We start from the raw sequence: 56,173 nt of genomic DNA, 5'->3' as shown, positions 1-56,173 counted from the left end.
TTCCAAATACATCTTCAAAACCAGCTACACCTCGCTGGCTTAGAGTTGAGAAGATTCCTCCCCCATCATTGTTGATGACAAAAATCTTGAGATTGATCTTCTCCTGGTGAATTAACCCAGTGAGATCATGAAGAAAACCAAGATCCCCCAGAACGGCAATAGTCGCTTCACGCTGTAAGGCGATACCGAGGGCGGTTGAGATATTGCCATCAATTCCGGCAAGGCCGCGATTAGCGAAGGTTTCAACGCCAGTTCGCACTACTGCAAATCCTTCAATGTCACGGATGGGGCGAGAGGAAGAAATAAAGAGCGAAGTTCCCTCAGGAATTGCGGAACCAATTTCGCGTGCAACAAGTTGCTCCGACCAGGTTGAAATATCAGCAACTAGCTTCATTGCACGAAGTGAGTACTTCTTCCACTTTTCGGCATATTCGGCATCCGGTGTTTGGACCTCAACAACCGGTAGCTGGATAAATTTCTGCGAGGCACTTCGATCAGAATCAACAGTAGCTAAACGCGGATCAATCACAATTACTTTTCTCGCACGCGCAATGAGAGCATTAATTGCACGGGAGAGAGTTGTGCGACCAATCACGACAACTGTGTCTGGCGCAAGATCTTCAGAGATCGTATTTGAGGTCAAGAAGACGCTGGCATGTGAAATAGCGCCTTCGAAAGTGAGTGGATCTTCGGAGATAACTGGCCAGCCAAGTTCTTTCGAAAACGCAATAACTGATTCAGCACTCAATCCACCGCGATCATGTCCGATTACTAATACACCTCGGGTGGACTTGGTATAAAAAGTGCCAGGAGACTTGCGGTCAAAGACGGTAGGGGGAGAAATCTTCAGCGCATCAAGCCATGAGTCATCACTGTCGCCTATAAGTGGCTCTTCAAATTGAATGTTGAGGTGCACTGGCCCGGAATGAAGTGAGTTAAATGGAAGTTCCATGGGATATGCCGAACCTGAAACATCAGCAAAGTAACGAACTGCCTTGCCAAAGATGCGGGCCTGCTCCGTTGTTTGATTGGCACCGGTTCTACGAAGTGCTGCTGGCCGATCAGCGGTGAGTACTAATAAAGGTGTATTTGTATGTGATGCTTCAAGAACTGCCGGGTGGTAATTAGCTACCGCTGTTCCACTGGTGCACAGGATGGGCACCGGTAGCCCTGATGCCTTTGCGATACCAAGTGCGAAGAAGGCGGCAGTGCGCTCATCGATGCGCACATGAAGATTGATTAACCCCTTCTTGCTCGCTTGATAAAAGGCTATCGAAAGCGGCGCATTACGCGAGCCCGGTGAAATGACAACATCTTTCACGCCTGCTTCAAGAATTTGGCGAACAATCACGCGAGCTAATTGAGTTGAAGCATTCATCACAAGAGCTCGGCCGTCTTCATGACCCGATTCTTCCACCATTCATATCGTTCTGGCGCCACTTCGTTACCGCCGAATTCTGGCTCAAATTCTCCAATCTGAATCTCACCATCAATGATTTGTAACTCAGCGATATTTGTAGCGAGCAATGAGCCAGTACCTAATCCACAGTCAAAGTTCACTTCTGGAAGTGATGCAGCCAGGATTAATCCGTAATTGATACCAACTGCGCTTTCTAGCGCGCTAGATACAACGATAGGCAGTTTGTGATGCGCTGCCAGTTTATGAGCTCGCTCGATGCCACCTAACGGTTGCACTTTGAGCATCAAGATATCAACCGCGCCCGTAAGGTCGAAGGCAAATGGATCGCGGGCTTTGCGTAGAACTTCATCACCGGCGAAAGGAATGTTGACGAGCAATTTTTCTTTCAGTTCGCGTAGCTCTTCGACCGTGGCACATGGTTGCTCTACATATTCAAGTGAGCCAATTTTTTCATAGATTGCACGAAGGTTGGTGATTGCTTCGCCTACCGACCAATTACCGTTGACATCGATACGTAGCTTTGCTTGGGGGCGTAGGGCTCTGACTTTGGTAAGGCGAGCGATATCTTCACTTAAGTTATCACCAACTTTTACCTTAAAGGTATTTACTCCAGGAAAAGAATTTACGATGCCTTCGATATCTTTAGGATTATTAAGCGCTGGCATAGTGCCATTTACTTTGATGGATTGGCGAAAGAGCTCTGGCCGGGGCTTGGTTGCCGCCTCTATTGCACACATCAACCATGGGGCTGATTCTTTGTAATCGTATTCAAGAAATGGTGAGAATTCCCCCCATCCGTATTCACCTTTAAATAGCGCAACTTCTCGAACCTTTATGCCACGAAAGTTTGTCTTCATAGGCAGCGCAACTACGCGCATGGTGTCGAGCAGGCTTTGATCCATATCGTTACGGACGCTTGGGGAACTTTCCGAAGTCAGGCTTGCGCTTCTCCTTATAGGCATCGCGGCCTTCTTGTCCCTCTTGTGATAAATAGAAGAGCAGCGTTGCATCTCCTGCAAGTTGTTGAACTCCGGCAAGTCCATCATCGGCAGCGTTCATCGATGCCTTAATTAGACGAAGTGCCATCGGTGAGTTCTGCAACATCTCGCGGCACCAGGAAACTGTCTCAGCTTCCAATTCTTTAAGTGGAACAACGGTGTTAACCAGCCCCATTGATAGCGCTTCTTGGGCATCGTATTGACGAGTAAGAAACCAAATTTCGCGCGCTTTCTTCTGGCCAACACTTGCAGCTAATAGTCCAGAACCATAACCGCCATCGAAGGAGCCAACCCGTGGTCCGGTCTGACCAAACTTTGCATTATCGGCTGCGATTGAGAGATCGCAGACAACATGGAGAACGTGACCGCCACCAATTGCCCAACCGGCAATCATGGCAACAACTGGTTTTGGGGTGCGACGAATCTGTACTTGCAAATCTAAAACATTGAGGCGACCCACTCCTTGCTTTGAAAGTGAATCATCCCCAAGATAACCATCATCGCCACGAACGTTGATATCCCCACCAGAACAGAAAGCTTCATCACCCTGACCGGTAAGAATGATGACTCCAACTTCAGAGTTATCACGTGCTAAATCAAAAGCTGACTTTAATTCAATAATTGTTTGTGGCCGAAATGCGTTTCGTACTTCTGGGCGGTTGATCGTGATTTTTGCAATGCCATCGGCAACCTGATATTTAATATCGGAAAATGCCTCGCCACCAGGGCCGGTAGCCCAGATAGGGATAGTCCGGTCACCAAAATCACGCTTAATAGGCTTGCTCACGATTCCTCCATCTGGTCTACGAGCGATAGCCTACGCGGGCAATGGAGCAGAACGCACAACGAGAACTTCTCGCAGCCAATCCCGAGTGGAGTGTGCGCGAATTAATGGCGCGCCTGGCAACAGCTCTGGCATCACAAGGCCCAGCGCTATCTCTTGGGCAGAGCGCTACCAGCCTTGTTAGCGGTGACATCAGCCTGGTAGTTGCTACGACCGGAAGTTCCGGGGTAGCAAAAGAGGTCGGGCTCTCGGCAGCAGCACTTGTTGCTTCTGCGCAAGGGTCCAATAAATATTTAGCTGCATCCCATGGTGATACCTGGTCGCTGCTATTGCCAGCAACTCATATTGCAGGCATTAATGTGCTGATCCGCTGCCTCGAACTCGGAACTGATCCTGTTGATCTCCGAAAGCAGCAAGGGCCATATCCAAAAGTTGATTTCACAGCAATTGTTCCCACACACTTATTTCGCGCACTCAAAGGTGATTCCAAACTTATGAAGCATCTTGTTGATGCAAAAGCTGTTCTCGTTGGTGGCGCCGCTTTATCTGATGAGCTTAGAAAAGAAGCTATTGCTGCTGGCATCAATATTGTTACTACCTACGGAATGACTGAAACTTCTGGTGGCTGCGTCTATAACGGTCAGGTGTTGGATGGAGTTGAAGTAAAGATTGTTGAGGAAAACCGAATTGCAATTAAAGGAACAGTGCTGGCTACTAGCTACATAAACGCTGAATCAACGTGGGCGAAAGAAATGCACAATGGGTGGTTCTTCACTTCTGATTTCGGAAAGATAGAAAATGGCAAACTAATTGTCGAAGGAAGAGTCGATGACGTTCTTATCTGCGGAGGAGTAAATATCTCCATCAGCGCCATTGAGCGCTTTCTACAGAACAGATATCCAGCACTTACCTTCGCCGCTTTTGGCGTGAAAAATCCGGAATGGGGCGATGCGCTACATCTTGCTATTGCCGGTGATGTGTCAGCCAACGAGAAGGAAATTACAGAATTTCTAGTTGAGGAATTTGGAGCTGTGGCAAAACCAAGAGGATTTTTAGCTCTGCCAGAGTTACCCCTGATTGGTATCGGTAAGGTTGATCGTAAGAAGTTAGCCGAGTTGGCGCTGGAGGAGAATTATTAATATTTGGATTCAAGGTGCCCGTCCGCGCACACTGCCGGCAGCAATTGCCCCTGTTCTCGTTGCCACTGTCTTAGCTGGTGAAGATATAAAGCCAGTGCAGGCACTTCTGGCACTGACTGTCAGCCTCTGTCTTCAAGTAGCAGTTAATTACTCAAATGATTACTCAGATGGCATTCGTGGAACAGATGACAATCGCATTGGCCCAGTTCGTCTAACTGCATCAGGTTTAGCACCAGCTGAATCCGTGAAGCGGGCAGCGATACTCTCATTTGCAGCAGCATCTATCGCCGGTATTGCTTTGGCAGTGCTGTCATCGTGGTGGGTCATTCTGCTGGGGGTCGCAGCAATTGCTGCTGCCTGGGGTTACACCGGTGGCAAGAATCCATATGGATATAAAGGACTGGGTGAGATGTCAGTCTTTATCTTCTTCGGAGTTGTTGCAACGATGGGAAGTTATTACGTTCAGACTCTAGAAATCAACTGGGTTTCATTTGCCGCCTCCGTTCCGATGGGATCGCTCTCATGTGCACTGCTTGCAATAAATAACATTCGCGACCGCGCACAAGATGAGCTAGTTGGAAAGCGCACGCTTGCAGTGCGCTTAGGCGATCGCGGTTCAAGAGTATTTTTTGTGCTCTTGCTGGCATCTGCCTACATCTTCGCCGCCCTGACTGGACATATCTGGGTTCTCTTAACTCTCATTACCGTTCCTGTGGCGTATTTCATATCTAAAAAGGTGCTGCAGGGAGCCACTGGAAGCCAGCTAATTCCGCTGCTGGGGAGCACAGGTAAGTTACAACTTCTCTTTGCGATAACCTTTGCTGGCTCGTTAGCACTCTAGATGATTACAATTGGAGCATGATTAAATTGACAGGTTTACTACTGATTTTATCGGTGGCACTGACTCTCTACACCTTTATTGATTGTGCTCGTCGGGATGAAACGCAAATTCAGAAGTTGCCTAAGTGGGGCTGGCTAATCATTATTCTCTTGACTGGAATTTTTGGTCCTATTGCATATTTGGTTATTGGTAGAAATCCATTGAAGAATCTGCCTAAGCGAAAGCCGCAGAAGAAAATCTTGCCTCCTGATGATGACCCAGATTTCTTGCGCAGAATATAGAGACTTCTACAGCCCAGAGTAGGTGTGCTTTCCGGTTCCCCACACATTTACATATACGTAATTAAATAAGAATGTAGATCCAGCAAAAATACAGAGCCATGCCGCTCGGCGTCCGCGCCAGCCAACAGTTACACGTGCATGTAGGTAAGCGGCATATGCAACCCAAGTAATAAAGGCCCAGGTCTCTTTTGGATCCCATCCCCAATAACGACCCCAAGCAGCTTCTGCCCAGATTGCTCCGGCGATCACTGAAAAAGTCCAGAGTGGAAATACAAATGCAACCAGGCGATAGGAAAGTTGATCCAGAACTTCAAGGCTCGGTACTCGTTGCAACCAAGCAGGACGCGCGCCTCTCTCTTCAACTCTTTCAAGATAGAGATAAGCACCCGCAACAACATTTGCAAGTAGGAAGACCCCACCAGAGATAATTGCGGTAACTACATGGATAACAAGCCATGGTGACTTCAACGCAGGAACAAGTGGTGAGCTATCGCGGTAGAGCAATGTGATTGCGGTACCAAGCGTCAGCAGCGCTGAAATTGATATGAAAAGCCCAAGCCAGCGAAGGTCATACTTTCGAAGCGCAGCCAAATAGGCACCAGTAAATGCGAGTGCTCCGGTGATTGAGAACTCATACATATTTCCCCAAGGAACATGCTCAGCCGAAATTCCACGTGCAACCACTCCTGCGAACAGGAGTAGGAATGCCAAAATCATTAGCGCGGTGGCAATGCGTGCTATTTTTTCAGTGCGCTTGTAATCCAAAGTCTTTACGAGCAGATTTCCCTGTGTTGAATCTGAGCTCTCCGGTGTGCGCACAGCAAAGGCAGTTTCAAAGGCGTGAGCAATAAATGAGAGGGCAAAGACAGCCATAGCTGAGTACACGCAGTAGTTAGAGATGTAGGCCCACGTAGTCTGCATTATTTCCCTTCCTTTACATATGAAACAAATTTATTTACTTCTACTTCCAAACCAGGCGCACTATTTTTTGCGAGTCCTGAAACTTCAACTCCACTTTCTGTCACGCGAATCCAGATCCTGCGACGACGACCGTAAAGTGAAGTAAGCAATCCTGCGATGGCAAGAATACCGCCGATGAGGGCATAACTCTTTCCAGGATCTTGCACTACCTGCAGATTGACCCATGGAATGACTGTTTCTAGTGTGATGGAGCCACTGGCATAGTTAAATGTGTCACCTGGCTTTACTGAGCCCAGTCCAATCTGGGTCAATTTTTCGGTATCAATCTTGTAGACCGATGTAGGTACGCCCGAGTCCAATCCAAGATCTCCCTGCCAGATAGAGAATAGAAGCTTGGGATCAAGCAATTCTGGATATATAGATATTGCGCCCTGCGAAGTTGTTCGAGCGTTGGTGGGAACAAAGGAAACTACAAAGCCAACAGCTGGATCGGCGTCCGGAACTTTGATGGCACCAATAGATCGCAGATTCCCATCTTGCGGAAGGAGCGGAACGGGGCCTTGGAGCACAACGTTCTTACTGTTATCACGCACCGTAACAACAGGGCTATATCCATTGGCTTGCAGGTAGACGCGTGTGCTGCCGAAGGTAAGTGGCTTATTAACTTTTACAACTTTCTTACTGGTCTTACCCTCATATACAACTGTCACCCACGCGGTGTAATCAAGCGGGGCGCTTGTCCTTGGATCATATTTGGCATCAAATTTATCAACATTAATTTGAAAAGGTTGCAAAGAATTGTCGCTTTTAAGTTTTCCAAATGAGAGAGAGTCATACGTTGTTGGAACATTGATAAATCGTTCTCCCACGTTCACAATGGCATAACCATTCATACCGAAGAGGGAGCCGAAGCTGACTCCTACTAGAACTAAGATCAGAGATAGATGAAAAAGAAGATTTCCAGTTTCTCGCAAATAACCTTTTTCAGCCGAGATCGAATTACCTTCAACTCGCACTCTAAATCGGTTTTTTCTAAACCAGATACCTGCTCGCTCAAGTGCTAGCGGCGGCGAATCAAATTCCTGATAATGCGAAAGTCGAGTTAAATTCTTAGGTGTGGCAGGTGGCTGAGCCAGCATCGCTTCGTAATGTTCAACGGTACGTGGAAGTACGCAACCAATTAGTGAGATAAAAAGAAGTATGTAAATTGCGCTAAACCATGGCGAGGCATAGACCTCAAAAAGTGATGCTCGGTCATACCAACGCGCGAGCTCGGGATTGCTACTAAAGAAATCACGGACAGCCATTGGGTTTATTGGTCTTTGTGGAATTAATGAGCCAGGTATTGCCGCTACTCCCATCAGCATGAGCAGAATTAGCGCGGTGCGCATGCTTGTCAGCTGTCGCCATGCGTATCTAGATAGAGCCACAAAGCCTAACTCTGGTAATTCTCGCTGTTCTGTCATTAGATCACCGGACTAAAATCTGCGATCAGTGAACGTAGTGAAATCATGAGATCTGACCAGAATCCCAGAAGTTGCAGAACGCCAATCACAATAAGAAGAGAGCCACCAAACTTTGTAATCAAGTCACCTCTTCTCATCAAGAACTTACGGAAAGATTCTGATTTATCTAGATAGAGGCCGGTGGCGATAAATGGAATTCCCAGACCAATGCAATATCCAAGGGAAAGAATTGCTCCACGCATCGCACTTGATTCTTGAAAAGCTAAGGTCTGCACTGTCGCTAAGGCTGGACCGATGCATGGCGTCCAACCAACACCGAAGAGGAATCCCAACAATGGTGCGCCAACAAGACCACCGGTAGTTGAAATCTTTGGCTTTACTGTTGGCATCATAGGAAACAAACCAAGAAAAATGAGCCCCATCAGAATGGTAAATATGCCAAGCACCTGGGTAATCAGCTCTTCATTAGTTGCAACGCGAGAACCAATTGCACCAAAGAGAAGACCGTATGAGATGAAGAGCGCGCTAAACCCAGCTACGAATAGGAGTGAGCCGAGAAATACTTTTCCACGAGATTTCGAGAAACCGGCAGCGAAGGCAAGGTAGCCAGGAACAAGCGGTAGAACGCACGGAGATAAGAATGAGACCACACCTGCCACTATTGCTAGTGGCAGGGCTGTCAGCAAAAAACCGCTCATAATCTGGTCAACAATGAAATCTGTCATTCTGCCAACACCTTCTCGATCAAATCCCGCAAGGATGAGACTGTGACAGCACCTGAGATGCGGGCAGCAACATTTCCCTGCTTATCAATGACAACTGTTGAGGGGATTGCATTAGCGGGTAGCGAATCCCGGAATCCAATGAGTACCGCATCATCAATCAAAGTTGGATATGGAACGTTGCGCTTTCGCACAAATGCTTCCGCATTTACTGGATTATCACGCGTTAAGATTCCAATGAATGCAATCTCTGGATACATCAACGCTAGCTCAGAGAGTGCTGGTTCTTCAGCTCTACATGGTGAGCACCAAGAGGCCCACACGTTAACAACGGCAACTTTGCCTACTGAGTATGTGTAGTTGGTTCCAAGTAAGGTCTTTCCGGAAATTGCAGGAGCAGGAATGCGATCACTGGAGTTGATAAATGTAACTGCCCCATCACCAGAGATGTAGCTCTCTTCTGCCTTCGATGCACCACCATTGCTGCATCCCACTAGCGCCAAGAGTGCAATAATTATCGGAATCAATTTTTTCATATTTTACTTCCGCGGCAACAGATGCTTTGCTGGTTCAGAGTAGGACGTTCCAGAGATCATTGCTTCGTCATCAAAGTGAATACTGGTAACCGAAGCCAATGTGCACTGGCGCTTGCGTGGATCGTGAATCAGTTTTCGACCTTCGATGGCGCTTCTTAGAATCCATATCGGTAGTTGATGTGAAACAACCATTGCATCTTTACCTTGCGCCGCATCTCGTGCTTGGAAAACAGCAGCTAGCATCCGTGAAATTTGCTCTTCATAAGGTTCACCCCATGATGGTTTCCAGGGATTAACCAGATGTTTCCATGATGATGGGTGTCTAAGAACCCCGCTACCAAGTTCAAACTTCTGACCTTCAAATATGTTGGCTGCCTCGATTAATTTTTCATCTGTGGTGATATCCAGTGAGTGTGCCCGAGCAATTGGAGCCGCAGTCTCTTGTGCACGTTGTAGCGGCGATGCATGTAGCGCACCGAGATCAATCGACTTCGACCAATCGGCAATAACCTGTGCCATCTCTTGTCCGCGTTGTGACAGTCTCCATCCAGGTTGGCGGCCGTAGAGAATTTTTTCAGGATTCTCGACTTCACCATGACGGATTACGTGAACAATCGAACTCATACCCCTAATCATAAAGCGTCTATTTCTACCGCGTATCGCTAGGGTAGTGACATGGCACTCATGGCAAATCGAGCGGCCTTTTTCGATGTAGATAACACCCTCGTGCGAGGGTCGACGCTCTACTTTCTCGGAAGAGGCATGTACCAGCGCGGCTTCTTCACAAAGGCCGATATCTCTCGATTCGTGGTCGCCAACCTACGTTTTCGCATGACGGGTACGGAAAAGAAGGAAGTAATTGAAAAGTTTCAAAATGCGGCAACTGATTTCATCGGTGGCCATAAAGTTGAGGAGATTAAAAAAGTCGGGGAAGAGATTTATGATGAATTCGTCTCACCAAAATTATGGCAAGGAACATTTGAGATTGCAAAATCTCATCTAGATCGCGGTGAAGAAGTTTGGTTGGTAACTGCGGCGCCTCAAGATATGGCCGACATCATTGCCCAACGTCTAGGATTAACGGGAGCTCTCGGTAGTAAGGCAAGCATTAAAAATGGTGTGTATACCGGTGAATTAGAAGGAAAACTTCTGCACGGAATAGAGAAAGCAAAAGCAATACAAAGACTTTCAGAGGAACATGGATTTATCCTGGAAGATTGTTACTCATATTCAGATAGCCACAACGACATTCCCTTGTTGCAAGCGGTGGGCCACCCATGTGCAATTAATCCTGATGCGATTCTTCGAATTCGCGCACTTGCTGAAGGATGGCCAATTCACGATTTTCGTAGAGCTCGATTTGTCAACCGTTTACTTGGGCCGGCGGTCAGTAGAATCGCTGCCCTGGCAACCCTGCTCTCTCCTCGCAAACGCTAACCCGATTGGCACATAAACCTCACTTACGGCTATCGTTGGCAGGTTATGGAAATTCGCTCTTATGCCGATTATCTGCGCGCACTCGATGATGCCGCGCTCATCTCCATATTTTCCTATCGCCCTGACTTAATCACTCCGGTTCCACCAGATATCGCAAGCCTGGCAGTGCGTGCTTCATCTGCGCCCAGCCTTGCTCGCGCAGTAGATGCCCTTAATAAATGGCAGCTGCAAGTACTTGAAGCGTGCGCAGTGATGAATGAACCTTTTACGGAAAAGGAGATAGCTTCCGTAACAGATAAATCTGCACTTTTTGTTCTGCCTGGGCTGATTGAACGGGCTCTGATCTATCAGGATAAAGATGGCCTTCGGGTGCCATCAACGCTGAGGGAAGTGCTCGGAAATGAAATTGCTGGCCTCGGCCCCGCATCCCTTGGTACTTTGAAGTTAAAGAAGTTAGAAGATGCACCTGCTGCGGCTAAAAAAGTTCTGGATGCCATGTTCTGGGGACCACCGCGCGGCGCTGTAACTGATGTCAAGAAGCCTGCTGCTGGAGTTCAGTGGTTACTAGATGAAAAACTCCTCATTGCATTTAATCAACAAACGGTTGTAATGCCGCGCGAAGTAGCAATGTATTTACGCGGAAATAAAGTTCATCGCCAACTTGAAAATACTCAGCCCTCAGTCACGGGCGCTGTGCGTGATACTCGTAATGTGCAACTAGCTGCGATCGCAAATATCGCTACCTTCCTTCGCTGGACTGAAGAGGTATTGAATTTTTGGGCGCAAGAGCCTGCCACAGCACTCCGTTCTGGTGGCTTAGGTGTGCGAGAACTTAAAGAGCTATCGGCTCATTTAGGTGTCGATGAAACGTGTGCCGCTTTTGTTGCAGAAGTTTCATATCTAGCAGGGCTGCTCACGATTGATCCGGATGACAAAATATTGCCTACTCACCAATTTGATATTTGGCTTACCCAGAGTGTTTCTGTGCGTTGGCAATCACTGACATCTGCTTGGTATATCTCATCGCGAATGTCAGGACTTGTTGGCAAAGAAGGACAGAAGAATGTTGCACCTTTGGGCCCAGAGCTAGATCGTTCAATGGCTGCGGCTACCAGACGATTAGTTCTGCAACTACTCAATGAAAATTCTGCCATTGCCCCGGATTTAGATTCGCTGCATCAATCTGCACAATGGCTTGCCCCAAGTAAACGTTCAGGTGGGCTACAACTCGATTATGTGACATGGACTCTGCGCGAGGCCGAATGGCTGGGAATAACGGGCCAAGGAGTGATCTGTGCATACGGCGCTGACTTCTTAGCCGGCGGCGACAATGAGTCAATCAATACCGACCTACCAAAACCTGTCGATCACATACTTATCCAAAGTGATAACACCGCCATCGCTCCGGGTCCGCTAGAACATGAAGTAGCGCAAGAGTTAGCGCTAATTGCAGATGTGGAATCAAGAGGAGGCGCCACCGTCTATCGATTCTCAGAGGGCTCGATTCGCAGAGGACTCGACCACGGACGCACTGGCGAAGAGATAACTAAATTTCTGACCAAAACTTCTAAGACTCCCATGCCGCAACCACTTGCGTACTTAATCGCCGATGTTGCCAAGAAACATGGAAAATTGCGTGTGGGAAATACCGCTTCCTTTATTCGTTGTGAAGATTCAGCTCTCATCACACAAATAATGGGAGATAAGCGACTTGAGATCTTGGGTCTGCGCAAGATTGCACCTGAAGTAATTATCTGTGGCCATGATGCCGCCGAGGCAATCAATGTGTTGCGAAGTTGCGGCTATCTGCCTGCCGCAGAAGATTCTCGAGGGTTACTGCTCAGCGGCCCGCGAATTCAACGAGCGCAAAGTAAGGCGCGGCCACCGAGGATTATCGGTGAAATTGATCGCCCCGATGAAATTCATATTGCGGGTGCGCTGCGAGCGCTTCGCGCTGGCGAGAAATCAAGTCGTAAGCAGAGCACCATGCGCAACATTGCAACTGAGGCGTTAGGTTCACTTCCTCGCACAACTGCAAATGAAACCCTCGAACTCTTAAGTGATTACTTGCAGAATCAACCTTCAACATCTCTCTCTATTGGCTATGCCGATAACAATGGGCTCGTTTCTCACCGCATTATTGACCCGCTCAAACTCAGCGCCGGCTCACTTGTCGCGCGAGATCACGCTACTGGTGAAGTGCAGACCTTTAGAATCGCTCGAATCACGGGGGTGGCTGCGCTATGACAAGCGAGAAGGTGGCCCAATACGGCAGACTTCTGCCTATGTTGGCCGCCCTAGAAGCGCTCGTTCGCTGTGAATCACCCAGCGATGATCTTGGCGCTTGCCGCTCGGTTGTCACACTTGCCAGTGATATTGCCACGCGCGTACTCGGTGTTCCGGCACAGATAAAAGAAATTGAAGGTCACCCTGTTTTTTGGTGGGGCGCTGAATCACCTGATGTAGTCATTCTTGCTCACCTCGACACCGTCTGGCCGATTGGTTCCTATCGACCTATCTGGGAAGTAAAGGGCGATGTACTACGCGGGCCTGGCACATTTGATATGAAGGCCGGATTTATTCAAGCACTCTATGCCCTTAAGGGAATTGAAGGATCTGTTGCGCTCATTGCAACTACCGATGAAGAAACCGGAAGCCATTGTTCTAAAGCTTTGATTAAAGAAGTCTCATCAAGAGCGAAAGCAGTTTTGGTCCTGGAAGCGTCATTGGACGGGAAAGTGAAGACAGGTCGGAAAGGTACTGCGATGTATCAGATTGCAGTTCATGGCCTGGCATCTCATGCTGGCCTCGAACCAGAAAAGGGAGTGAACTCAACTACTGAAATTGCCCACATTATTCTTAAGCTTTCCGCTCTGGAAAATACTGAACACGGAACCACAGTTGTGCCAACCCTGCTCAGCTCCGGAAATACTACAAATACCGTTCCTGATTTAGCAACACTTGATATTGATGCCCGCTCATTTTCACAATCAGAACTTGAAAGAGTTGATCGTAAGATTCGTGCTCTTGTTGCAGAGAATCCCAACGCTCGCATTGAAGTTACTGGTGGACTTAACCGCCCGCCGTTACAGCCCGCATCGACCAAAGCACTCTATGAGCGAGCCGAGAAAGTTGCGGCAGCAATTGGAATGCCTGCCTTAGGTTCTGCCGAAGTTGGTGGAGCTAGTGATGGAAACTTTGCAGCTGCTGCAGGTGCGCAGGTGCTAGATGGACTTGGCGCCGTGGGTGGCGGTGCCCATGCACCACATGAATGGGTCAGTATTTCTTCGATGCAACCTCGCAGCGATTTCCTACATGCTTTTATTAAGGATTTGCTCTCATGAGCGATGGCCCATTAATCGTTCAGAGCGATAAAACACTTCTTCTTGATGTTGACCACATACTCTCAACCGAATGCAGACGTGCGATTGCACCCTTTGCAGAGTTAGAGCGCTCCCCGGAACATATTCATACCTACCGGTTAACCAATCTTGGACTCTGGAATGCACGCGCAGCCGGACACGACGCAGAGTTGGTAATCGATACTCTGATTAAGTACTCGCGCTATGCGGTTCCGCATTCACTGCTTGTCGATGTTGCCGAAACGATGTCTCGCTATGGTCGGCTGCGATTAGAAGCTGATCCTGTGCATGGACTTATTCTTGCCACCACTGACGTTGGAGTGCTGGAAGAAGTAATTCGCGCCAAGAAGATTGCGCCACTACTTGGCATCAGAATTGATAATGAAACAATTGCAGTCCACCCCAGCCAACGTGGTCAGATTAAGCAATCACTTCTTCGTCTTGGCTGGCCAGCCGAAGATTTTGCCGGCTATGTCGATGGCCAAGCACATGAGATTGCACTAAAGCAAGATGGTTGGAAGATTCGCCAATACCAAGAGCATGCCGCCGAAGGATTCTGGCATGGTGGTTCCGGTGTTGTAGTACTTCCGTGCGGAGCTGGAAAGACAATTGTGGGCGCTGCCGCAATGGCCCATGCGAAGGCAACAACTCTCATTCTTGTCACCAACACAATTGCCGCCCGTCAGTGGCGTTCTGAATTACTCAAGCGCACAACACTTAATGACGATGAGATCGGCGAATACTCTGGGTCAAAGAAAGAGATTCGCCCGGTAACAATTGCCACATACCAAGTGATGACAAAGAAGAAAAATGGCGTCTATGCCCACCTTGATCTCTTTGATACCCACGACTGGGGACTAATCATCTATGACGAAGTACATCTACTCCCCGCGCCAATCTTTCGCTTTACTGCAGATATTCAATCTCGCCGCCGACTGGGATTAACTGCAACCCTTGTCCGCGAAGATGGCATGGAAGGTGAAGTCTTCTCGCTCATCGGTCCTAAGCGCTTTGATGTTCCTTGGAAAGAGATTGAGGCCCAGGGTTATATCGCGCCAGCTGAATGTATTGAGGTGCGAGTAAATCTCACCGAAGCCGAGCGGCTTGCTTATGCAACTGCTGAGCCAGAAGAACGTTACCGATATTGCGCAACTACTCGTACGAAGCGAAATGTTGTGGAAGAGATTGTGGCTCACCATGCCAACGAGCAGATTCTTGTTATCGGCCAATATCTTGATCAGCTCGATGATTTATCAGAAACTCTTGGCGTTCCGGTAATTAAAGGTGAGACGCCGCAAAAAGAGCGCGAACGCTTATTTGCAGCATTTCGTACTGGTGAAATTACATGTCTTGTTGTCTCAAAGGTTGCAAACTTCTCTGTTGATCTACCGGAGGCAACAATTGCTATTCAGGTTTCCGGAGCCTTTGGTTCTCGCCAAGAAGAAGCACAACGTTTAGGACGAATTCTGCGACCAAAGGCAGATGGTCGTGGCGCGATATTTTATTCAGTAGTTTCCCGAGACACTATTGATCAAGACTTTGCTCAAAACCGGCAACGCTTCTTAGCCGAGCAAGGTTACTCATATCGAATTATTGATGCTGACGATATTTTTCAAGGCAAGTTTTAAATCTCAACGGGTCAATTCTATAGAAATCATGGTGTTCGCCATTGATATGAATAACCGGAACTTCTGTTCCATATAACTTTTCCAGCTCGGTGTTACCATCTATAAATAGTATTTCCAAAGTAAAGGCTAACTCTTCGACCAACTCCTGAAGAGTTTTCTCCGCAATTTCACAGAGATGACAGCCTTGGCGTGAATAAACCGTGACTGTGACCATGACTGCATTCTCGCATCCTGATAGCGTTGGGCGCTATGAGAGGCATGAAACCAAGAGCTGGCAGCGCTCTCACAATCTTCACTCTTGCTCTCTCCCTTCTCACTCCAGTCCAGTCATATGCTCTTAATAATTTCAAGGTCGCACCAGCTACTACCTGGGGATATATCTATGCCGGACCATCCGTAGCAAAGACGCAAACCCGTGCGCCAAAGGTTGCTTATTTAGAACAGAAATCTAAGTTTGTTATTATCTATCAGAATTTTCCAGAATGGGCGAAGAAAGATTTCCAAGCAGCGGTAGATATATGGGGTGCTAATTTTAAATCGAGCGTTCCAATCACTATCGAGGCAACGTGGAGCCGGGTAGCTGCCTATAGCGTTCTGGGTAGCGCGCGACCAGGAAATTACTATTCCGGCTTTGATGGTGCACCTGACCCAAGTCTCTGGTACCCATCGGCTTTGGCAAACGCTCTGGCAGGTAAAGATTTAGATTCCAATAATCCAGAAATGGTTATCCAAGTGAATTCAACTGCGGGTTGGAATACTCGTAACGATGGCGCCCCGCGCGTAACTGAATACGATCTCCAATCTGTCTTCTTGCATGAAATGGGACATGGCCTAGGTTTTCTCTCAACCGATTCCTACGATGATCTCTTTGGTTACGGAACTATTGAGCAACCCACACCATACGATGCATATGCGCAATTACCAGATGGTCGAAGACTTGCCGACCTTCCTTCTCCATCACTTGAACTTGGCAAAGCTATGACATCAACTCTTGTGTGGTCTGGCGCCTTTGGAATAGCAGCCAACGGAGGTGTAAAGCCACTTCTATATACACCTGCGCGATATGAGGAGGGATCTTCAGTCAGTCATTTAGATGAAGCAACATATTCAAAATCTGAACTAAATCGCATCATGACACCTAATCTTGATGCCGGTGAAATCTTTCGCGAACCTGGCCCGCTACTACTTGCCATGATGGAAGATATGCGTCGTAAGCCTCCCGTGGGTGTGGCCGTTGGAATTCCACAGGTGGTGCGAAATGCTGCGGCGCTGATCTCCGATAGCTCTGTCATTGTTACCTTCGACCCACCAGCAAATGCTCGCTCTGCCCAAATAACAAGTTACTCGGTCCGAAATCTCAAGACAGATCAAGTGATAAGCGCAATGTCATCTCCCATAACCTTTACTGGCCTTAAGAATGGCACCAGTTATCCCTTCAGCATTGTGGCATCCAATTCCAACGGAACTTCTGATGCCGTGATTACCGCTCCAATTACCCCGACCGCAGCGTGGAAGCGATTTGTTATCGATAATGCATCAGATGCCAAGAATGTAACGAGCATTAACTTCAATAGAAAACCAACCCTGCTCTATACCGATTCCAATAATGGGCGTCTGAAGATTGCAACGTGGGAAGGTATGAGTTGGAAGAAGCTCACTGTTGATGGCACAGGTGGAAGCACCCCACGTACTAAGAGCCCCATTACCAGCCCAATATCAACATGTGTGAATGGGTCGGGAACAAGTCAAACTCTGCATATCTTCTACTCCGAAAAGGTAGATCGAGATCTGCACTACGCACGTTATGACGGTAAGACATTTACCTACGAAATCATCGATGGAAATGGCACTGCGGTAAATGATTACAAGGACCCTATCCGTGTGCGCACTGCAAGTGATGTCAGCGTTTCAAATGCTTGCGTAGCAACGACAGCTGGAATTCAAGTCTTCTATCGTGATGAGAGCCAAGGCATTCTCTTGGGCGCTGCCAAACCAAAAGGTGCAACTAAGTGGAGTTATGAGTTAGTCGATGGAGATCGTAAGACTGATGGCCGCAGTACAGGTGATGTGGCATTTCACCTCAAGGCTGTCTATGACGGCCGAAAGACCTTTGTTATTTATGACTCTGTTCTGACAATTAATCAGCGCAAAGAAGCAACATCGGGTGAAGTGCGGGTTGCATCACGCGACACACTTTCCACCTTGCCTTGGAGTTATTACAACCTCGATGCTTCCGGGTCCTTTACTCCGATGGCTGGTTACGATATCTCTATCGCAAAGACTCTTACTGGAATCAAGGCAAGTTGGATGATTGCTAGTCCGGCAACAATGCCAAGGCCTAATCGAATTCGTTGGAGCACAGTACAAAGCACCCCTGAGCAAAATGTAATTACCCCGGAAAACTTTGGCGCGCCAAGTAAATTCCTAAATACAGATGGTGATGCCACGGCTTTTAATTGCGCGCAAAGGTTATGCGTCCTAGATCATTCACGGGGCACGCCATCCATAAAGTTAGTTGCTACTGAAGAAAATCAGGATGGGATTGCCTCGGCCTGGGTTGTCGTAAATCGAGTTCGATATTTAGTTGCCGGCTATAAAGGCCAGCTCTCAATGTTTCGTCCCTAGATTTAACGGGCAGCGATACGAAATATGGTTGGCGCCTGATCTGTACTTTGCGCAAGACCCACAAGACCCAACTCTTTTGAGTAGGCCAGTGCAATAGGGTTACTAAGTTCGGATGAACCAAATGCACTTGTCATAATTCCTTTTGAATCAAATGCGATTACAAGTAACTGCGACTTACTTGGCTTCCATCCTATGATTGATGCAATCACCGATTTTGAAACTATCGCTGCATAACTTGAACCAGCTGCAGTAATTGCCCGTGATTGACCGATGGAGGAGAACCTGATTGTCCAAGTAGGTACAAACGTTGAAGTAAATTTTGTAATGGCAGTTTCGGTAATTTTTCCAACTTTCACATAACCACTTAAGAGCAAACTCGAATCGGCACTTAACCACGAGCGATCACCTTTGATGGCAGTGCTTCGAACTACGGAAGAGATTGCTCCTGCCTTGGTGACTTTAACAAGTACACCGTCGCGAATTCCAGCTAACTTCTTTCCTCCTAGAGTTTCAGTACTCGAACCAATTAGTGATGAGCCGCCATCACTATTTCGAACAACAGCGTTAATTGTGGTCTTAGCTGTACCGATACTTACTTGTTGTGAGAATTCACCTGTGGCGCTCATGTTCTGCAGAAATGTTCTATCGGAAAGTACTCCGGTAATAGATAACCCAGATTTATTTACTGAAATAGAGTTAATCAGGCCAGGAAGATCGTATTGAGATGTATAGGTTGCTAGCAGTTCACCCATGGGGGATATCTTCCACACGGTGAGCACGTTGAGATCTCCTCTCAATTTTTGAGGAGCTTCCGGCGCTATGGCATCAGGGTTTTCAGCTACGACAGTTACTGTCTCTTCTGATGCACTCTTTACTTGCGATGAAAAGCCGGCCAGCCACACATTTGCCGCACCATCAACTGTTATTGCCATGGCAACTTCATCAACACCTGAATCAAGTACTTTCTCCCATAACAACACACCTGCTCCATCAACTGCACTGAGAGCGATATCAGTTGTTTGTGAATCTATCGTTGCAATGGTGATGATGGAGGAGCCAGACACCGCCAGCATCTCGGCACCAGGAACACTCAAAAGAGTTGTCACTTTCTTCACAGCTATTTTCTTTTGCACTGCTTGCGCTGGTTGAGCCAGTGCTAAAGATATTACGAGAAGAAGTGCAATTCTTCTCATTACTGCGCTAACTCTGCGGCACGTTTGGCAGAGGCTGCCATCGCATCGGCGACAATCTTTGAAATTCCCGCTTCATCAAAGACTTCAAGTGCTTGGGCAGTTGCACCTTTCAGGCTGGTAACTTTTTCGCGAAGAACAGTTGGGCTATCACCGGATTCTTCCAACATTGCGGCAGATCCTACGATTGTTTGCACCGTAAGAGTAGTTGCATCCTCGCGTGATAGACCGAGTGCAACAGATCCCTCAATCATCGCTTCAACGAATCGGAAGAAGTAGGCCGGACCTGAGCCACTTGTTCCGGTAATTGCATTTTGCAAATCTTCTGGAATAAGGAGTGACTTTCCGGTTGCGGTTAGTAGTTGTTTGACAAACTTCGTCTGATCTTCGCTAACACCAGCAGCCAGTGAGTAACCGGCCATACCTTTACCAACTAAGGTGGGAGTGTTTGGCATCACACGGACGATAGCTCTATGGCCACTTAGACCTTCTGAGATTGCGGCGATGGTTTTGCCGGCAAGGAGGGAGATCACGAGAGTTTGGGGCCGCAGATGCGGCGCAATTTCAGGCAATAAATCTGAGAGACCCTGGGGTTTTATTCCTAGGAGGAGAACATCAGATGAAGAGATGGTTTCAGCTAACCCAACGACTGTGACACCGTACTTCTTTGCCAGCTCTTGGCCACGCTCTTGTCTGCGTACAACAATGGCAATTACAGCGGGTTGCATTCCGGAACGAATAAGGGCTGCAATAAATGCTTCACCCATAGTTCCGGCACCGATGATGCCAACTCTGGAGATGCCTTTGTAATTAGCCATGGCGAAAGAGTACGCGTAGGCTCTGCGACTATGTCAGAGATAAAGCCAGGTTTTGCACGTGATTGGGTCGAATTTGCAGATCCAAATGATGAAGAAGAAATTTTCAAGTGCGACCTCACATGGTTGACCTCATTCTGGACCTGTATCTATGGCGATGGCTGCCAAGGTGTATTTAAGGATCGCCCGAATGATGGATGCTGCACCGAAGGTGCGATGTATTCAGATGAGGATGATGAAGAGCGCGTACGTAAGGCAGCGCAATATCTGACTCCTGAAATGTGGCAATTCTATGAAGAGGCTCGCCCAAAGAAAGCTGGCGGCAAGCTTCGTATTACCGATTTAGATGAAGATAAAGAACGTAAGACTCGCACCGTAGACAACGCATGCATATTTCTCAACCGCAAGGGTCATGAAGCACCAGGATTTACTGGATCATTTGGTTGCGTATTGCATCACCTGGCACAGCAGCGAGAAATTCACTTTGTAGATACAAAACCCGACGTCTGTTGGCAACTACCACTGCGTCGCAGTTTTGAAACTCGCGAAGTTGGCGAACGTGAATACCAAATCACCGTCATCGGTGAATACGAGCGTCTTGCTTGGGGCGATGGTGGAGATGATTTTGATTGGTACTGCACAAGTAATACCGATGCTCACGTAGGTAGCGAACCTGTCTACATTTCCAATAAGGCAGAATTGCAACATCTCATGGGTAAAGATGCCTATGCAGTTCTTGCCCAGCATTGCGATAAACGAATTGCCGGCATCAAAGATGCTCAGGCTCGCTCGCTACCGCTCTTCGTTATTCAACACCCAGCCACAATCGCAGCCGGTAAGTAGTCAGTTCTCTGGTCTAATCTAGGACTATGGCCAAAGTTGAGAAGGACCCATTTCGCTGTTTTGAATGCGGCTGGAGTTCACAGAAGTGGGTTGGTCGCTGCGGAGAATGCCAGGCATGGGGCACAGTTGAAGAACTTGCTGCGCCAAAGAAGCTCTCACTCGTTGCAGGTTCTGTTACCAATAAAGCAATGGCAATTGGCGATGTCGACCTATCGGCTGCGCACGCAAGACCAACCGGAGTATCAGAGTTAGATCGAGTACTCGGTGGCGGACTTGTACCGGGTGCGGCCATATTACTTGCCGGCGAACCCGGCGTTGGTAAATCAACTCTCCTACTCTCGGTTGCCGCACAAAGTGCTGCCAAAGGAATTACCGCACTCTATATTTCCGGTGAAGAATCTGCTTCCCAAGTTCGCTTGCGGGCAGAGCGCATTAATGCGATTAACCCACAATTATTTCTTGCCTCGGAAACAGATTTAGGCGCAGTCATTGCACATATCGATGCGGTCAAGCCCGAGTTACTTATTATCGACTCAGTGCAAACTATCGGTTCAGCTACCGCCGATGGTTCACCTGGCGGCGTAACACAAGTTCGAGAAGTAGCAGGGGCGCTCATTCGCATCTGCAAGGATCGCGATATCACGCTGCTCTTAGTTGGTCACGTGACAAAAGATGGTTCTATCGCCGGTCCGCGCTTGCTCGAACATATCGTCGATGTAGTTCTTCAATTCGAAGGCGAACGTCACTCACGACTTCGCCTAATTCGCGCTATTAAGAATCGTTTTGGCGCCAGTGATGAAGTTGGTTGCTTTGATTTAAGTGATACTGGAATTGAAAGTGTGCTCGACCCCACCGGGCTCTTTACTTCTCGGCACACTGAACCAGTTCCTGGAACATGTGTCACCGTTACCCTGGAAGGTCGTCGCCCACTTCTTGCCGAGATTCAAGCGCTAGTTAGCGCTGGGCGTGAGAATGACTTTGGAAATGCCCGCCGGGTAACAAGTGGTCTCGATGCTGCTCGTACCTCTATGACACTTGCCGTGCTCGAGTTGCGCGCCCACGTTCGAGTGGGTGGGCGCGATGTTTATGCGGCAACTGTCGGTGGCATGAAGATGTCCGAACCTGCTGCCGATTTAGCTCTCGCACTTGCCGTTGCATCGGCTGCTAAGGGCTTGGCGCTACCCGCAGATCTCGTTGCCATTGGCGAAGTTGGGTTGGCAGGTGAGATTCGCAAAGTAAGCGGTGTCTCGCGCAGATTAGCTGAGGCATATCGGCTAGGTTTCAAACGCGCCTTGGTTCCAGCTGGCTCTGATGTGAAGATAGATGGAATGGAGATTGTCGAAGTTTCTCGTCTTGATCAAGCCCTGGCACGCGTAAAAATCACTGGTGATTGATGCATGAAAAAGAAGTTACTAATGAGCCCGCAGTTAAGTGCGTGCAATTAAGCAGTAGGTGCCTGTGCTAAATCCTCTGGGCTATCTGGCATTAATACCTTCGGTGCACCCTTAAAGGTGAACTTCGCATCAGCATCGGCGCCTTCAACATCGACCACAATAATCTCGCCAGCCTTGAGCTCTCCAAAGAGAATGCGCTCAGAGAGTGAATCTTCGATCTCTCGTTGAATCACTCGACGAAGTGGACGCGCACCTAGTAGTGGGTCATAACCTCGAGCTGCAAGTAAGTCTTTGGCAGCCTGGGTGAGTTCGATACCCATATCTTTGGCTTTCAAGCGCTCATCGAGGTTAGCAATCATGAGATCAACAATCTGAATGATCTGATCCCTAGTGAGCTGGTGGAAGACGATGACATCATCGATGCGGTTCAGGAACTCTGGACGGAAATGGTTCTTGAGTTCGTCTTGTACCTTTCCCTTCATGCGATCGTAATTTGTGAGGTCATCATCGGCGTTGGCAAAGCCAAGTCCGAGTGACTTCGAGATATCACGTGTTCCAAGATTTGTGGTCATGATGATGACTGTGTTTTTAAAGTCAACCGAGCGACCTTGGGCATCGGTCAAACGACCATCTTCTAGGACCTGTAAGAGTGAGTTGAAGATATCTGGGTGAGCCTTTTCAATCTCATCAAAGAGCACAACCGAGAACGGACGACGACGCACCTTTTCAGTGAGCTGACCACCTTCGTCATAGCCAACATATCCCGGAGGTGAACCAAATAAGCGTGATGCAGTGTGACGTTCTGAGTATTCAGACATATCAAGCTGAATCAGCGCAGCCTCATCACCAAATAAGAATGATGCCAGGGTGCGAGAAAGTTCTGTCTTACCAACACCTGATGGGCCAGCGAAGATAAATGATCCACCTGGACGCTTTGGATCTTTAAGACCTGCACGTGTGCGGCGGATTGCTTGCGAAAGCGCCTTGATTGCTTGGTCTTGACCGATCACACGACGATGGAGTTCATCTTCCATGCGAAGCAGGCGAGCAGTCTCTTCTTCAGTTAACTTAAAGACTGGAATACCAGTCGATGCAGATAAGACTTGCGCAATGAGCTCTTCATCAACTTCAGTGACCTTATCGAGGTCGGTAGCCTTCCAATTCTTTTCTGCTTCCTGCTTCTCTTGAATAAGTGTCTTCTCGTTATCGCGAAATGATGCTGCACCTTCAAAATCTTGGGCATCGATTGCAGATTCCTTGGCCTTGCGAGCTTCGGCAATCTTGTCATCAAATTCACGAAGTTCAGCTGGAGCTGTCATGCGCTTAATGCGAAGACGTGAACCTGCCTCATCAATTAGGTCAATTGCTTTATCAGGCAGGAAGCGATCTGAAACATAGCGATCTGCCATATTTGCAGCCGCTGCTAGTGCGCCATCAGTAATTGATACGCGGTGGTGTGTTTCATAGCGATCACGAAGACCCTTAAGAATCTCAATGGTGTGAGCAACTGAAGGCTCTTTCACCTGGATAGGTTGGAAGCGTCGTTCCAACGCGGCATCTTTTTCGATGTGCTTACGGTATTCATCAAGTGTGGTGGCACCTATTGTCTGGAGCTCGCCACGAGCAAGCATCGGCTTCAAAATACTGGCCGCATCAATCGCACCTTCGGCTGCTCCTGCTCCGACCAGGGTATGAATCTCATCGATAAAGATAATGATGTCGCCACGTGTCTTGATTTCTTTCAGAACTTTCTTAAGGCGCTCTTCGAAATCACCACGGTAGCGAGAACCGGCAACGAGTGCGCCTAGATCTAGTGAGTAAAGCTGCTTATCTTTCAAAGTTTCTGGCACATCGTTTTTCGCAATTGCTTGCGCTAAGCCTTCAACAACTGCAGTCTTTCCGACTCCAGGTTCACCAATAAGAACTGGGTTATTTTTTGTGCGGCGAGAAAGAATCTGCATCACACGTTCAATCTCTAGGTCGCGGCCGATAACAGGATCAAGTTTGCCTTCACGTGCAGCTGCTGTGAGGTTACGACCGAATTGATCGAGTATGAGTGAAGTTGAAGGTGTTCCTTCGGCCGGACCACCTTGCGCAACAGTTTCTTTACCTTGATAGCCAGAAAGAAGTTGGATTACTTGTTGGCGAACTCGGTTGAGATCTGCGCCAAGCTTTACGAGAACTTGTGCGGCAACGCCTTCACCTTCACGAATGAGCCCAAGCAAAATATGTTCAGTACCAATGTAGTTGTGGCCAAGTTGAAGTGCTTCCCGGAGTGAGAGTTCAAGAACTTTCTTTGCGCGAGGTGTAAATGGAATATGACCACTTGGTGCTTGTTGACCTTGGCCAATAATTTCTTCAACCTGTGCGCGAACACCTTCAAGAGAGATGCCGAGTGATTCCAGACCTTTAGCAGCGACGCCTTCACCTTCATGGATGAGGCCAAGGAGGATGTGCTCTGTGCCAATGTAATTATGATTGAGCATGCGTGCCTCTTCTTGAGCTAGGACAACTACTCGTCGAGCTCGATCGGTAAAGCGCTCAAACATTGGCGGACTCCTTTATTTTTAACTCTCAGATTGGTACCCATAAGCCTATAACCCCACCCGGGCAGGGCGCGAGGTAGAAAGCTACCTGCCTCATAGAACCCTAGATATGGGGTGAATATTCCCACATTTAACCAGCGGTACCGGGTGCTAGAGAGTGCGGAGCATGCGGGTGTTGCCCAGGGTATTTGGCTTGACTGACTCGAGATCCAGGAATTCGGCGACGCCAGCATCGTAGGAGCGAAGCAGCTGCTGATACACGTCGTGGTCAACGGGTGTGCCATGAATCTCTTCAAAACCATGCCGGCCAAAGAACTCAGTTTGAAATGTGAGACAGAAGATTCGCTGCACTCCAACGGTGCGAGCTCGCTCAATGATTGCTTCCATAATCAGATGTCCAACACCCTTTTTATGCCAATTCTTAGCCACCGCAACTGTTCGCACTTCTGCTAAATCTTCCCAGAGCACGTGTAGTGCTCCACAACCAATAATTACACCATCTTCTTCGGCGATGATAAATTCTTGAACGCTTTCATAGAGAGTGACAGTTTCTTTTGCCAGCATTTGTCCAGGCGCGGCATAAGTATCGACAAGTTCGCGAATTGCCTTTACATCAGCGGTCTTAGCCGAACGAATGACTGTCATTAGTTAATCAACTTCCGGTTTTACTAGTGGAAACAAAATCGTTTCGCGAATACCAAGTCCTGTTAGCGCCATGAGTAAACGATCGACGCCCATTCCCATTCCACCCATTGGGGGCATACCGAACTCCATGGCACGTAAGAAATCTTCATCTACTTGCATCGCTTCTAAATCACCTTTAGCGCCAAGCTGAGCCTGCTCCACTAAACGATTACGTTGAATCACTGGGTCAATAAGTTCGGAATAACCGGTTGCTAATTCAAATCCGTCGACATAGAGATCCCATTTTTCAACCATGCCTGGAAGCTCACGGTGAGCACGTACCAGAGGTGAAGTGTCTACCGGATAGCCCATCACAAAGGTTGGCTCGACTAACTTATCTTTTGCCACATGTTCAAAAATCTCTTCGGCGAGCTTTCCTGTTACCCACTTTGGGTCGATCTTCATGCCGAGTTTTGTTGCATATTTCTTCAGTTCATCGATGGAAGTCAACGCCGTTACTTTCTCGCCCACACCTTCAGAAATTGCGTCGTAGAGTGAAATCTCTTTCCAGGTGCCACCAAGGTCTGCTTGACGTCCGTCATGATGAGTAACAACGTGAGAACCCGACACAGCAACTGCTGCATTTTGAACTAGCGAACGAGTGAGATCAGCGATCGTGCGCCAATCTCCATATGCCATATAGGACTCGACCATTGCAAACTCTGGTGAGTGAGAAGAATCAGCGCCTTCATTGCGGAAATTTCGATTGATTTCAAAGACCCGCTCAATCCCACCCACTACGCAACGCTTTAAGAAGAGTTCTGGGGCGATGCGCATATATAAATCCATGTCATAAGCATTGCTGAATGTCTTAAATGGGCGCGCTGTTGCCCCACCATGCATAACTTGCAGCATTGGTGTTTCTACCTCAATAAAACTCTGCGAATTAAAAGTTTCGCGAAGTGAGCGCATGACATTCGGGCGCATACGAGCAGCGCTCCGTGCTTCTGGGCGAACAATAAGATCGACATAGCGCATACGAACGCGAGTCTCTTCCGACATCGGCTTGTGATCATTAGGAAGTGGTCGCAGCGATTTCGATGCCAGGGTCCAGGAATTAGCAAGTATGGATAACTCACCGCGCTTAGAGGTAATGATTTCACCGGTAACTGAAACGATGTCGCCTAAATCAATATCTGATTTCCAGGCATCTAGTTGCGCCTCACCGACTTTATCCAGGGATAACATCGCTTGCAGCTCTGTTCCATCACCTTCGCGCAGCGTTGCAAAACAAAGTTTTCCAGTGTCACGCTTAAAAATTATTCGCCCAGTAAGGCTTTCAATATCTCCGGTAGCGATATCGGTTTCAAAACCCACGTATTTTTTACGAATTTCTGAAAGCGATTTTGTGCGAGCAACCGCCACTGGATATGGCTCAATTCCACGCTCAATCAGGCTGGCGCGCTTCTCGCGACGAATCCGAAGTTGCTCCGGTAGATCATCCTCTTGTGCGGGTGAGTTATCGCTGGTCATAGTGGAGCCGAGTCTATCGTTTTTACCGGTAGAACTAGTGAGAGTTCTTCTCGTGGATAAGGCGAAGTCCAATCAGAGTCAGGTCTGGCTCATGTTTATCAATGGTTTCTGAAACTCCAATGATGAGCGGGGCTAATCCACCCGTTGCAATCACTATCGGTGCTTTCTCATAACTTTGCGCAAGTTCATCAGTGATGCGTTCGACAAGGCCATCAACCTGTCCCGCAAATCCATAAATCGTTCCTGATTGCAAAGCTTCTACAGTGTTCTTGCCGATAACGTTCTTTGGCTTGATTAGCTCGACTTTTCGTAGTTGCGCGGCACGTGCAGCTAGCGCATCGACCGAGATTTCAATACCGGGCGCAAGTGCGCCACCTAAAAATTCACCTTTTGGAGAAACAACATCGAGGTTTGTAGAAGTTCCAAAGTCGACCACAATTGCAGGTCCGCCATACAAAGTATGAGCAGCTAGGGTATTAACTATTCGGTCAGCACCTATCTCCTTGGGGTTATCTACCAATAGTTGCACGCCAGTCTTTGTTCCTGGTTCCACGATTGTCACTGGGGTCTGGCTGAAGTAGGTATCAATCATGGTTCGCAATTCGCGAAGCGTTGCCGGAACAGAGGAACAGATTGAAAGTGCGGCAACTTCATATCCGATAACAAGTGCGCTGTATTGCAACCATAATTCATCAGCAGTTGTGCGGGGATCAGTCTTTACCCGCCAAGATCTCATGAGAGTTTCTTTCTCAAATACTCCTAGCACCGTATTTGTATTTCCTACATCGATTGTTAATAACATGCTTACTCCGCTCTCATATCTAGGCCGATATCTAATACAGGTGCGCTATGTGTCAGCGCACCAATTGCTAAGTAGTTAACGCCGGTTTCGGCATACACTCGTGCATTCGTCAGTGTGATTCCACCCGATGCTTCGAGTTTAAATGCACCCGCTACCAGTGCCACCGCCTTCGCGCAGAGTTCTGCACTCAAATTATCGAGTAGGACGCAATCAGGTTTCAGTGCAATCACTTCTGCTAATTGATCGAGGGTATCGACTTCAACCTCGATCTCTGCCTTCGGATTCTTCTCCCGCACCCGGTTGAAAGCTGCCGTGACTCCACCTGCTGCTGCAATGTGATTATCTTTAATGAGCGCGGCCACACTTAAATTCATTCGATGATTGCTTCCGCCACCCATGCGAACAGCGTACTTTTCTAAGACTCGCATCCCTGGCGTTGTCTTTCGCGTATCTCTGATTGCGCAAGGGGTTCCTGCAATTGCATCAACCCAGGTGCGAGTGAGTGTGGCAATTCCTCCCAGATGTCCTAGGAAATTAAGCGCAGTGCGTTCTGCCAGCAAGATTGCACGAGTATCACCACGCACGCTCATGAGAACTGTTCCCTTGGCGATCTTCGCACCATCGGCCACAAATACCGAAATATCTTTCAAGCCCACTTCTTCCAGAACAGCGCGCGCCATATCAATGCCAGCAATAACGCCCTCGCTGCGAGAAACGAAATCCGCAACGACTCGTTCACTTCCAGAGACCGTGGCAATCGAAGTGATGTCTTGCCCACCATCTAGATCTTCAGCAAGTGCACGTTTAATGAGTTCGCGATCAATCATTGATTGCTTACCTCCTGATAGCCAGTTGTCCAGTATCCAGTTTGATCAAGTTGTTGCACAATACGCTTTCGCCATTGATTACTTGATTCTGGGAAATCTTCCCGCCAGTGCGAACCACGTGTCTCTTGCCGAATCAGCGCTGCTTTAAGAATAGCTTGCGCTAATTGAAAAAGGTTTGTTGTTTCCCATGCTTCCACACATGGCTGCACGCTAGTTTTATCTTCAATACGTGTGAGATCAGAGCTGGTGCGCACCAATGAATCTGAGGAGCGCAATACACCCGCGCCCCGGCTCATACTCACCTGAATATCGTGACGTACTGCTGGGTCAAGAAGTATGGCTCGTGAAACATTTTCTACTGGCTCACTAAATTCAGGAAGGTTCGATGCGATATCTGAAGCGATGCGTGCACTAAATACAAGGCCCTCTAGTAATGAATTAGATGCCAGACGATTGGCTCCATGCACGCCAGAACATGCGGTTTCACCGCACGCATAGAGACCATTGACGCTGGTTCTGCCATTGAGATCTACTCGGATACCACCGGATGCATAGTGAGAGGCAGGCGCTACCGGAATTAACTCTGTCAGTGGATTAATTCCATGTGTAATACAGGATGCATAAATAGTTGGAAATCTCTTTTCAAATCCCTCCAGGTGGCGCACATCAAGCCACACATGCTGTGCATGATTCTTATTCATTACTCGCATAATTGAAATTGCCACAACATCACGAGGAGCTAACTCGGCAAGTGGATGAATTTCTTTCATAAATCTATTCCCTTGATTATCAAGGAGATAGGCACCTTCACCTCGCACGGCTTCGCTGATCAGTGGCTGTTGGCCTTCAGAGTTATTTCCTAACCATAAAACAGTGGGATGGAATTGAATAAATTCCACATCAGCAACTTTGGCGCCCGCACGAAGTGCCAGCGCTACTCCATCTCCTGTTGAAACAGAAGGGTTGGTAGTTTGAGCAAAGACTTGTCCGAGTCCGCCGGTTGCCAAGACAACAGCCTTAGCAATTGCGCGGCCAACACCGTCGCGACTACCGACTCCAATCACGTGCAGAGTGACGCCACAAATATCGCCAATATCATTTTTAAGGGCATCTAAGACAAGTGCATTTTCAACAACTTCGATTTCTGGGTCGTTCTGGACAGCAGCCAGGAGCGCTCGTGAAACCTCGGCACCTGTTGCATCACCGCCTGCATGAATAATTCGATTGCGTAGATGTCCGCCTTCGCGAGTAAGTGAAATCTCGCCACTTGCCTCTTTATCAAAAATAGCACCGCGTTCAATAAGTTTGCGGACCGCTTCTGGTCCTTCAGTAACTAATACTCGAACAGCATTGACATCACACAGTCCAGCACCTGCAACCAAAGTATCTTTCTCATGCGCCTCAGGTGAATCACCATCACCAAGGGCGGCAGCGATTCCACCTTGTGCCCATTTGGTCGAACCTTCATCCACACTTGCTTTTGTAACAAGCAGAACAGATAAACCAAATGTTCGACATTGCAGTGCGGTAGTAAGCCCAGCTATTCCAGAGCCAACAACAATGACATCTGCTTGCGCAGTCCAGCCAGGTGCTGGGGCTAGTAACCTCATGAGCGCTGCACCATCTGCCTATTGTCAATCAAACGGAGCCCATTTATCCACCCGGCAACAATTGCGCGAGCATGAGTTGTATCGCTTCTCACTGGTAGGAAGCTGTCTTCGTCGATGAGGTCTGCATAATCGAGTGTAAAAAGTGGCTGCGCTGCCAGTGCTGCGCGTAATTCGCTCTCATTCTCAGATGCAAATAGAGCTTGAGAGATCACGGTCGCTGCTGCTCTGCCTTCGGGCGTCAATCGAATATTACGCGATGACATCGCCAAGCCATCAGTTTCACGAATAATTGGGGCCCGAATAATCTTCACATCACCGGCGATTTCCTCAACGAGTTTTAGTTGCTGAAAATCTTTCTCGCCAAATATTGCAGTACTTGGCTTGAGCAAATCAAAAAATCTACGGACCACAGTCAATACACCATCAAAGTGCCCTGGTCTTGATTTACCTTCATACAGATATGAAATTGGGCCAGCGGTAAGCACAGGGTGATCTTTCGGATAAATGTCTGCATAAGGCGGTAACCACACATGTGTCACACCGTTTGCTGCCGCTAATTCAATATCAGCTTCTGGGGTTCTTGGATATTTTGCTAAATCTTCGGAGCTCTCAAATTGAAGTGGGTTCACAAAAATACTAACCACCACGTTCTCGCTGTGTTCTTTAGCAATCGACATCAGTGAAGCGTGCCCGGCATGAAGCGCGCCCATTGTGGGAACAAATGCGCAGCCTGAAGGAAGCTGACGAACATCTGTTACTACTTTCATGGCTCCAGTCCTTTCAGGTACCGGGCAGGCAGCGCACTAAGTCTAAAGCGTTATTGCAATTGCTCCAAAAGGTGAGAAATTTTGCCGTGGGTAAGCAAAATTGCATCAGGCTCAATCTCACTCCAGGGTTGCAATACAAAGCGTCTTTCATGCGCCCTTGGGTGCGGAAGTTTCAACTCTTCGGCGCTACTGAGCAGTCCGCCATATTGAATGAGATCTAGGTCAATAGTTCGAGGGCCCCATCGCTCCTGGCGCTCTCGACCAAGAGTTTTTTCAATGCCATGCAAAAGTGAGAGTAGATCTGCTGCAGGTAATTCACTTTCTAGAATACACACTGCATTGATGTAGTCGGGTTGTTCCGGGCCTCCCACGGGTTTGGTGGTGTGCAATGAAGAGACTGCAATAACTTCGGTTGCAGCTCGCAACATGGTCAGTGCTAAATCAATCTGCTCATGGGGATTACCAATGTTGGCTCCCAGTGCAACTACTGCTTTCATCGCGAGACAGTTACTGCGATATCTGCGACCTCGGCCGAAACAGGCGCTTTGGGCTTATGCACCGTCACCGTCACGCGCTTAATCTTCTGATGAGATACCTTAATTCGATCTGCAATTCTTCCAGCAAGTCTTTCAATCAATTGCACTCGAGTGCCAGTAATTTCTTCCACCACAAGATCGGCAAGAGCGCCGTAATCAATGGTGTCTTCTAAATTATCTGTTGTGCTCGCCTTTGATAAATCTAACGCTATCTCGAGATCGACATAGAAGTCTTGTCCATTTCTTGCTTCATGGTCAAAGACTCCGTGATAGCCAAATCCGTGGATTGCCTTAATTGAAATAACATCACTCATGCGTTGATTGCATCCTTATTCACCTTCACACCATGAACTCTAACTCCCCAAATACCTTTACCCACAAGTGATTGCGTAACCGCAACAGTGGCTTCTTCCCGTGAGTCTGGAGTGTCACCACCCAGGAATCTCTTACGAGAATGCCCCATAAGAACTGGGTAACCCAGGGCAATGAATTCGTCGATGCGCTTTAATATCTCCCAGTTGTGTTCGGCATCCTTTGCAAATCCGATACCTGGATCAAGAATTATGTTCTCCCGCTTAATACCGGCAGCTAGTGCCTTATCTAGTTGCAGCGTTACTTCCTCGATAACTTCACTCACTACATCCGTGTAAATAGCCTTCGAATTCATATCTGCTGAGTGACCCCGCCAATGCATCAGGGTGTACTTGCAACCTAATTCGGCAACAGTTGCAAACATATCTGAATCCGCAGCTCCGCCGCTAACATCATTAACGATGCTGGCTCCTGCACGCACAGCTAACCGCGCTGTCTCTGCCCGCATAGTGTCAACACTTAATGTTACGCCCTTGCCAGCTAGGCCTTCAATCACGGGAATCACGCGCGCTTGTTCTTCCAGAGCCGATATTCGTTCGGCGCCTGGGCGAGTTGATTCGCCACCGATATCGATGATGTCAACACCCTCATCAATCATTTCCAAGCCACGGGTTATTGCAATGTGTGTCTCAAAATTTACTCCACCGTCGGCAAATGAATCTGGTGTGACATTGAGAATTCCCATCACAAGCATGGTGATTTATCGATTCGTAATAAGACTGATTGCTTCGGCGCGAGTTGTTGGATCGCGCAGAACTCCGCGTACTGCAGAAGTTGTTGTTCGTGCCTGAGACTTTCGCACACCACGCATTGACATGCACAGGTGCTCGCAATCAATAATGACAATTACCCCCATTGGCTTAAGTATTTCAACGAGTGCGTCAGCAATCTGAGTTGTTAGTCGCTCTTGCACTTGGGGTCTATGGGCGAAGAGATCAACTAATCGTGCAACTTTGGAGAGCCCAGTAATTTTTCCGCTCGGGATATATCCAACGTGAGCTACTCCATGAAATGGAGTCAGGTGGTGTTCGCAATGTGAAAATACTTCAATATCGCGAATAATTACTAACTCTTCATGTCCAATATCAAAAATGGTTGTTAATACATCTTCTGGCTTCTGCCACAGTCCCTCAAAGTTTTCGGCAAAAGCACGAGCAACGCGAGCTGGTGTTTCTTTCAAGCCCTCACGATCAGGATCTTCACCAAGGGCCAATAAGAGTTCGCGGACCGCCTTTTCCGCACGCTCATGATCATATGGATGTGATGCACCTCCATCGTGGGGACCCATTGATACTGAAGAAATATCGCTCACTCTGAGGTTGCCTTCTTCACGCGCCGCGCCTTCTTAGCTGTATCAGGTGCAGCGGTAATGATGCGTTCTGGAATATCTACCGGTGGAGTAGAAGAAGGCGTGCGTGTTTCTGATCCTGTCCATGCCGGACGATTAGGCCATGACCGCACCTTGGTAAATATCTGTGCAATCTCTTCTTTGTTGAGCGTTTCTATCTCAAGCAGTTTAATTACCATTTCATCAAGAATTGTTCTATTCACTTCAAGAATGTCGTAGGCCTCTTGATGCGCAGTTTCAATCAATTTACGGATTTCAGCATCAACTACTGCAGCAACGTTCTCTGAATAATCTCGCTGATGTCCATAATCACGGCCCATAAATGGTTCTGATGCATCGGTTCCTAATTTGATTGCGCCAATTGCTTCAGTCATTCCGTATTGCGTCACCATTGCGCGAGCAAGAGCGGTCGCTTTTTCAATGTCATTTGATGCACCAGTTGATGGATCATGGAAGATGAGTTCTTCGGCGGCACGCCCACCGAGTGAATACGCCAACTGATCAAGGAGTTGGTTACGTGTAGTTGAGTATCTATCTTCATCAGGAAGGACCATGGTGTAACCAAGTGCCCTACCGCGCGGCATGATAGTTATTTTGTGAACTGGATCAGTATGTGGAAGGGCATGCGCAACAAGTGCGTGACCTGCTTCGTGATAGGCAGTGACACGGCGTTCTTCTTCAGACATCAACCGTGACTTGCGCTGTGGACCAGCCATGACGCGATCGATAGCTTCATCTATCTGAGTATTGCCAATTGATTTCTGACCTTCGCGTGCAGAAAGCAATGCTGCTTCATTAAGCACATTTGCCAGATCTGCACCAGTAAATCCCGGTGTTCTGCGAGCGTATGCAACAAGTTCAACTTCCTTTGAAATTGGCTTGTTCTTTGCATGCACCTTCAGAATGTCTTCGCGGCCCTTGAGATCTGGGCGCTCGACTGGAATCTGACGATCAAAACGTCCAGGACGAAGAAGTGCCGGGTCAAGCACATCGGGACGGTTTGTCGCAGCAATGAGTATCACTTGGCCATTAGCTTCGAAGCCATCCATCTCTACCAGAAGCTGATTCAGAGTTTGTTCGCGTTCATCATGACCGCCACCCATACCTGCACCACGTTGGCGTCCTACCGCATCTATTTCATCTACGAAAACAATTGCGGGTGCATTCGCCTTTGCTTGGTTAAACAAATCGCGAACTCGGGCAGCGCCAACTCCAACAAACATTTCTACAAAGTCAGAGCCGGAAATTGAGTAGAAAGGAACTTTCGCTTCACCAGCAACGGCGCGCGCAAGAAGTGTCTTTCCTGTTCCTGGCGGGCCGTAGAGAAGTACTCCCCTTGGAATTTTGGCACCGAGTAACGCGTATTTAGCTGGATCCGCCAAAAAATCTTTAATTTCTTCTAGCTCGGCAATAGCTTCATCAGCGCCTGCAACATCATCAAATGTATTCTGCGGAACATCATTATCTTGCAGCTTTGCCCGTGATTTACCAAATGAAAATACTCGGTTTCCACCTTGTGCTTGGCTCATCAACCAGAAGAAGAGAAAACCAATAATCAGTATTGGACCGAAACTAAAGAGAATAGTTGTCAGTACTGATGTCTTTGGAACATCTACTGTCCAGCCTTTTGCTGGCGGATTAGCGGTGAGTTCATCGATAAGGGTGGGTTCTTGGCGAGCAATATAAGAAGCCTCAACTTTTGTCGCACCTTTAATTGTCTTTCCACCACTTAATATAAGGCGAATCTTCTGACTTTTATCAATAAGAACAGCTGACTCAACTTCAGATTGTGAGATTGCAGCAATTGCCTGGGAAGTCTTAATCTCGGTATATCTATTTGTGGCGCTGGAGATCTGTCCAAAAATCGTCACGCCCACAATGGCGATGATGATCCAAAAGAGTGGTCCTCGGAGAAGTTTCTGAGCACGAGTTTGCGGCGTCGCCTTCACATTCTTTTTTGTAGCACTCTTTTCCTTAGACTTTTTAAATTTATCCAATGGAGACTTACCTAGGGGTGTTTGGGAAGACATGGAGCTCCTTATGAGTACATGTGCTTGGCAAGCACACCGATAAATGAAAGGTTGCGATACTTCTCATCGAAGTCGAGTCCATATCCGACAACAAACTCTTTTGGAATATCAAAGCCCACGTATTTAACATTAACGTCCACTTTGGCAGCATCAGGCTTACGGAGTATCGCAAGAATTTCAACAGATGCCGCACCGCGAGAAAGTAAGTTTGATTTCAGCCATGAGAGCGTCAGACCTGAGTCAACAATGTCTTCCACAATTAAAACATGGCGTCCGGTGATGTCGCGGTCAAGGTCTTTTAGGATGCGAACCACACCACTTGATTTTGTGCCAGAGCCATATGAAGAAACAGCCATCCAATCCATTTCAATGTGTGTTTGCATCGCACGAGTTAGATCTGCCATTGCCATGATTGCACCTTTAAGAACACCAACAAGAAGGACTTGCTTATCTTTGTAATCGGCATCAACGCGTGCTGCAAGTTCTAGAATCTTGGCAGACAATTCTGCTTCCGTTGCAATTACTTTTTCAACATCTGTGCCGACTGCTGCGAGATCCACCGAGTGTGCTCCTTAAGTCTATGAATCGAACCTACTGGTTTGAGAGCGAAAGTCTGCCCGAAATTCGCTCAACCTTCACACCACCCGGCAGGCTCACTAGCCCCTGACCGTGCCAAGAGGTGATTAGCGCCTCAACTGCCCCGATATGGTCAGCTGAAATCGAGCCTGAAGGTGCACCAGCTGCATAGATTGCGCTGCGCAGGATGCGAGTTCTAATCGCTCGCGGCAGCAGTTCTAGCTCAGAGCACGCTAAATCTGTGAGGTCATATCGCGCAGCTTCAGTGGCGGCAATCGCGTCAAGGGCATCAGCATCATCTCGAAGCAGTGCGGCGCTGCGAGCCAGTGCTGCTGCGATGCCGGGGCCGATCTGTTCTTCCATTACTGGAAGAACTTCCAGGCGAACTCTCACTCTAGAAAAATCATGGTTTTCGTTATGAGGATCATTCCAATATTCAATTCCAAATTCAGTGCAGGCTTCTTCGGTCTGCGCGCGAGTGAGTGAGAGAAGTGGCCGTAGATAAATTCCATTTTCAATTGCCATTCCGGAAAGTGAGCGAGTTCCAGATCCGCGAGCTAATCCGAGTAGGACGCTCTCTGCTTGATCATCTCGTGTGTGGCCAAGCAAAACTTTCACGGCGCTTTTTTCAGCAGCAATTCTTTGTAGCGCTTCATATCGAGCACTTCGTGCACCGGCCTCTAGCCCGGATTCAAGTGAAACCTTTACCTTAGCAACCACCACATCCTGATAGCCCAGTGCTCTCAATTGTTTTTCGACTTTCGCTGCTTGATCAGATGATTTCTCTTGCAATTGATGATCGATAGTGACTGCAATGGCCTTGATTGCAAGCGGGGATGATTCGACAAAAGTTGCATAGGCAAGTGCTAGTGAATCTGTTCCACCAGAGACTGCAACAAGAATGCAATCGCCAGCTTCACATCTTTGGAGTTGCTCTCTTACTGCGTTACGAATTGCAACTGATGCCTGCGCCATGGGTCTAGGTTAGACCCGGCAGGTCTATCTGCGGCATAATCAAGTCCAGCACAGTCAAACGAGTTTGGACCTTCTAAGCCCTGCGATAAGGGTGAGTCTGACTAAGCGTTGGCTACCGCGGATTGAAGAAGAAGTCAGATGCAAATAATTAATTAGGGCAATTGGCCTTGTTTCGTTAGTTAGCCACATCTCTTCGAGAGAAAAGCGTTGCAGCGACAATCGATCCAGCCAATACATAAAGAGTTCCCAGAATTAACGCATGCGAATATGAAACATCTGGGCTACCACCTTGGGCAATTACTGATAGTTGATTTCCAGGCATCCAATCCAGTGTTACTGGTTTAACGGCGCCGATGAGATTTTCAATAATGAGAAGCCACAAAACTCCGATGGAGATTGCTGAAATTGGTGAGCGAAAGAGCAGTCCTAAGACCATTCCGACGATGCCAAAGTAGATCACTGAAATGCTGACATTAAGTAGAGTCTGACCGATTGCATGGAAGCCCGGTGCCGTAAACCATAAATCTGTCACAACTTTGGCACGGCCAGATAAAGCAACGGAAATCCCAATACTCACGATGGCCGAGATAATTACTAAAACGAGCGCAAAGAGTTTCATAGCAATTAATTTGCCAGCTAAAATTCGAAGTCGCCCAGGTTGGCGTACAAGCAGATTTCTTAAAGTTCCGTAGGTGTACTCCTGCGCAGTCTGTGCGGCAAAAACGCAGAGTGCAATGACCCCAAGTAACCCACCCACTGACGCAAATCCAAATACAGAGCCCCCAGCTAATTCCAGAACTTCTCGACTTACCTGGCGCCCACGATCTGAGTTTCCTCTTTCAGAGTCAATCATGAGGTAGAGAAAAATACTCGTGAGACCAGTGAAGAAAAGTGCAGCACCTATAGTGCCAAGAAAAAGCGTTGGCCTGCGCAACTTGCGCCATTCGGCCATAATCACGCGAATCATGAACGATCTCCAGTCATTTCAAAGAATGTCTCTTCCAGGTTAGGAAGTTGTGGAGCAAGTTGAGTAAGGACAATGCCTGCTTCAAAAGCTTTTTTATTAAGAGTTCCCGCCCACTCTTCTGGACCTTCAATATGTGCAACTTCAGAGCGGATAGTGGCCTTATGTCCATCTTGCTCGGCAATCTCAATAATTTTCTGCAGGTCTGTGAGGTTTTGTGTCTTCACCAAAATCAGTGGCTGCTGCGCTTGCATAAGTTCTAGAAGTGGGCCTGCAAATACAACTTCGCCTTTTCGCAACATAACGATGTATTCACTGATGAGTTCTAGCTCTGAAAGTAGATGTGATGAGACGAAAACTGTGGTGCCCTGTGAAGCTAGCTTTTTGAGTAAGTCGCGAACTTCTTGAATACCTTCTGGATCTAATCCATTGGTTGGTTCATCTAGTATCAAAATCTTTGGATTCGGCAGCAGGGCTGCAGCAATACCCAATCGCTGCTTCATGCCAAGTGAATACGTTTTATATTTCGATTGACCGCGCCCCTCGAGTCCAACCATTCGAATGAGTTCTTCTACTCGAGCTACCGGAAAGCCACCCAAAGTTGCCAGGACTTTAAGATTTTCCACACCTGACAGCGCCGGATAAAAGGCCGGCCCTTCAATCATCGCGCCCACTTGTGAAAGGTATTTATCTGGGTGATTGATGGATTGCCCAAGAATTTCCGCAGTTCCGCCCGTAGGTGAGATCAAGCCGAGCAGCATACGAATAGTTGTTGTCTTACCCGCTCCATTAGGACCAACGAACCCACAGATGGTGCCCAGGGGAACTTCAAAATTTGCGTGCGAGACTGCAAAGCCAGAATCGTATTTCTTGCTGAGATCTTTGACAGATATCGCGATAATAGTCATATGTGCAATTTACCATCCAAACCTTAGAATGCTCTTATGAGTAAAGAGGTCTGGGGTTATCACGAACACCCAAAACGTCGCGAGCCCGAGTGGGTAGTTCATCCTCAAACTTCAGCAGTTCGCGAAGGACTTGCTCGTTCTGGATTCGGTGAGACATCTGAGGCGCTCTATCTCAACAGCGGATTTACCTACACCGATTCACAAGAAGCAGTCGATGCTTTTACCGACCAAACCGATCATTTTCTCTATAGCCGCTTTCATAATCCAACTGTTGCCATGTTCGAAAAGCGCTTGGCAGCCATTGAAGGAGCAGAGCACTGTGTAGCAACCGCATCTGGAATGGCAGCAATGTTTGCATCCCTAGCTTGTATTCTCGAAGCTGGTGACCATGTCGTTGCTTCAGCTGCGATGTTTAGCTCATGCCATGTTGTTATTACTGAAATCTTGCCTAAGTGGGGCGTGACTTACGAATTAGTTAAAGCAAATGATAAAGCTGGCTGGGAGAAAGCACTGTCTAAGAAAGTTAAGGCAGTATTTCTTGAAACTCCAAGTAATCCACTCCTTGAAATTGTTGATATCAGATTTGTCTCAGATTTGGCTCACAAAGTTGGCGCAACCGTGATTGTTGATAACGTGATGGCATCGCCTGTTTTGCAAAAGCCGCTGGAACTGGGTGCGGATGTAGTGATGTATTCAGCAACGAAACACATTGACGGTCAAGGACGAGTCCTTGCGGGCGCAATTCTCGGATCGTTTTCGTATATCTTCGAAAAATTGATTCCTTTCGTTCGACATACCGGACCAACGCTGAGTGCATTTAACGCCTGGGTACTTGTGAAGTCACTTGAAACTATGGAACTTCGCGTTATGCGCATGTCAGAAAGCGCGCAGGCTATTGCGGAATTCCTTGAAGGACACCCAAAGATTAAGAGTGTTCGCTACCCAGGCTTGCCTTCACATCCAGATCACGAATTAGCTAAGAAACAAATGAGTGCTGGTGGAACGACTATAGGTATTGAATTTGCTGGTTCACAGCGAGAAGCCTTTGCTTTTATGGATGCACTCTGTGTTATTGATATTTCAAATAACCTCGGCGACAGCAAGTCGCTGATTACTCATCCTGCTTCGACTACTCAGCGGCGCCTGAGCGCTGATGATCAGGTGAAGATGGGAATTACACCATCTGTTCTTAGACTTTCAGTCGGTTTAGAACATATCGATGATTTGATCAAAGATTTAAATCAAGCACTCAATAACTGAGCCACGACAAGTAATACTGAGAGTAAACTCAAGTAAGTTATCGACCAATGGAAGATTCCTGCCGCGACTTTATTATAATTATCTGAATCTTCTTTAAGTGCAAATAACTGGAATGTAAAGACTGCTCCAAGAAGTACGGTGGCACATAGAACCCACACTGGCAGTCCTGCCAATTGAATCAAGGCTGCAGAGGAGACCACCATTGCAATCGTGTGAAACCACATCTGATTGATGACGTTAGATTGTGTTGATACCGAGGGCAACATAGGAATTCCTGCCGCCGAGTAATCATCTTTATATTTAATTGCAAGGGCCCAGAAATGAGGTGGTGTCCAGAAAAAGACCACCAGAAAGAATGCGACAGGAACGAGCGTGAGCGATCCTGTAACAGCAGCCCATCCAATAAGAACTGGCATACAACCAGCTGCGCCACCCCAAACAATATTTTGTGAAGTGTTGGGCTTAAGAATGATTGTATAAATGACTACATAGTAGAAAATTGCTAACGCCGCAAGAAGAGTTGCTAATTCGGTTGTAAAGATTTGAAAAATCACAAGAGATATAACCGTTATTGCGGAAGCGAAGATAATTGCATGAGTTCGGGTAATAGATCCTGTTACTAAAGGCCGCTTTGAAGTTCGGGCCATTAGCTTGTCGGTTTCGACCTCAAGCACCATATTGAAAGCATTTGATGCGCCTGCTGCTAACGTGCCACCGACAAGGGTCGCTGCAACCAAACCAAAACTTGGTAGCCCTTTTTCTGCCAAAACCATGGCAGGTAGAGTTGTAATTATTAGGAGTTCAACCACGCGTAACTTCATCAGGTCTAGATATGCGCGCACTAACTTCATACGCATAGCCTACCTTTTTGCACTAGTACTCTTGCCGGCATGCATAAGACCAAAGTCACAGTTGCCCTCTGTATAGCAGCTTTGACTCCCCTGCTCTTTGCCTACCCAGTACTTGCAAGTGAGCCAGCTGAATCCAAGATGCAGTTGATTAAGACCTTCACCGGTTCTTTGAGCCCTAAATCGGTAGCCGCATCGCAGAGCGGCTTGGTGAGTGCGCACAATATGATGTACCAACATAGCGTCACAATTTTTGACTCACGTTCTCTTGAATTAGTTACGACAGTCAAAGATTCTGTATCACTTTCAGCGCTAGAGATTCCAGGATTTTCGGGCACTCATCGAGGTGCTCCCGTAGAAGGTGCGTACTCGCCAGATTCACAGTATCTCTACTTCACTAATTATTCGATGTATGGAAAAGGTTTTAGTAAAGAGGGTCACGATGTTTGTTCGCCTTCCTCCGGGTTTGATTCCAGTTATCTATCTCGGATCAACTTAGCAGATTACACAATTGATGCGATCTATCCCGTGGGATCAGTGCCAAAAGTTGTCAGCGTTTCACCTGATAACAAATATGTTTTGGTGAGCAACTGGTGTTCATACACAGTTTCAGTCATTTCAGTTGACAAACAAAAATTAATAAAAACGATAAAGATTGGTCGGTATCCGAGAGGTATTTCAATTTCCTCAGATAGTAAGTACGCCTATGTTGCCGAGATGGGTGGAAGCAATATCCACCGAATTGATTTAGATGACTTTAGTAAGACCTTAATTCCAATCGGATCAAACCCACGAGCGATTCAATTATCGCCAGATGATAAAACTCTTTACGCCACCCTTAACATCTCAGGGAAAGTTATTGCTTGGAATCTGGAAGAGAACAAGGCAATAAAAAGCGTAAAGACTGGTCTTGCAGCCCGGAGTTTGGCACTAAACGGTGATGGCACAGCACTCTTTGTTGTTAACTTCAAAAGCGGAACCATGACGAAGTTACGGGCCGCCGATCTTTCAATTATCCAAAACATTAAAGTCTGCAAAGAACCTATTGGAGTTACCTACGATAATGAGACTGAACGAACCTGGGTTGCCTGTTACGAAGGTTCTATAAAGGTATTTCAGAACTAGCAATCTCTAATTCTGGTTCTAGTTCTGGCGCTGGCACCGGTTCTGGTTGAACGCTAGGAAAAAACGGAGCTGCAATCTTTCCCAGAATCCGATCAACCAGATTTCGTATTCGGTTAGCGACAGAATAAGTCTTTACATGCCTATCTGAAATGATGACAAAGGCATATTCACGATCACCAGACTCAACATATCCTGCTAAATTAGTTGTATTACTCAGTGTTCCAGTCTTTGCTTTCACTAGACCGACTGCATCTGGGGCGGTTTCAGTAAATCGGTTTCGTAGGGTGCCAGAAATACCACTTATCGGAAAACCGTTAATCAGTGGAACGAAGCGTTCATCTGTTCTAATTTTCACGAGTAATTGAGCAACCTGATTTGCGGTGACCCGATTCTCCTTGGATAACCCGCTGGCATCTTTGACAATCATCTTCGAAGATTCGATTCCAAGTTCTGCCAATGCATTTGAGAAAGTATCTGCAACGCCAGCCTGATCAAAGGTGTTGCCTGCAGCTACTGAGCTAAGTCGGGCAATCCGCTCTGAGAGTGTGTTATCACTCCATGCAACTGCATAGCCAAGAATCTCCTCAAGTACAGGTGATTGTGAACCCAGAATTAGTTTCTCTGAAAGAGTGAGCGCTGTCTCCATGCTCACTCTCTTCATTGTGGCAGTAATGCCTTTCTTGCGAAAGAACTGTCTAATATGTTCGCTATCAGATGTAAAAAGACTTGAGTAGTACAACGTGAAATTTTTGATAGATCCAGAGTTCGCATCTTTCAGTGCCTTGAGAGAGTTGAATTCAAAGCGGGGCAAAGATGTCCGGCCCATCTTTTCGGCAAGCTTGGAACTAGTACTAATCCACGGGTCGTAACTCCCCTGAATCACCAAACTATTTGGTTCTGTGCCCACCCAGAGCGAAGTGGGAAAGACCTGATCCATAGGCAGATGCATGACTGCTGCCACACCCATGAAAATCTTTTGAATAGATGCCGGCTTACGTAGCGAATTCGCCCCCTTTTCGTACACGACAGCGCCGTCGAGCTGATCAATGACAACAACTGAAGGGTTTGCTAGGTACTTATTTTCAATATATCTATTAAACACAGATGCAACAGAGTTTGGCTCTAGCGCAGATGCACTTTGTGGGTACAAGCTAATGCTCCCAATTAGGGCTGCTATCGCCATCCAGAGCGAAATTTTCGGTAGGCGTATCTTCACATTACGAAAAACTATGTTCATGACACTCCTTGGTGATAACAGTAAAGTAAGTTTAGAGTGCATCCATGGAAATCAACACACCTGCAGTCATAGGACCCGGTGAATTTTTCCCAGTAGTCGGAGTCGGTCCACATGAGAAGCCATGGCCAACAGGTGCTCAATATGACCCAGAGTTACTGGAAAACGGTGACCGCAGAAATGTTCTCGATTATTACCGATATTGGTCGGTCGCAGCTATTGTCGCCGACCTCGAAAGTAAACGTCATAAGCTACAAATTGCAATTGAGAACTGGCAACATGATTTAAATATTGGATCTGTTGTGAGAACTGCAAATGCATTTAATGTCTCGATTGTCCACATCATCGGCAAACGCGATTGGAATAAACGTGGAGCTATGGTGACCGATCGCTACCTAACAGTGATGCACCACCCCACCGTTGCTGACTTTGCAACGTGGTGTAAAGAAAACAAAATTCCCATCATTGGAATCGACAATGTTCCTTCTTCAAAGCACTTAGAAGGCTCGGCTCTACCTGAAAAGTGCGTCCTTTTATTTGGGCAAGAAGGTGCTGGAATGTCAGATGAGGGAATTGCAGTCTGTGAAGTTCTCTACGCCATTGAACAGTACGGATCAACACGTTCTATGAACGCATCAGCCGCCGGTGCTATTGCGATGTATCACTGGGCCCTGCAGCACTTACCGCGTAAGTCTTAGCGTTGCTTTAGAAGCCGTCTTCTTTAGGAGCTTCGTCACTTTCTAGCGCCTCTCGCACAGTGGCAAGACGACGATCGACTTCATCAGCTTCTTCCATGCGTCCGAGTTTGCGCATCACCGCAACCATGCGAGTTTCAATATCAAGAATGAAATCGAAATCTTTAGGCTCATCTTCAGCAATGATTTGAAGCACGCCATCGAGTGTGCAGAGCCCATCTTCTAACTTCTCAAGGAGTATTTCAGCTTTGCCATATTCAAAGAGGGCAAAAGTTTCCCGGCGATGATCATGGGCAGTTTCAAAGACATCGATTGATTTGCGAGCTGCTTCAAGGGCCTTTTCGCCTTCGCCAATTTCGACATAACAGGATGCAATCTTCTGATCGCAACGCGCAACATTGATAACTTCCTTTTCCATCTTAAACATCTTGCGTGCTTCTTGGAAACAGATAATCGCTTCGTTGTAATTCTTCAGCTCGCGGTGGGAGCACCCGATGAGGTGCATATCATTTGCCGCACCAATGGTGTTCCCATCTACGAGATGTTCTTGTGAGCATTCATACATGGTCTCAATTACTTTTTCGTAATTCTTTGATGAGTACCACCACTCGCCCAAGGTGCAGGCAAGCTCGAGGGCAATCGGAGACTTGTTATCACGCAGAATTGCAACAGCCTTGCTCATTGCAGTGGCTGCTTCATCCATGCGCTTTAATTGATTGAGGTTGTAACCAATAGCTGAATACGCCTGAGCTAAACCTTCACTCTGCGCCGATGCACCCAGCTCTGAAAAAATATCACGCGCAGTTTCAGCCAGCGCTAACGCCTCGTCATATTGGCCACGAGCAAAGATTCGAGCTGAGAGTTCATAGAAAGTATTTGCACGTTCTTCACCTTGGACCTCAGGGATTCGATCCCAGAGCATCTCCTCGGTAACGAGCTCTTCTTGGCCGTAGTCTTCGCCCATTTTTGACCTCCCGTTGGCTTACGCCGTGCTTGGCAGATTCCTGCACTTTAGACCTAACGCTGGCTAGCTCGTGGATATTTCGAGTGGCACGAGGGTAAATTCTCGATTAACCTCTCCTTATTGCGAATCATTTGCATCTAGCTGGAGAGGCCTCATCAATGAATGAAGTAGTACGCGAGCTTCCTCGCGTCCCCCTGCGTGATCGCCTCACACCCGATGAGTGGCGCCGGATGGGGCTCATGTTCGGCTTCATCGCATTCCTGCATGTAGCAGGCGCCTTTCTCATGTGGAAGGCCACAACGGGCAATTATAAGTTAGCGGACGGCACCTTGTTCGGCTGGGGAACTGCCGTTCTCGCTTACACCCTTGGCATGCGACATGCATTCGATGCAGATCACATCAGCGCGATCGATAACACAACACGAAAATTAATGTCAGAAGGACAGCGGCCACTAGCGACTGGTTTCTTCTTCTCCCTCGGACATTCCTCGGTAGTTGCAGCACTTGCAATATTACTCACCTTCGGAATTAAGGCTGTTGGTAGCCAATTGAAAGATGAAGATTCTGCCCTGAACCACTACACCGGCATTATTGGTCTTACCGTCTCAGGCACATTCTTAATGCTCATTGCAATCTTAAATTTAATTGTCCTGGTCTCGATCGTTGGTGTCTTTTTCAAGATGCGCAAAGGGTTATATAACGAAGAAGAGTTAGAGAAGCATCTGAACTCTCGTGGTCTGCTAATGCGCTTCTTTGGTCCGATTGCACGCCGTATTGATAAGAGCTGGAAGATGTATCCACTTGGAATTCTCTTTGGACTTGGTTTTGATACCGCAACTGAAATTGGTCTACTAGTCCTTGCAGGCTCTTCTGTGATTGCCGGTCTGCCATGGTGGGCAGTTATCTCACTTCCACTTTTCTTTGCCGGAGGAATGAGCTTGCTAGACACTATCGATGGTTCATTTATGAACTTTGCTTACGGTTGGGCATTCTCGAAACCAGTACGTAAGGTGTATTACAACATCATCATCACTGGGCTTTCAGTTGCGGTTGCACTCTTCGTAGGTGGCCTTGAAATCTGCCAAGTAATTGCCGAGCAGTTAAATCTCACGGGTGGATTTTGGGAATATGCACTTGCCTTTAACTTAAATTCAGCCGGTTATTACATCGTCGCCGGCTTCGTTGTTGTGTGGGGTGTGGCCCTGCTTCTGTGGCGCTTTGGCAAGATTGAGCAGCGTTGGCACAACTCAGCACATTCGGCCCAAATGGCTCGCGGAGAAAATACTAATCACGCTGCAGCGGGAATTGATTTAGGTCCAATCAAAGATGGATGGAAGATCGACTAACTCTTCTTTAAGGTGATTCGCTCCTGCGCAATGGCTGCACCCAGCAAAACAATGAGAGCACCCACCGGCTCATTCCAGGTAATTGATTCGTTGAGAAAGATGATTCCCACGATAATTGCAACTAGTGGAGTCAGGTAAGTAACTGAGCTTGCGATCGCGCTACCAGCTAGCTGCATAACTTTGTAGTTCCATAAGTAGGCAAAACCACTGCCAAAGACACCCAAACCAATCATTGCCAGTACTGGTCCAATTCGATATTCGTACTTAGAAATTCCATCGAAAAGAAAGAAAGGTAAGAGTGTGATCGCAGCCAAAGTGAGCTGCATAGCCATGAGGGACTCGGTTTGAATCTTAAGTGGAATCACATATTTGCGGGTGTAAGGAAATGAGATTCCGTAGCAACTGACGGCAAGGAGTAAAACAAGTATTGCCCAGCGTGGATTATCTCCCAACCCTTTCCATGCTCCCAGAACGGTAAGGACTCCAAGAAAGCCAATTAATAGGCCCAGCAGTTGTGAAGGCTTTGGTTTTTCCTCTCGGTTAATCACCAAGATTGCAATAATTGTCATCAATGGTGTCACGGCATTGATGATTCCTGCCAAAATCGAGGTCACTGCAGTTTCAGCAAGTGCAAAGAAAATTCCAGGAATGACATTAAGCAAAATTGCAACAACCCACAGATGAAATCGCACCATGCGATCTTTAGGTAGGGAGATTCCTCTTAATTTTGCATAGATGAGAAGTGCCACTGCGCCTAGTGCGCAGCGCACAAAGGCGACTCCGAAGGGGGTCAGGAATTCAAGACCTAACTTGATGAAGATAAAAGAACAGCCCCAGACAATTCCTAGTGTGATGTATGCAGGAATCCAGGAACTCTGGCGCTGCACGGGGGTGTTCATGGTGAGACTGTACTTAATAGTGGGCCCAGACAGGCTCGAACTGTCGACCCACGGATTAAAAGTCCGTTATAGCAAATCTACGATGCGAGCCATCTGGGAGAGCCCCTGACAAGTGGCTCGAAGGATGGGTAGAGCGAGTAAAGCACCGGTACCTTCACCGAGCCTTAACTCCAAATTTAGGATTGGGTCTAAATCAAGATGCTCGAGTGCAATGCGCGATCCTGGCTCAGAGGATGCATGTCCAGCGATTAGAAATTGTGTGATCTGCGGGTTAATCGCTTTCGCAACAGTTGCTGCAGCCAGAGTAATTACCCCATCTAATACCACTGGTATCTGTAGTGAAGCTGCCCGCAATATGTAACCTGCCAATGCCGCAATCTCTATCCCACCTATCTGGGCTAGCAAAAGAATGGGATCCTTCTCATCTTTTGTCCTCTCAATTAACTGCTGAACAATTGTTACCTTTCTTGCAAAAGTTTCATCATCAATTCCAGATCCACGACCTGTGACCTGCGCAGCAGTCGAATCAGTAAGGTGGGCTATCAGTGCTGCTGACGGTGTCGTGTTACCTATTCCAACTTCACCAGTCAAAAGTGCGCGCGATCCGCCCGCGATTAACCTTTCGGCAGTATTGGCGCCAACTTCTAAGGCTGCAATCGCAACCGCCTGAGACATTGCATCATGTGTTCGAATGTCATTGGTGCCACTTGCTACCCTGACGTTGCGCACCTGTGGAGATTGGGAATCACTTACCGCACCGACATTGATAATCTGAAGATACACATCTGCCACCTCCGCAAAAACAGAGACTGCCGCCTTATTTTCTCCCATAACTTCCAGCATCATGCCGGTGATTGCCTGCGGCCAAGGAGTTACTGAGTCATCAGATGCTATTCCGTGATCTGCACCGAAAAGTGCAAGGGCGGCAGGATCAACGGTGGGGGTGTGAGTATGCGTGATGCCGGCAATTTTGGCGGTGACCTTTTCTAACTTGCCGAGCGCACCAACTGGTTTTGCTAATCCGTCAAATGCTTTTTGTGCAGCCTCGTAATGTTGCGTTGAAAAGATTGGTTGCGTGTGTCTGGCACGATCTAATGCGCTCTCACTATGCAACAAGTACTGGTGTACTGACGCATAAGCATCTGGACCAGTGTAGGTAAAGTGCGCACCCGCGGCCAAAGCTGCTTGCTTATCAGTTTCAACATCTCCTATATAGAGTGTGCGCTGGGCGCTCACCTCAAGTTCTTTGATAGCGGCGGTAATGGGTGCGGGATCTGGTTTATGTTTGCCAAATTCGGCAGTTGCGATGATGAGATCAAAGTATTTTTCTAGTCCAACGGTTTCAAGTTTTCGCTCGATATCGGCTGCAGTAATTGTCTGCGTATTTGAAACAATACCAATCTTCACCTGACCACGGAGAGTATCGAGCAAGTTCTGCACTCCCAGCAAAATCTGGACGGATAAGGCTTCATAGGGAGTTCCCGGATTTTCCTGCTTAATTAGCGTGTTACCTAGATCAAAAAGTACACAATCGAAACGTGCAGTAATTAAATCAACCATGACAACCAAAGTTTGTGTGTCGAGATAATTAGAAAATAGAGAAGGACGAGACTTTCAGCAATCTGCTCGGATGCACCCAGAACGTCTCCAACGACGCCACCAATTTTTCTTCGTACATAAAACAAAAAAAGAAGTGAAACAATTGCAACGATTACGCCCAGGAGCAAGAAGTGAAGACCTATTAAAGGTATTAGCAAAGCGACTGTGAGCATTGTTGCAAAAAGCACATGGATGCCTTTAACGGTGCGCGCATAGGTGGCACCCATACCTTCATGGGAAGGCGCAGCAGGTGAGAGCATAAAATAAATCGGAACGAGCCGCCCCAATGTGTGGGCCGAGATAAGTGCGAGCAGAGCAGTCCGAGGGCTGAGTGCGGATAAAAGTGCGAATTGAATGATTAACTGCAAAACAATAGCTAGCACGCCATATGTTCCGTGGCGCGAATCCTTCAAGATTCGAAGACGATCTTCGGGGTTCCAGCCTCCAACTAAACCGTCAAAGGTATCGGCCAACCCGTCGTGATGAAATCCCCCGGTGACAAGGATGGAGAAAAGAAGGGTAAGTGCCGCAGCCGGTGTAGCTGGGATTAATTCATTGAGTCCGACAAATACCAACCCCGAGAAAAGTCCTATTACGGAGCCGACAAAGGGGAACCAAATTGCACTTCTTTGAATCGAAACTTCGTCCTTGTGAGTTATCGGAATTCGAGTTAAAAAAGCAAAAGCGACTTTCACATCATTGATCATTTTAGTTCCTGGGCAATTCCAAACTTCATGAAGTAAACCTTGTCCGCAGCTTGCGCAAACTCTTGATTCATGATGCCAGAAAGATCTCGGAACTGACGTGACACCGGATGCATCGGCACAATACCTTCACCCACCTCATTACTGATAAATATTGTATTTCCCACTCGAGCACGGGCGGCAGATATAACGGATTGATTGGTATCTATTTCTTCACTCATCATATTATTTGATAACCAAAGCGTTAGACAATCCACCAGAACAGTTGCCCCAGGATTGATTTGCGCTAATACCTTGGTTAAATCCTTCGCCTCTTCAATCAACTCAAATGCAGTTCCTCGATCTAATTGATGTTTTTCAATTCGCGATTTCATCTCATCATCGACAGCCTCAGCAGTGGCGATAAAGATCGGTTTTCCCACACCGGCTAACGCAATTGCCAACTCCTCACCTTTTCGGCTTTTTCCACTCCGCGCACCACCGGCGATGAATATCAGAGTCAAAGGCTGGCCGTGGCCTTGTTCGCAACAATGACTGGGCGACCATTTTCTAAGGTGTGAATTGTGATGCCATCATCAAAGGCCAGCTTTAGCTCTTGGGAATGGATTACTTCGTGTGCCTGGCCATCTAGTAATACTCTTCCTTGTTGCATAATTATGATTCGCTCTGCATACATGGCACCCAAGGTGATGTCATGCATTGTCGAAACAATGGTAGTCCCATTCTTTTGTGCTCTTTCGATGTGATTAAGAGTAGAAATTTGATGGTGCAAATCCAGGGCTGAGGTCGGCTCATCTAAAATCATAAGTTCAGCCTCCTGGACTAAGGCGCGAGCAATCAGGACCCGCTGCATTTCTCCACCCGATAGTTGTGTCACTAATTGTTGACGCATTGCAGCTAGCTGCATCTCTTCCAGAATCTCCATCGCATATTTACGACTTGTGTTCGATTCGCGTCCCCAACCGTCTAGGCGGGCACGTCCAAGCATCACATATTCAGCGACATTCATCCCTGCTGGAACTTCAGGGCGTTGCGGAACAAATGCCACGTTTCGTAAGTTCTTATAGACCTCAACCCCGTCAATAGTGATAGATCCGTCGTATGGTTTATTACCTAGAAGTGTTTTTAAAAAGGTTGTCTTACCCGCGCCATTTGGTCCCACCAGGCAACTCCAGCTGCCGCGTGGAATGTCCAAGGTGATCTGGTTGAGTGCGTAGAAATCACCATAGTGAAGGGAGAGGTTCTTAATTGTAATCATTTGAGAACTCTTTTGGCTCGCAACACAAATAAAAGAAATGGCGCACCTACAAAGGCGGTGATTACTCCAATAGGTAATTCGGCGGGAGATAACAAGGTGCGGGCACCAAGGTCGGCCAGAACAAGAAAAGCGGCACCAAATAGCGCCACTGTGAAGAGTGCGCGATTCGTTGCCCGCTTAGTTATTCCCCGAACTAAGTGCGGCACGACAATTCCGACAAAGCCAATCAAGCCGCTAGCTGAAACTGCCGTTGCAGTAGCCAAAGTGGCCGCGCCAATTGCAATTATTCGAACTTTATTCGGTGAGATGCCCAGTGAAAAAGCTTCCTCATCGCTGAGCAGTAACCCATCTAATAGTCGGGACATTCGAATTAAAACTGCTAGCGCCAGAACAATGTAGAAGCTTGCCCATTTAACTACCTGCCAATCAGCTACGGTCAACTGTCCTAAAATCCACGAATACACGGGGCGAAGAACTTCACTATTACGTTGTTGCAAATAGGTTTGAACGGCGGTTGCAAAAGAGCCTATGGCAATTCCAGAGAGTAACAACATCGCAGGATCGGCATAGGATCTACCTGAGATTAAAAATGTTGCGGCCACGGCAAGTGCTGCGCCGATAAATGCAAAGAGCGGTAGCGCTGCATAAAAGCTTGAACTTCCACCAGTTAATGCAAGTGTCGCACCCAACCCAGCACCAGCGGCTGCGCCCAGCAAGTAAGGGTCGGCGAGTGGATTGCGAAAGACTGTTTGGTAAACTGCACCACTGGTTGCTAGTGCGGCACCAACGAGTGCGGCTAATAACACGCGTGGCAGGCGCAGTTGCAAGAAGAGGGCCTTCTCCTCATCTTGCAACCCGCCACTTAAACCAAACAAGGTGCGTAGAATTTTTACAAAATCTAGTGAGATAGGACCAAAACTGACAGCTAGCAGCAATACGGCAAAGAGGACTGCTCCAACTACCGCTGTAATCTGCCAGTGCCAGATTCGGTCAATCTCACCTGTTTTCAATTCTTCACTGCCTCCAGAGAGTTGCCGATTAACTTATAGAAATCAACAAGACGTGGTCCCCAGCGTGATGGGATATCTGCAGGTAGCGCAATAATTTTCTTATTTACAACTGCGCTCATCTGTGACCATCCAGCGCGTTGAGATACTGAATCTACCGTTGTGCCATATTGCGCATCGGCCAAGAAAACTACCTGGGGATCACTCTTGAGCAAGTATTCAGCAGATAACTGCGGATATCCCGATGAGTCAGCACCTAAGGCCGCATCAGCAATATTTACAGTTCCAAAATCCTGATAGACCTTGCCGATAAAGGTATTAGATGTAGCTGAGTAATAGGTCTCATCCAACTCGTGGAATATGCGAACTTTTGAATCCTTCTTGGCTTTTGCAAGAATACTTTTGATTGATTTCGCCATTGATTCGTTTAGTTTCGTGGCACCGCCGGCACGATCAGTTACCTTGCCTAAGGCGGTATTTTCAGCATACACATCAGTCAGAGTCGCCGGCGCTTTTTCCATCAAAACAGCAACACCTAACTTAATTAAAGCGTTTCTAATCTGTGGTGCTTTGACAGAATCTGAAGCAAGTAAAACAAGATCTGGCTTCAATTCAAGAATTGCCTCGACATTTGGTTCGTAGGCACTGATCTTGCTGATAGGCGCACCAGTTGGATAATTTGAAAGATTATCAACTGCCAAGATTTGTGACTTTGCACCGATTGCATAAAATATTTCGGTAGCACTTGGTGATAACGAGATAATTTTTGTTGGTTTCTTTACCAATTTGGTGGTGTAGCCACCAAACTTGATTGTGAGCGGATACTTCGTCCCCACTGCTTGCGCGGGGCTAGCTAAGATAGATGCGAACACAATTGCAACAATTGCAACTGTAAGAGCGCGTAGGCGTGCATTGAACATAAAAAACTCCCTCTAGATTAAAAGGGAGGAAAATGGGGCAAAAAGCAGTAGCGCTTTAAGACCCGACCCTCCTCCGGGATCGGATACATCGGCGTTCTGCCAGGCGACCTGGCTTAGATCTTTCGATCATTTACAGTTGCGGGACAGCGCCGGAATTAAACCGGACTTCGCTAGACACAACGCCACTCATTACTTGTAGTTTCCTACGGTACTAAGTGGAGGAAAGTTAACAGAAAGCAACTGTTAACTCAATCTATGAGCACGTGTCGAAAAGATGAGTGGGCCCAGACAGGCTCGAACTGTCGACCCACGGATTAAAAGTCCGTTGCTCTACCGGCTGAGCTATAGGCCCCACATACAACTAGCGCAAACTGCGCGCTAGAAGCCGAACTTTATCACCTTAGCGACCGCGGCTGGCACGCAGTAATCGGTCGCGAATCGCGACAGAGATGTCATCTCCTGCTGGCTGGTGCACAACAACACGGGTTAATGAGCGCTCATCAGCACTTCGTAGCGCAGCGTAAAGAACGCGCGCAAACTCTTCATTGTTTACAGGTGATGCAAGGCGCACAGCACCGTCAGGTGTGGGAACACTCGCTAGTGCAATAAATCCATCACCAGGTTCTGGCTCACAATTAAGTTCCACTGCGGCGGCCGGTGAGTAGTGATTTTCAAGTGAGCCACTTACTCGAATATCTGTCTCGGATTCTGCAAGGTGTAATCCGGTGACCTGTGTGATCATCGCTCCGGTAATTGCGCCAGATCTCAAAATTCGTGGAGCACTACCCGTGCAATCAATAATGGTTGATTCAACGCCGACCTGCGATGGCCCGCCATCAAGAATGAGATCGCCAGCGATTAAGTAATCTGAAAGTTCGGCGCTGACAGCTGGTGCAGATGTCGGTGAGACATGGCCAAAGCGATTAGCGCTAGGGGCGGCAATACCTTTGCCGCCAAGCTTCTTAAATTCTGCCAGCAGCGCAAGTGCCACAACATGATCTGGGACGCGTAGGCCAACGCTGGCTTGTCCCCCAGTAATAAAATCTTGCGCGAGATCTGTTCTCATTAAAATAAGGGTCATAGGACCGGGCCAATATTTACGTCCCAGCAAAATTGCATACTCTGGAATTTCATCGGCCCACTCAGAAATATCTGCCATTTCACTCACGTGCACTATCAGTGGGTGATCCGTGGGGCGGCCCTTTGCTTTATAAATTCTGGCAACTGCGGCGGCGTTTGTGGCATCGGCGCCCAGCCCATAGACAGTCTCAGTCGGTAGCGCGACCAGTGAACCAGCTTTTAGTTGCTGGGCAGCGCGCGTAATTGCATCTGCTGTGCACTCAGATACGAATTGCCCGCTGCTCATGAGTTCAATTATCCAGCCTTTTTGCGAGAAGATAACCACATGGCCGAGCGCATAAAAGTGATGCAGATTATCGCCCGCATGAATGTGGGTGGACCTGCCGTCATCGTGGCTGAGTTAATGCGAGGCCTTGATGCATCAAAGTTCGATCAAGTGCTTGTCACCGGCTATTGCGATGTCAATGAAGCAGATTACCTGGAAGAAGTAGCCACAGATATTAAGGCAACTCGGATTGCCGGCCTCGGAAGATCAATATCGCTAGTTACTGACCTAAGGGCATTTATTAGTCTGGTTGCAATGATTAAAAAACTACAACCTAATGTAATTCATACTCATACTGCGAAAGCTGGCGTCCTGGGCCGCCTTGCTTCGATTATCGCCGGACGCGGTGCAATCCGAATTCACACATTTCACGGCCACTTGTTACACGGGTATTTTTCTGGATGGAAAACCCAATTAGTTATTGCAATTGAGAAAGCGCTAGCTGGGCGCACTCATCACCTCATTGCCATTGGCACGGTTGTGAAGAACGACCTGCTAGCTGCCGGTATTGGCAAGCCAGCGCAATACAGCGTCTTCTTCCCAGGGCTTCCTGAGCCAAAGAGGTTCGAAAGGTCCGAACTACGTAAAGAGTTAGAACTTGATCCGGCAACTATTTACTGCACATTTGTCGGTCGACTCACACAGATCAAAAGACCTGACCGGTTAATCAATGTCGCAACCGAGATGGCAAATCAGAACGTGGCCGTCCACTTCTTGGTGGCCGGTGAAGGAGAGTTATTTGAAAGCTCTCGTGCGCGAGCAATTGCCAAGAAACTGCCGATTACATTCTTAGGGTGGCGCAAAGATATTGACCAACTATTTGCAGCCAGTGACATTGCAATTCTGACAAGTGATAATGAAGGAATTCCACTTACTCTAATTCAAGGAGCACAAGCTGGGTTACCCATTGTTGCTCCAGCTGTCGGCTCTATTTCAGATATCGTCGAAGATTCAAAGACAGGCTTTCTTACCGCCCCCACCGCAAGCGCCATGGCAGCACGGTTAAGACAATTGGTGGCTGATTCAGAGTTACGAAGTCAGCTGGGCGCCGCAGGCAGAGAGCGAGCACATACATACTTCTCATTAGAGCGAATGCTCCGAGATCACACAGGACTCTATAACGCACCCCACAAGAAGTAAGGGATAATAGCGTCATGACAACTCGTAGCCGTATCTCAACTCTTGCCGTGTTAACACTTACCATTGCAGCTTTGGTGGCTCCATCTGCCAATGCCGCCGCCACTCGATACATCACCATCAGCTCACAAGGCAGTGTCAAAGTTATCCCAGATGCAGTGCGAATCAACGCGACTTCTACAAATATTGCTGCGACTAGCAAAGAAGCTCTGGCTGCAACGGCGAAGACTTCTGCTGCGGTCCGCGCTGCTCTTACTTCGACCAAAATTGATAAGAAAGATATTGCCAGTACAAGTGTCTCGGTCTACCCAGAATACAAATACGATAACAACACCACTGTTCTCGTGGGATACCGCGCATCGCAATCATTCACAATTACTGTGCGAGCAGCAGCTACCGCCGGCGATGTCATTGATGCAATAGTTTCAGCTGGTGGCGATAGCCTTCAACTCAATGGCGCTACTCCTTTCGTTCTAGATAACACAAAAGCGGCAACGGCTGCTCGCACAGTTGCAGTCAAGAATGCTCGTGCAAAAGCAGCATCATATGCATCACTTCTCGGCGTAAAGCTTGGAAAAGTTAATTACCTTGTAGAAAACTCTGCACCAACTCCTTACGTTCCAGTGATGGCAGTTGCAAAAGCAGAATCAGATGCGACAGTCGTTGATCTTGGCGAACAAGATGTCACTGTCTCTGTCACAGTGCAGTGGTCACTGCTCTAAATCCCATATTTATAGGGCCTTTTTAATCGAGTTTGGTCGTGCACCCTTAAGCCGGTACGATTTGCGAGCCTCAAACGTCCCCATCGTCTAGGGGCCTAGGACATCGCCCTTTCACGGCGGTAACACGGGTTCGAATCCCGTTGGGGGCACGCAGTACCAGTTTTAAAGAAGTAAAGGCTTTAAGGTGACATAAGAGCCACTTATGTTTATCAATTACTTAAGGCCCGGTA

Annotated in this window: 54 protein-coding genes, 3 tRNA genes and 1 riboswitch (1 of these 58 cut by a window edge); of the genes, 17 read left to right on the top strand and 40 right to left on the bottom strand. The window is 47.6% G+C overall.

Going from position 1 to position 56,173, the window contains the following annotated elements:
• The 3 genes in view from menD to menB are tightly spaced (at most 4 nt apart) and all read right to left on the bottom strand, a layout consistent with a single transcriptional unit that may run on beyond the window.
• Window positions 1-1,378 carry the 5' portion of a 2-succinyl-5-enolpyruvyl-6-hydroxy-3-cyclohexene-1-carboxylic-acid synthase gene (menD, locus tag AC9UEP_RS01325; RefSeq protein ID WP_509543313.1) on the bottom strand. The gene continues 197 nt to the left of window position 1, outside the view, so 1,378 of the gene's 1,575 nt are visible here — the first part of the coding sequence; its start codon is at window positions 1,376-1,378; its stop codon lies off the left edge, out of view.
• On the bottom strand, window positions 1,378-2,322 hold the full coding sequence (locus AC9UEP_RS01320; RefSeq protein WP_509543312.1) for an o-succinylbenzoate synthase: 945 nt from the start codon (window positions 2,320-2,322) through the stop codon (window positions 1,378-1,380). The genes menD and AC9UEP_RS01320 overlap by 1 nt, the downstream gene beginning before the upstream one ends.
• Before the next feature lie 4 nt (window positions 2,323-2,326).
• Complete coding sequence (menB, locus tag AC9UEP_RS01315; protein WP_509543336.1) at window positions 2,327-3,166, bottom strand: 1,4-dihydroxy-2-naphthoyl-CoA synthase; 840 nt, start codon at window positions 3,164-3,166, stop codon at window positions 2,327-2,329.
• Window positions 3,167-3,246: 80 nt separating this feature from the next.
• Here menB and AC9UEP_RS01310 point away from each other — a divergent pair, with 80 nt between their 5' ends.
• Genes AC9UEP_RS01310 through AC9UEP_RS01300 form a run of 3 tightly spaced genes read left to right on the top strand, consistent with a single transcriptional unit; the run spans window position 3,247 to window position 5,463 of the window.
• Entirely contained in the window at window positions 3,247-4,341 is a 1,095-nt protein-coding gene (locus AC9UEP_RS01310; protein WP_509543310.1) for an AMP-binding protein, read from the top strand.
• On the top strand, window positions 4,337-5,182 hold the full coding sequence (locus AC9UEP_RS01305) for a 1,4-dihydroxy-2-naphthoate polyprenyltransferase (RefSeq protein WP_509543334.1): 846 nt from the start codon (window positions 4,337-4,339) through the stop codon (window positions 5,180-5,182). Before AC9UEP_RS01310 ends, AC9UEP_RS01305 begins: the two co-directional genes overlap by 5 nt.
• A 17-nt stretch (window positions 5,183-5,199) precedes the next feature.
• Entirely contained in the window at window positions 5,200-5,463 is a 264-nt protein-coding gene (locus AC9UEP_RS01300; RefSeq protein WP_509543308.1) for a PLD nuclease N-terminal domain-containing protein, read from the top strand.
• Between the two features lie 6 nt (window positions 5,464-5,469).
• Here AC9UEP_RS01300 and ccsB read toward each other — a convergent pair whose 3' ends face one another.
• Genes ccsB through AC9UEP_RS01275 form a run of 5 tightly spaced genes read right to left on the bottom strand, consistent with a single transcriptional unit; the run spans window position 5,470 to window position 9,732 of the window.
• Window positions 5,470-6,384 carry a c-type cytochrome biogenesis protein CcsB gene (gene ccsB / locus AC9UEP_RS01295; protein WP_509543306.1) on the bottom strand — a complete coding sequence of 305 codons (915 nt, stop codon included), beginning with the start codon at window positions 6,382-6,384 and terminating at the stop codon, window positions 5,470-5,472.
• A complete protein-coding gene (resB, locus tag AC9UEP_RS01290) occupies window positions 6,384-7,850 on the bottom strand; it encodes a cytochrome c biogenesis protein ResB (protein ID WP_509543304.1) in 1,467 nt (488 codons plus the stop codon). Before resB ends, ccsB begins: the two co-directional genes overlap by 1 nt.
• Window positions 7,850-8,575, bottom strand: coding sequence for a cytochrome c biogenesis CcdA family protein (locus tag AC9UEP_RS01285; RefSeq protein ID WP_509543302.1), 726 nt, complete (start codon window positions 8,573-8,575; stop codon window positions 7,850-7,852). The genes resB and AC9UEP_RS01285 overlap by 1 nt, the downstream gene beginning before the upstream one ends.
• Window positions 8,572-9,108, bottom strand: a complete 537-nt coding sequence (locus tag AC9UEP_RS01280; protein ID WP_509543300.1) for a TlpA family protein disulfide reductase — start codon at window positions 9,106-9,108, stop codon at window positions 8,572-8,574. Before AC9UEP_RS01280 ends, AC9UEP_RS01285 begins: the two co-directional genes overlap by 4 nt.
• A 3-nt stretch (window positions 9,109-9,111) precedes the next feature.
• The gene (locus AC9UEP_RS01275) at window positions 9,112-9,732 is read right to left on the bottom strand and encodes a histidine phosphatase family protein (protein ID WP_509543298.1); all 621 of its coding nucleotides are present in this window, start codon (window positions 9,730-9,732) and stop codon (window positions 9,112-9,114) included.
• Between the two features lie 51 nt (window positions 9,733-9,783).
• Between AC9UEP_RS01275 and AC9UEP_RS01270 the strand changes: the two genes are divergently transcribed.
• Genes AC9UEP_RS01270 through AC9UEP_RS01255 form a run of 4 tightly spaced genes read left to right on the top strand, consistent with a single transcriptional unit; the run spans window position 9,784 to window position 15,535 of the window.
• Window positions 9,784-10,545: an HAD family hydrolase gene (locus tag AC9UEP_RS01270; RefSeq protein WP_509543296.1), complete on the top strand. Its 762-nt coding sequence runs from the start codon at window positions 9,784-9,786 to the stop codon at window positions 10,543-10,545.
• Window positions 10,546-10,590: 45 nt separating this feature from the next.
• A complete protein-coding gene (locus AC9UEP_RS01265; RefSeq protein ID WP_509543294.1) occupies window positions 10,591-12,792 on the top strand; it encodes a helicase-associated domain-containing protein in 2,202 nt (733 codons plus the stop codon).
• Entirely contained in the window at window positions 12,789-13,889 is a 1,101-nt protein-coding gene (locus AC9UEP_RS01260) for a M20/M25/M40 family metallo-hydrolase (protein ID WP_509543292.1), read from the top strand. Before AC9UEP_RS01265 ends, AC9UEP_RS01260 begins: the two co-directional genes overlap by 4 nt.
• Window positions 13,886-15,535, top strand: a complete 1,650-nt coding sequence (locus tag AC9UEP_RS01255; RefSeq protein WP_509543290.1) for a DNA repair helicase XPB — start codon at window positions 13,886-13,888, stop codon at window positions 15,533-15,535. The genes AC9UEP_RS01260 and AC9UEP_RS01255 overlap by 4 nt, the downstream gene beginning before the upstream one ends.
• On the opposite strand, the gene AC9UEP_RS01250 is transcribed toward AC9UEP_RS01255, so the two are convergent.
• Window positions 15,498-15,749, bottom strand: coding sequence for a glutaredoxin family protein (locus tag AC9UEP_RS01250; protein WP_509543288.1), 252 nt, complete (start codon window positions 15,747-15,749; stop codon window positions 15,498-15,500). The two genes, AC9UEP_RS01255 and AC9UEP_RS01250, sit on opposite strands and share 38 nt — an antisense overlap.
• A 44-nt stretch (window positions 15,750-15,793) precedes the next feature.
• Between AC9UEP_RS01250 and AC9UEP_RS01245 the strand changes: the two genes are divergently transcribed.
• Window positions 15,794-18,160 (top strand): fibronectin type III domain-containing protein, encoded by a 2,367-nt coding sequence (locus tag AC9UEP_RS01245; RefSeq protein WP_509543286.1) that lies wholly within the window; start codon window positions 15,794-15,796, stop codon window positions 18,158-18,160.
• Between the two features lie 2 nt (window positions 18,161-18,162).
• On the opposite strand, the gene AC9UEP_RS01240 is transcribed toward AC9UEP_RS01245, so the two are convergent.
• Together AC9UEP_RS01240 and proC are read right to left on the bottom strand one after the other, a co-directional pair.
• Window positions 18,163-19,353 carry a hypothetical protein gene (locus AC9UEP_RS01240; RefSeq protein WP_509543284.1) on the bottom strand — a complete coding sequence of 397 codons (1,191 nt, stop codon included), beginning with the start codon at window positions 19,351-19,353 and terminating at the stop codon, window positions 18,163-18,165.
• On the bottom strand, window positions 19,353-20,168 hold the full coding sequence (proC, locus tag AC9UEP_RS01235; protein ID WP_509543282.1) for a pyrroline-5-carboxylate reductase: 816 nt from the start codon (window positions 20,166-20,168) through the stop codon (window positions 19,353-19,355). The genes AC9UEP_RS01240 and proC overlap by 1 nt, the downstream gene beginning before the upstream one ends.
• A 30-nt stretch (window positions 20,169-20,198) precedes the next feature.
• On the opposite strand from proC, the gene AC9UEP_RS01230 reads away from it, so the two are divergent.
• Together AC9UEP_RS01230 and radA are read left to right on the top strand one after the other, a co-directional pair.
• Window positions 20,199-21,008, top strand: coding sequence for a DUF3109 family protein (locus tag AC9UEP_RS01230; RefSeq protein WP_509543281.1), 810 nt, complete (start codon window positions 20,199-20,201; stop codon window positions 21,006-21,008).
• A 26-nt stretch (window positions 21,009-21,034) separates the two neighbouring features.
• The gene (radA, locus tag AC9UEP_RS01225) at window positions 21,035-22,402 is read left to right on the top strand and encodes a DNA repair protein RadA (protein ID WP_509543279.1); all 1,368 of its coding nucleotides are present in this window, start codon (window positions 21,035-21,037) and stop codon (window positions 22,400-22,402) included.
• Window positions 22,403-22,449: 47 nt separating this feature from the next.
• Here radA and AC9UEP_RS01220 read toward each other — a convergent pair whose 3' ends face one another.
• The 16 genes from AC9UEP_RS01220 to AC9UEP_RS01145 form a co-directional block, all read right to left on the bottom strand.
• The gene (locus AC9UEP_RS01220) at window positions 22,450-24,951 is read right to left on the bottom strand and encodes an ATP-dependent Clp protease ATP-binding subunit (protein ID WP_509543277.1); all 2,502 of its coding nucleotides are present in this window, start codon (window positions 24,949-24,951) and stop codon (window positions 22,450-22,452) included.
• Window positions 24,952-25,098: 147 nt separating this feature from the next.
• On the bottom strand, window positions 25,099-25,593 hold the full coding sequence (locus AC9UEP_RS01215) for an amino-acid N-acetyltransferase (protein WP_509543276.1): 495 nt from the start codon (window positions 25,591-25,593) through the stop codon (window positions 25,099-25,101).
• 3 nt (window positions 25,594-25,596) lie between these two features.
• Window positions 25,597-27,105 carry a lysine--tRNA ligase gene (gene lysS, locus AC9UEP_RS01210; protein WP_509543274.1) on the bottom strand — a complete coding sequence of 503 codons (1,509 nt, stop codon included), beginning with the start codon at window positions 27,103-27,105 and terminating at the stop codon, window positions 25,597-25,599.
• Window positions 27,106-27,139: 34 nt separating this feature from the next.
• Window positions 27,140-27,907 carry a type III pantothenate kinase gene (locus tag AC9UEP_RS01205; RefSeq protein ID WP_509543272.1) on the bottom strand — a complete coding sequence of 256 codons (768 nt, stop codon included), beginning with the start codon at window positions 27,905-27,907 and terminating at the stop codon, window positions 27,140-27,142.
• Window positions 27,908-27,909: 2 nt separating this feature from the next.
• Window positions 27,910-28,734: a carboxylating nicotinate-nucleotide diphosphorylase gene (gene nadC / locus AC9UEP_RS01200; protein ID WP_509543271.1), complete on the bottom strand. Its 825-nt coding sequence runs from the start codon at window positions 28,732-28,734 to the stop codon at window positions 27,910-27,912.
• Window positions 28,731-30,344: an L-aspartate oxidase gene (locus AC9UEP_RS01195; RefSeq protein WP_509543268.1), complete on the bottom strand. Its 1,614-nt coding sequence runs from the start codon at window positions 30,342-30,344 to the stop codon at window positions 28,731-28,733. The genes nadC and AC9UEP_RS01195 overlap by 4 nt, the downstream gene beginning before the upstream one ends.
• The gene (locus AC9UEP_RS01190) at window positions 30,341-31,111 is read right to left on the bottom strand and encodes a 4-phosphopantoate--beta-alanine ligase (RefSeq protein WP_509543263.1); all 771 of its coding nucleotides are present in this window, start codon (window positions 31,109-31,111) and stop codon (window positions 30,341-30,343) included. The genes AC9UEP_RS01195 and AC9UEP_RS01190 overlap by 4 nt, the downstream gene beginning before the upstream one ends.
• A gap of 50 nt (window positions 31,112-31,161) precedes the next feature.
• Window positions 31,162-31,608 carry a 2-amino-4-hydroxy-6-hydroxymethyldihydropteridine diphosphokinase gene (gene folK / locus AC9UEP_RS01185; RefSeq protein ID WP_509543261.1) on the bottom strand — a complete coding sequence of 149 codons (447 nt, stop codon included), beginning with the start codon at window positions 31,606-31,608 and terminating at the stop codon, window positions 31,162-31,164.
• Complete coding sequence (gene folB, locus AC9UEP_RS01180; protein WP_509543259.1) at window positions 31,605-31,961, bottom strand: dihydroneopterin aldolase; 357 nt, start codon at window positions 31,959-31,961, stop codon at window positions 31,605-31,607. Before folB ends, folK begins: the two co-directional genes overlap by 4 nt.
• Window positions 31,958-32,713 carry a dihydropteroate synthase gene (gene folP / locus AC9UEP_RS01175; protein WP_509543257.1) on the bottom strand — a complete coding sequence of 252 codons (756 nt, stop codon included), beginning with the start codon at window positions 32,711-32,713 and terminating at the stop codon, window positions 31,958-31,960. Before folP ends, folB begins: the two co-directional genes overlap by 4 nt.
• A 6-nt stretch (window positions 32,714-32,719) precedes the next feature.
• The gene (gene folE, locus AC9UEP_RS01170) at window positions 32,720-33,331 is read right to left on the bottom strand and encodes a GTP cyclohydrolase I FolE (RefSeq protein WP_509543255.1); all 612 of its coding nucleotides are present in this window, start codon (window positions 33,329-33,331) and stop codon (window positions 32,720-32,722) included.
• Entirely contained in the window at window positions 33,328-35,397 is a 2,070-nt protein-coding gene (ftsH, locus tag AC9UEP_RS01165) for an ATP-dependent zinc metalloprotease FtsH (RefSeq protein ID WP_509543253.1), read from the bottom strand. The genes folE and ftsH overlap by 4 nt, the downstream gene beginning before the upstream one ends.
• An 8-nt stretch (window positions 35,398-35,405) precedes the next feature.
• Window positions 35,406-35,957, bottom strand: coding sequence for a hypoxanthine phosphoribosyltransferase (gene hpt / locus AC9UEP_RS01160; RefSeq protein ID WP_509543251.1), 552 nt, complete (start codon window positions 35,955-35,957; stop codon window positions 35,406-35,408).
• A 31-nt stretch (window positions 35,958-35,988) separates the two neighbouring features.
• On the bottom strand, window positions 35,989-36,948 hold the full coding sequence (tilS, locus tag AC9UEP_RS01155; protein WP_509543250.1) for a tRNA lysidine(34) synthetase TilS: 960 nt from the start codon (window positions 36,946-36,948) through the stop codon (window positions 35,989-35,991).
• A gap of 175 nt (window positions 36,949-37,123) precedes the next feature.
• Entirely contained in the window at window positions 37,124-37,915 is a 792-nt protein-coding gene (locus AC9UEP_RS01150; protein ID WP_509543248.1) for a DUF2705 family protein, read from the bottom strand.
• Window positions 37,912-38,820 (bottom strand): ABC transporter ATP-binding protein, encoded by a 909-nt coding sequence (locus AC9UEP_RS01145; RefSeq protein ID WP_509543246.1) that lies wholly within the window; start codon window positions 38,818-38,820, stop codon window positions 37,912-37,914. Before AC9UEP_RS01145 ends, AC9UEP_RS01150 begins: the two co-directional genes overlap by 4 nt.
• A 36-nt stretch (window positions 38,821-38,856) precedes the next feature.
• Here AC9UEP_RS01145 and metZ point away from each other — a divergent pair, with 36 nt between their 5' ends.
• Window positions 38,857-40,080: an O-succinylhomoserine sulfhydrylase gene (gene metZ, locus AC9UEP_RS01140; RefSeq protein ID WP_509543244.1), complete on the top strand. Its 1,224-nt coding sequence runs from the start codon at window positions 38,857-38,859 to the stop codon at window positions 40,078-40,080.
• On the opposite strand, the gene AC9UEP_RS01135 is transcribed toward metZ, so the two are convergent.
• On the bottom strand, window positions 40,062-40,931 hold the full coding sequence (locus AC9UEP_RS01135) for a heme o synthase (RefSeq protein ID WP_509543242.1): 870 nt from the start codon (window positions 40,929-40,931) through the stop codon (window positions 40,062-40,064). The genes metZ and AC9UEP_RS01135 overlap by 19 nt on opposite strands.
• A gap of 39 nt (window positions 40,932-40,970) precedes the next feature.
• Between AC9UEP_RS01135 and AC9UEP_RS01130 the strand changes: the two genes are divergently transcribed.
• Window positions 40,971-42,053, top strand: coding sequence for a YncE family protein (locus AC9UEP_RS01130; protein WP_509543241.1), 1,083 nt, complete (start codon window positions 40,971-40,973; stop codon window positions 42,051-42,053).
• Here the strand turns inward: AC9UEP_RS01130 and AC9UEP_RS01125 are convergent.
• Complete coding sequence (locus AC9UEP_RS01125) at window positions 42,031-43,290, bottom strand: D-alanyl-D-alanine carboxypeptidase (protein WP_509543239.1); 1,260 nt, start codon at window positions 43,288-43,290, stop codon at window positions 42,031-42,033. The two genes, AC9UEP_RS01130 and AC9UEP_RS01125, sit on opposite strands and share 23 nt — an antisense overlap.
• A 44-nt stretch (window positions 43,291-43,334) precedes the next feature.
• Here AC9UEP_RS01125 and AC9UEP_RS01120 point away from each other — a divergent pair, with 44 nt between their 5' ends.
• Window positions 43,335-43,985, top strand: coding sequence for a TrmH family RNA methyltransferase (locus tag AC9UEP_RS01120; RefSeq protein WP_509543237.1), 651 nt, complete (start codon window positions 43,335-43,337; stop codon window positions 43,983-43,985).
• A gap of 7 nt (window positions 43,986-43,992) precedes the next feature.
• On the opposite strand, the gene AC9UEP_RS01115 is transcribed toward AC9UEP_RS01120, so the two are convergent.
• Window positions 43,993-44,946, bottom strand: coding sequence for a tetratricopeptide repeat protein (locus AC9UEP_RS01115; protein ID WP_509543235.1), 954 nt, complete (start codon window positions 44,944-44,946; stop codon window positions 43,993-43,995).
• Between the two features lie 158 nt (window positions 44,947-45,104).
• Here AC9UEP_RS01115 and nicT point away from each other — a divergent pair, with 158 nt between their 5' ends.
• Window positions 45,105-46,292: a Nickel transporter NicT gene (gene nicT, locus AC9UEP_RS01110; RefSeq protein ID WP_509543233.1), complete on the top strand. Its 1,188-nt coding sequence runs from the start codon at window positions 45,105-45,107 to the stop codon at window positions 46,290-46,292.
• On the opposite strand, the gene AC9UEP_RS01105 is transcribed toward nicT, so the two are convergent.
• The 10 genes from AC9UEP_RS01105 to AC9UEP_RS01060 form a co-directional block, all read right to left on the bottom strand.
• A complete protein-coding gene (locus tag AC9UEP_RS01105) occupies window positions 46,289-47,191 on the bottom strand; it encodes a DMT family transporter (RefSeq protein ID WP_509543231.1) in 903 nt (300 codons plus the stop codon). The two genes, nicT and AC9UEP_RS01105, sit on opposite strands and share 4 nt — an antisense overlap.
• Window positions 47,192-47,211: 20 nt before the next feature.
• Window positions 47,212-47,275 (bottom strand) — tRNA-Lys (locus AC9UEP_RS01100).
• Window positions 47,258-48,751 carry a nicotinate-nucleotide--dimethylbenzimidazole phosphoribosyltransferase gene (gene cobT / locus AC9UEP_RS01095; protein ID WP_509543229.1) on the bottom strand — a complete coding sequence of 498 codons (1,494 nt, stop codon included), beginning with the start codon at window positions 48,749-48,751 and terminating at the stop codon, window positions 47,258-47,260. Before cobT ends, AC9UEP_RS01100 begins: the two co-directional genes overlap by 18 nt.
• Window positions 48,739-49,497 (bottom strand): adenosylcobinamide-GDP ribazoletransferase, encoded by a 759-nt coding sequence (gene cobS, locus AC9UEP_RS01090; RefSeq protein ID WP_509543227.1) that lies wholly within the window; start codon window positions 49,495-49,497, stop codon window positions 48,739-48,741. Before cobS ends, cobT begins: the two co-directional genes overlap by 13 nt.
• Window positions 49,494-49,997, bottom strand: a complete 504-nt coding sequence (gene cobU / locus AC9UEP_RS01085) for a bifunctional adenosylcobinamide kinase/adenosylcobinamide-phosphate guanylyltransferase (protein ID WP_509543226.1) — start codon at window positions 49,995-49,997, stop codon at window positions 49,494-49,496. Before cobU ends, cobS begins: the two co-directional genes overlap by 4 nt.
• Complete coding sequence (locus tag AC9UEP_RS01080; RefSeq protein WP_509543224.1) at window positions 49,994-50,752, bottom strand: ABC transporter ATP-binding protein; 759 nt, start codon at window positions 50,750-50,752, stop codon at window positions 49,994-49,996. Before AC9UEP_RS01080 ends, cobU begins: the two co-directional genes overlap by 4 nt.
• Window positions 50,749-51,762, bottom strand: a complete 1,014-nt coding sequence (locus AC9UEP_RS01075; RefSeq protein ID WP_509543222.1) for a FecCD family ABC transporter permease — start codon at window positions 51,760-51,762, stop codon at window positions 50,749-50,751. The genes AC9UEP_RS01080 and AC9UEP_RS01075 overlap by 4 nt, the downstream gene beginning before the upstream one ends.
• A complete protein-coding gene (locus AC9UEP_RS01070; protein WP_509543220.1) occupies window positions 51,759-52,679 on the bottom strand; it encodes a helical backbone metal receptor in 921 nt (306 codons plus the stop codon). Before AC9UEP_RS01070 ends, AC9UEP_RS01075 begins: the two co-directional genes overlap by 4 nt.
• A gap of 57 nt (window positions 52,680-52,736) precedes the next feature.
• Window positions 52,737-52,876: riboswitch (adenosylcobalamin (AdoCbl) riboswitch) on the bottom strand.
• An 82-nt stretch (window positions 52,877-52,958) separates the two neighbouring features.
• Window positions 52,959-53,031: transfer RNA gene (locus AC9UEP_RS01065), tRNA-Lys, on the bottom strand.
• Between the two features lie 48 nt (window positions 53,032-53,079).
• Window positions 53,080-54,045 carry an L-threonylcarbamoyladenylate synthase gene (locus AC9UEP_RS01060; protein ID WP_509543218.1) on the bottom strand — a complete coding sequence of 322 codons (966 nt, stop codon included), beginning with the start codon at window positions 54,043-54,045 and terminating at the stop codon, window positions 53,080-53,082.
• Between the two features lie 39 nt (window positions 54,046-54,084).
• Here AC9UEP_RS01060 and AC9UEP_RS01055 point away from each other — a divergent pair, with 39 nt between their 5' ends.
• The 3 genes from AC9UEP_RS01055 (at window position 54,085) to AC9UEP_RS01045 (ending at window position 56,092) form a co-directional block, all read left to right on the top strand.
• Complete coding sequence (locus AC9UEP_RS01055; RefSeq protein WP_509543216.1) at window positions 54,085-55,224, top strand: glycosyltransferase; 1,140 nt, start codon at window positions 54,085-54,087, stop codon at window positions 55,222-55,224.
• 14 nt (window positions 55,225-55,238) lie between these two features.
• A complete protein-coding gene (locus tag AC9UEP_RS01050) occupies window positions 55,239-55,943 on the top strand; it encodes an SIMPL domain-containing protein (protein WP_509543214.1) in 705 nt (234 codons plus the stop codon).
• A 76-nt stretch (window positions 55,944-56,019) separates the two neighbouring features.
• Window positions 56,020-56,092, top strand: a tRNA-Glu gene (locus AC9UEP_RS01045).
• The last annotated feature ends 81 nt before the right edge of the window (window positions 56,093-56,173 follow it).

The sequence above is a fragment of the Candidatus Planktophila sp. genome, assembly GCF_040402315.1.
Lineage (GTDB): Bacteria > Actinomycetota > Actinomycetes > Nanopelagicales > Nanopelagicaceae > Planktophila.
This window is presented reverse-complemented; position numbering and strand designations above follow the sequence as displayed.

What these genes read in the sequence shown, in the direction of transcription:
- AC9UEP_RS01320 (WP_509543312.1), bottom strand. Translation starts at nt 2,322, where the DNA reads ATGGATCAAAGCCTGCTCGACACCATGCGCGTAGTTGCGCTGCCTATG.
- AC9UEP_RS01310 (WP_509543310.1), top strand. Translation starts at nt 3,247, where the DNA reads ATGGAGCAGAACGCACAACGAGAACTTCTCGCAGCCAATCCCGAGTGG.
- AC9UEP_RS01300 (WP_509543308.1), top strand. Translation starts at nt 5,200, where the DNA reads ATGATTAAATTGACAGGTTTACTACTGATTTTATCGGTGGCACTGACT.
- ccsB (WP_509543306.1), bottom strand. Translation starts at nt 6,384, where the DNA reads ATGCAGACTACGTGGGCCTACATCTCTAACTACTGCGTGTACTCAGCT.
- resB (WP_509543304.1), bottom strand. Translation starts at nt 7,850, where the DNA reads ATGACAGAACAGCGAGAATTACCAGAGTTAGGCTTTGTGGCTCTATCT.
- AC9UEP_RS01285 (WP_509543302.1), bottom strand. Translation starts at nt 8,575, where the DNA reads ATGACAGATTTCATTGTTGACCAGATTATGAGCGGTTTTTTGCTGACA.
- AC9UEP_RS01280 (WP_509543300.1), bottom strand. Translation starts at nt 9,108, where the DNA reads ATGAAAAAATTGATTCCGATAATTATTGCACTCTTGGCGCTAGTGGGA.
- AC9UEP_RS01275 (WP_509543298.1), bottom strand. Translation starts at nt 9,732, where the DNA reads ATGAGTTCGATTGTTCACGTAATCCGTCATGGTGAAGTCGAGAATCCT.
- AC9UEP_RS01270 (WP_509543296.1), top strand. Translation starts at nt 9,784, where the DNA reads ATGGCACTCATGGCAAATCGAGCGGCCTTTTTCGATGTAGATAACACC.
- AC9UEP_RS01265 (WP_509543294.1), top strand. Translation starts at nt 10,591, where the DNA reads ATGGAAATTCGCTCTTATGCCGATTATCTGCGCGCACTCGATGATGCC.
- AC9UEP_RS01260 (WP_509543292.1), top strand. Translation starts at nt 12,789, where the DNA reads ATGACAAGCGAGAAGGTGGCCCAATACGGCAGACTTCTGCCTATGTTG.
- AC9UEP_RS01255 (WP_509543290.1), top strand. Translation starts at nt 13,886, where the DNA reads ATGAGCGATGGCCCATTAATCGTTCAGAGCGATAAAACACTTCTTCTT.
- AC9UEP_RS01250 (WP_509543288.1), bottom strand. Translation starts at nt 15,749, where the DNA reads ATGGTCACAGTCACGGTTTATTCACGCCAAGGCTGTCATCTCTGTGAA.
- AC9UEP_RS01245 (WP_509543286.1), top strand. Translation starts at nt 15,794, where the DNA reads ATGAAACCAAGAGCTGGCAGCGCTCTCACAATCTTCACTCTTGCTCTC.
- AC9UEP_RS01240 (WP_509543284.1), bottom strand. Translation starts at nt 19,353, where the DNA reads ATGAGAAGAATTGCACTTCTTCTCGTAATATCTTTAGCACTGGCTCAA.
- proC (WP_509543282.1), bottom strand. Translation starts at nt 20,168, where the DNA reads ATGGCTAATTACAAAGGCATCTCCAGAGTTGGCATCATCGGTGCCGGA.
- AC9UEP_RS01230 (WP_509543281.1), top strand. Translation starts at nt 20,199, where the DNA reads ATGTCAGAGATAAAGCCAGGTTTTGCACGTGATTGGGTCGAATTTGCA.
- radA (WP_509543279.1), top strand. Translation starts at nt 21,035, where the DNA reads ATGGCCAAAGTTGAGAAGGACCCATTTCGCTGTTTTGAATGCGGCTGG.
- AC9UEP_RS01220 (WP_509543277.1), bottom strand. Translation starts at nt 24,951, where the DNA reads ATGTTTGAGCGCTTTACCGATCGAGCTCGACGAGTAGTTGTCCTAGCT.
- AC9UEP_RS01215 (WP_509543276.1), bottom strand. Translation starts at nt 25,593, where the DNA reads ATGACAGTCATTCGTTCGGCTAAGACCGCTGATGTAAAGGCAATTCGC.
- lysS (WP_509543274.1), bottom strand. Translation starts at nt 27,105, where the DNA reads ATGACCAGCGATAACTCACCCGCACAAGAGGATGATCTACCGGAGCAA.
- AC9UEP_RS01205 (WP_509543272.1), bottom strand. Translation starts at nt 27,907, where the DNA reads ATGTTATTAACAATCGATGTAGGAAATACAAATACGGTGCTAGGAGTA.
- nadC (WP_509543271.1), bottom strand. Translation starts at nt 28,734, where the DNA reads ATGATTGATCGCGAACTCATTAAACGTGCACTTGCTGAAGATCTAGAT.
- AC9UEP_RS01195 (WP_509543268.1), bottom strand. Translation starts at nt 30,344, where the DNA reads ATGAGGTTACTAGCCCCAGCACCTGGCTGGACTGCGCAAGCAGATGTC.
- AC9UEP_RS01190 (WP_509543263.1), bottom strand. Translation starts at nt 31,111, where the DNA reads ATGAAAGTAGTAACAGATGTTCGTCAGCTTCCTTCAGGCTGCGCATTT.
- folK (WP_509543261.1), bottom strand. Translation starts at nt 31,608, where the DNA reads ATGAAAGCAGTAGTTGCACTGGGAGCCAACATTGGTAATCCCCATGAG.
- folB (WP_509543259.1), bottom strand. Translation starts at nt 31,961, where the DNA reads ATGAGTGATGTTATTTCAATTAAGGCAATCCACGGATTTGGCTATCAC.
- folP (WP_509543257.1), bottom strand. Translation starts at nt 32,713, where the DNA reads ATGCTTGTGATGGGAATTCTCAATGTCACACCAGATTCATTTGCCGAC.
- ftsH (WP_509543253.1), bottom strand. Translation starts at nt 35,397, where the DNA reads ATGTCTTCCCAAACACCCCTAGGTAAGTCTCCATTGGATAAATTTAAA.
- tilS (WP_509543250.1), bottom strand. Translation starts at nt 36,948, where the DNA reads ATGGCGCAGGCATCAGTTGCAATTCGTAACGCAGTAAGAGAGCAACTC.
- AC9UEP_RS01150 (WP_509543248.1), bottom strand. Translation starts at nt 37,915, where the DNA reads ATGATTCGCGTGATTATGGCCGAATGGCGCAAGTTGCGCAGGCCAACG.
- AC9UEP_RS01145 (WP_509543246.1), bottom strand. Translation starts at nt 38,820, where the DNA reads ATGACTATTATCGCGATATCTGTCAAAGATCTCAGCAAGAAATACGAT.
- metZ (WP_509543244.1), top strand. Translation starts at nt 38,857, where the DNA reads ATGAGTAAAGAGGTCTGGGGTTATCACGAACACCCAAAACGTCGCGAG.
- AC9UEP_RS01135 (WP_509543242.1), bottom strand. Translation starts at nt 40,931, where the DNA reads ATGAAGTTAGTGCGCGCATATCTAGACCTGATGAAGTTACGCGTGGTT.
- AC9UEP_RS01130 (WP_509543241.1), top strand. Translation starts at nt 40,971, where the DNA reads ATGCATAAGACCAAAGTCACAGTTGCCCTCTGTATAGCAGCTTTGACT.
- AC9UEP_RS01125 (WP_509543239.1), bottom strand. Translation starts at nt 43,290, where the DNA reads ATGAACATAGTTTTTCGTAATGTGAAGATACGCCTACCGAAAATTTCG.
- AC9UEP_RS01120 (WP_509543237.1), top strand. Translation starts at nt 43,335, where the DNA reads ATGGAAATCAACACACCTGCAGTCATAGGACCCGGTGAATTTTTCCCA.
- AC9UEP_RS01115 (WP_509543235.1), bottom strand. Translation starts at nt 44,946, where the DNA reads ATGGGCGAAGACTACGGCCAAGAAGAGCTCGTTACCGAGGAGATGCTC.
- nicT (WP_509543233.1), top strand. Translation starts at nt 45,105, where the DNA reads ATGAATGAAGTAGTACGCGAGCTTCCTCGCGTCCCCCTGCGTGATCGC.
- AC9UEP_RS01105 (WP_509543231.1), bottom strand. Translation starts at nt 47,191, where the DNA reads ATGAACACCCCCGTGCAGCGCCAGAGTTCCTGGATTCCTGCATACATC.
- cobT (WP_509543229.1), bottom strand. Translation starts at nt 48,751, where the DNA reads ATGGTTGATTTAATTACTGCACGTTTCGATTGTGTACTTTTTGATCTA.
- cobS (WP_509543227.1), bottom strand. Translation starts at nt 49,497, where the DNA reads ATGATCAATGATGTGAAAGTCGCTTTTGCTTTTTTAACTCGAATTCCG.
- AC9UEP_RS01080 (WP_509543224.1), bottom strand. Translation starts at nt 50,752, where the DNA reads ATGATTACAATTAAGAACCTCTCCCTTCACTATGGTGATTTCTACGCA.
- AC9UEP_RS01070 (WP_509543220.1), bottom strand. Translation starts at nt 52,679, where the DNA reads ATGTTCAATGCACGCCTACGCGCTCTTACAGTTGCAATTGTTGCAATT.
- AC9UEP_RS01060 (WP_509543218.1), bottom strand. Translation starts at nt 54,045, where the DNA reads ATGAGCAGCGGGCAATTCGTATCTGAGTGCACAGCAGATGCAATTACG.
- AC9UEP_RS01055 (WP_509543216.1), top strand. Translation starts at nt 54,085, where the DNA reads ATGGCCGAGCGCATAAAAGTGATGCAGATTATCGCCCGCATGAATGTG.
- AC9UEP_RS01050 (WP_509543214.1), top strand. Translation starts at nt 55,239, where the DNA reads ATGACAACTCGTAGCCGTATCTCAACTCTTGCCGTGTTAACACTTACC.